53 protein-coding genes (1 of these 53 running past the window's edge) are annotated in these 56,999 nt (G+C 67.9%); 34 read left to right on the top strand and 19 right to left on the bottom strand.

Annotation, left to right across the window (positions count from 1 at the left end; all coding sequences use genetic code 11):
- The 13 genes from E6C76_RS04115 to E6C76_RS04170 all read left to right on the top strand — a co-directional run.
- Positions 1-2,501: VgrG-related protein (locus E6C76_RS04115; RefSeq protein ID WP_456320483.1), on the top strand; the 2,501-nt coding region annotated here is incomplete at its 5' end.
- A 106-nt stretch (positions 2,502-2,607) separates the two neighbouring features.
- A complete protein-coding gene (locus tag E6C76_RS04120) occupies positions 2,608-2,898 on the top strand; it encodes a hypothetical protein (protein WP_136347005.1) in 291 nt (96 codons plus the stop codon).
- 1 nt (position 2,899) lies between these two features.
- The gene (locus E6C76_RS04125; protein ID WP_136347006.1) at positions 2,900-4,396 is read left to right on the top strand and encodes a hypothetical protein; all 1,497 of its coding nucleotides are present in this window, start codon (positions 2,900-2,902) and stop codon (positions 4,394-4,396) included.
- Positions 4,397-4,399: 3 nt separating this feature from the next.
- A complete protein-coding gene (locus E6C76_RS04130; RefSeq protein WP_136347007.1) occupies positions 4,400-6,055 on the top strand; it encodes a hypothetical protein in 1,656 nt (551 codons plus the stop codon).
- A 226-nt stretch (positions 6,056-6,281) separates the two neighbouring features.
- The gene (locus E6C76_RS04135; protein ID WP_105812239.1) at positions 6,282-6,662 is read left to right on the top strand and encodes a phage tail protein; all 381 of its coding nucleotides are present in this window, start codon (positions 6,282-6,284) and stop codon (positions 6,660-6,662) included.
- 14 nt (positions 6,663-6,676) lie between these two features.
- A complete protein-coding gene (locus E6C76_RS04140) occupies positions 6,677-7,594 on the top strand; it encodes a hypothetical protein (protein ID WP_136347008.1) in 918 nt (305 codons plus the stop codon).
- Between the two features lie 17 nt (positions 7,595-7,611).
- A complete protein-coding gene (locus E6C76_RS04145) occupies positions 7,612-7,932 on the top strand; it encodes a hypothetical protein (RefSeq protein ID WP_128671146.1) in 321 nt (106 codons plus the stop codon).
- A gap of 42 nt (positions 7,933-7,974) precedes the next feature.
- Positions 7,975-9,069 carry a hypothetical protein gene (locus E6C76_RS04150; protein WP_136347009.1) on the top strand — a complete coding sequence of 365 codons (1,095 nt, stop codon included), beginning with the start codon at positions 7,975-7,977 and terminating at the stop codon, positions 9,067-9,069.
- Between the two features lie 81 nt (positions 9,070-9,150).
- Entirely contained in the window at positions 9,151-9,744 is a 594-nt protein-coding gene (locus E6C76_RS22200) for a DUF5658 family protein (RefSeq protein WP_211090108.1), read from the top strand.
- Positions 9,741-10,112, top strand: coding sequence for a diversity-generating retroelement protein Avd (gene avd, locus E6C76_RS22205; RefSeq protein WP_269140152.1), 372 nt, complete (start codon positions 9,741-9,743; stop codon positions 10,110-10,112). The genes E6C76_RS22200 and avd (E6C76_RS22205) overlap by 4 nt, the downstream gene beginning before the upstream one ends.
- Positions 10,113-10,404: 292 nt before the next feature.
- Complete coding sequence (locus tag E6C76_RS04160) at positions 10,405-11,469, top strand: RNA-directed DNA polymerase (protein WP_136347010.1); 1,065 nt, start codon at positions 10,405-10,407, stop codon at positions 11,467-11,469.
- Positions 11,466-11,816 (top strand): diversity-generating retroelement protein Avd, encoded by a 351-nt coding sequence (gene avd, locus E6C76_RS04165; RefSeq protein ID WP_136347011.1) that lies wholly within the window; start codon positions 11,466-11,468, stop codon positions 11,814-11,816. The genes E6C76_RS04160 and avd (E6C76_RS04165) overlap by 4 nt, the downstream gene beginning before the upstream one ends.
- Before the next feature lie 301 nt (positions 11,817-12,117).
- Positions 12,118-13,191: a reverse transcriptase domain-containing protein gene (locus tag E6C76_RS04170; protein WP_136347012.1), complete on the top strand. Its 1,074-nt coding sequence runs from the start codon at positions 12,118-12,120 to the stop codon at positions 13,189-13,191.
- Between the two features lie 171 nt (positions 13,192-13,362).
- Here the strand turns inward: E6C76_RS04170 and E6C76_RS04175 are convergent, their stop codons facing one another.
- The 7 genes from E6C76_RS04175 to E6C76_RS04205 form a co-directional block, all read right to left on the bottom strand.
- A complete protein-coding gene (locus E6C76_RS04175) occupies positions 13,363-14,145 on the bottom strand; it encodes an amino acid ABC transporter ATP-binding protein (RefSeq protein ID WP_456320484.1) in 783 nt (260 codons plus the stop codon).
- The gene (locus E6C76_RS04180; protein ID WP_136347013.1) at positions 14,126-14,779 is read right to left on the bottom strand and encodes an amino acid ABC transporter permease; all 654 of its coding nucleotides are present in this window, start codon (positions 14,777-14,779) and stop codon (positions 14,126-14,128) included. Before E6C76_RS04180 ends, E6C76_RS04175 begins: the two co-directional genes overlap by 20 nt.
- 72 nt (positions 14,780-14,851) lie before the next feature.
- Positions 14,852-15,652, bottom strand: a complete 801-nt coding sequence (locus tag E6C76_RS04185) for an amino acid ABC transporter substrate-binding protein (protein ID WP_136347014.1) — start codon at positions 15,650-15,652, stop codon at positions 14,852-14,854.
- A gap of 204 nt (positions 15,653-15,856) precedes the next feature.
- On the bottom strand, positions 15,857-18,301 hold the full coding sequence (locus E6C76_RS04190) for a TonB-dependent siderophore receptor (RefSeq protein WP_168734236.1): 2,445 nt from the start codon (positions 18,299-18,301) through the stop codon (positions 15,857-15,859).
- A 155-nt stretch (positions 18,302-18,456) separates the two neighbouring features.
- Entirely contained in the window at positions 18,457-19,446 is a 990-nt protein-coding gene (locus E6C76_RS04195; RefSeq protein ID WP_136347016.1) for a FecR family protein, read from the bottom strand.
- A complete protein-coding gene (locus tag E6C76_RS04200; RefSeq protein WP_211090110.1) occupies positions 19,443-19,964 on the bottom strand; it encodes an RNA polymerase sigma factor in 522 nt (173 codons plus the stop codon). Before E6C76_RS04200 ends, E6C76_RS04195 begins: the two co-directional genes overlap by 4 nt.
- Positions 19,965-20,133: 169 nt before the next feature.
- Positions 20,134-20,940, bottom strand: coding sequence for an inositol monophosphatase family protein (locus E6C76_RS04205; protein ID WP_136347018.1), 807 nt, complete (start codon positions 20,938-20,940; stop codon positions 20,134-20,136).
- A 77-nt stretch (positions 20,941-21,017) separates the two neighbouring features.
- Between E6C76_RS04205 and E6C76_RS04210 the strand changes: the two genes are divergently transcribed.
- The 12 genes from E6C76_RS04210 (at position 21,018) to E6C76_RS04265 (ending at position 29,833) form a co-directional block, all read left to right on the top strand.
- Positions 21,018-21,746 carry an RNA methyltransferase gene (locus E6C76_RS04210; protein WP_136347019.1) on the top strand — a complete coding sequence of 243 codons (729 nt, stop codon included), beginning with the start codon at positions 21,018-21,020 and terminating at the stop codon, positions 21,744-21,746.
- Between the two features lie 46 nt (positions 21,747-21,792).
- On the top strand, positions 21,793-22,548 hold the full coding sequence (gene cysE / locus E6C76_RS04215; protein ID WP_136347020.1) for a serine O-acetyltransferase: 756 nt from the start codon (positions 21,793-21,795) through the stop codon (positions 22,546-22,548).
- A gap of 89 nt (positions 22,549-22,637) precedes the next feature.
- On the top strand, positions 22,638-23,123 hold the full coding sequence (iscR, locus tag E6C76_RS04220) for a Fe-S cluster assembly transcriptional regulator IscR (protein WP_136347021.1): 486 nt from the start codon (positions 22,638-22,640) through the stop codon (positions 23,121-23,123).
- Between the two features lie 11 nt (positions 23,124-23,134).
- Entirely contained in the window at positions 23,135-24,283 is a 1,149-nt protein-coding gene (locus E6C76_RS04225; protein WP_136347022.1) for a cysteine desulfurase family protein, read from the top strand.
- A gap of 34 nt (positions 24,284-24,317) precedes the next feature.
- On the top strand, positions 24,318-25,529 hold the full coding sequence (locus tag E6C76_RS04230; protein WP_136347023.1) for an IscS subfamily cysteine desulfurase: 1,212 nt from the start codon (positions 24,318-24,320) through the stop codon (positions 25,527-25,529).
- Between the two features lie 27 nt (positions 25,530-25,556).
- The gene (iscU, locus tag E6C76_RS04235; protein ID WP_136347024.1) at positions 25,557-25,940 is read left to right on the top strand and encodes a Fe-S cluster assembly scaffold IscU; all 384 of its coding nucleotides are present in this window, start codon (positions 25,557-25,559) and stop codon (positions 25,938-25,940) included.
- Between the two features lie 17 nt (positions 25,941-25,957).
- Entirely contained in the window at positions 25,958-26,281 is a 324-nt protein-coding gene (iscA, locus tag E6C76_RS04240; RefSeq protein WP_136347025.1) for an iron-sulfur cluster assembly protein IscA, read from the top strand.
- Positions 26,282-26,312: 31 nt separating this feature from the next.
- Positions 26,313-26,846, top strand: a complete 534-nt coding sequence (gene hscB / locus E6C76_RS04245) for a Fe-S protein assembly co-chaperone HscB (RefSeq protein WP_136347574.1) — start codon at positions 26,313-26,315, stop codon at positions 26,844-26,846.
- Positions 26,846-28,714, top strand: a complete 1,869-nt coding sequence (gene hscA / locus E6C76_RS04250) for a Fe-S protein assembly chaperone HscA (RefSeq protein ID WP_136347026.1) — start codon at positions 26,846-26,848, stop codon at positions 28,712-28,714. Before hscB ends, hscA begins: the two co-directional genes overlap by 1 nt.
- Before the next feature lie 13 nt (positions 28,715-28,727).
- Complete coding sequence (fdx, locus tag E6C76_RS04255; RefSeq protein ID WP_136347027.1) at positions 28,728-29,069, top strand: ISC system 2Fe-2S type ferredoxin; 342 nt, start codon at positions 28,728-28,730, stop codon at positions 29,067-29,069.
- Positions 29,069-29,263, top strand: a complete 195-nt coding sequence (iscX, locus tag E6C76_RS04260) for a Fe-S cluster assembly protein IscX (protein WP_136347028.1) — start codon at positions 29,069-29,071, stop codon at positions 29,261-29,263. Before fdx ends, iscX begins: the two co-directional genes overlap by 1 nt.
- A 51-nt stretch (positions 29,264-29,314) precedes the next feature.
- On the top strand, positions 29,315-29,833 hold the full coding sequence (locus E6C76_RS04265; RefSeq protein ID WP_136347029.1) for a glutathione peroxidase: 519 nt from the start codon (positions 29,315-29,317) through the stop codon (positions 29,831-29,833).
- Here E6C76_RS04265 and E6C76_RS04270 read toward each other — a convergent pair.
- From E6C76_RS04270 to dapC, 6 genes are all read right to left on the bottom strand, one after another.
- Positions 29,827-30,282, bottom strand: coding sequence for a response regulator (locus E6C76_RS04270; RefSeq protein ID WP_136347030.1), 456 nt, complete (start codon positions 30,280-30,282; stop codon positions 29,827-29,829). The genes E6C76_RS04265 and E6C76_RS04270 overlap by 7 nt on opposite strands.
- 42 nt (positions 30,283-30,324) lie before the next feature.
- Positions 30,325-31,275 (bottom strand): 50S ribosomal protein L3 N(5)-glutamine methyltransferase, encoded by a 951-nt coding sequence (gene prmB, locus E6C76_RS04275; RefSeq protein WP_136347031.1) that lies wholly within the window; start codon positions 31,273-31,275, stop codon positions 30,325-30,327.
- A 7-nt stretch (positions 31,276-31,282) separates the two neighbouring features.
- Positions 31,283-32,437, bottom strand: coding sequence for a succinyl-diaminopimelate desuccinylase (gene dapE / locus E6C76_RS04280; protein WP_136347032.1), 1,155 nt, complete (start codon positions 32,435-32,437; stop codon positions 31,283-31,285).
- 67 nt (positions 32,438-32,504) lie between these two features.
- Positions 32,505-33,695, bottom strand: coding sequence for a PilT/PilU family type 4a pilus ATPase (locus E6C76_RS04285; protein ID WP_136347033.1), 1,191 nt, complete (start codon positions 33,693-33,695; stop codon positions 32,505-32,507).
- Positions 33,696-33,750: 55 nt separating this feature from the next.
- Positions 33,751-34,572: a 2,3,4,5-tetrahydropyridine-2,6-dicarboxylate N-succinyltransferase gene (dapD, locus tag E6C76_RS04290; protein WP_136347034.1), complete on the bottom strand. Its 822-nt coding sequence runs from the start codon at positions 34,570-34,572 to the stop codon at positions 33,751-33,753.
- Between the two features lie 22 nt (positions 34,573-34,594).
- On the bottom strand, positions 34,595-35,803 hold the full coding sequence (dapC, locus tag E6C76_RS04295) for a succinyldiaminopimelate transaminase (RefSeq protein ID WP_136347035.1): 1,209 nt from the start codon (positions 35,801-35,803) through the stop codon (positions 34,595-34,597).
- A gap of 138 nt (positions 35,804-35,941) precedes the next feature.
- Here dapC and smc point away from each other — a divergent pair, with 138 nt between their 5' ends.
- From smc to galU, 4 genes are all read left to right on the top strand, one after another.
- Positions 35,942-39,472, top strand: a complete 3,531-nt coding sequence (gene smc, locus E6C76_RS04300; protein WP_230976159.1) for a chromosome segregation protein SMC — start codon at positions 35,942-35,944, stop codon at positions 39,470-39,472.
- Positions 39,473-39,543: 71 nt separating this feature from the next.
- Positions 39,544-40,668, top strand: a complete 1,125-nt coding sequence (locus E6C76_RS04305; protein ID WP_136347037.1) for a cell division protein ZipA — start codon at positions 39,544-39,546, stop codon at positions 40,666-40,668.
- A complete protein-coding gene (ligA, locus tag E6C76_RS04310; RefSeq protein ID WP_136347038.1) occupies positions 40,665-43,061 on the top strand; it encodes an NAD-dependent DNA ligase LigA in 2,397 nt (798 codons plus the stop codon). Before E6C76_RS04305 ends, ligA begins: the two co-directional genes overlap by 4 nt.
- The gene (galU, locus tag E6C76_RS04315) at positions 43,058-43,933 is read left to right on the top strand and encodes a UTP--glucose-1-phosphate uridylyltransferase GalU (RefSeq protein WP_136347039.1); all 876 of its coding nucleotides are present in this window, start codon (positions 43,058-43,060) and stop codon (positions 43,931-43,933) included. Before ligA ends, galU begins: the two co-directional genes overlap by 4 nt.
- Before the next feature lie 92 nt (positions 43,934-44,025).
- Here galU and typA read toward each other — a convergent pair whose 3' ends face one another.
- A complete protein-coding gene (gene typA, locus E6C76_RS04320; RefSeq protein ID WP_136347040.1) occupies positions 44,026-45,843 on the bottom strand; it encodes a translational GTPase TypA in 1,818 nt (605 codons plus the stop codon).
- Positions 45,844-45,977: 134 nt separating this feature from the next.
- On the opposite strand from typA, the gene E6C76_RS04325 reads away from it, so the two are divergent.
- Positions 45,978-46,715: an S-methyl-5'-thioinosine phosphorylase gene (locus E6C76_RS04325; RefSeq protein WP_136347041.1), complete on the top strand. Its 738-nt coding sequence runs from the start codon at positions 45,978-45,980 to the stop codon at positions 46,713-46,715.
- Between the two features lie 135 nt (positions 46,716-46,850).
- On the opposite strand, the gene E6C76_RS04330 is transcribed toward E6C76_RS04325, so the two are convergent.
- From E6C76_RS04330 to E6C76_RS04340, 3 genes are all read right to left on the bottom strand, one after another.
- Positions 46,851-48,266, bottom strand: coding sequence for a GGDEF domain-containing protein (locus E6C76_RS04330; protein ID WP_136347042.1), 1,416 nt, complete (start codon positions 48,264-48,266; stop codon positions 46,851-46,853).
- Between the two features lie 202 nt (positions 48,267-48,468).
- Entirely contained in the window at positions 48,469-49,842 is a 1,374-nt protein-coding gene (gene radA, locus E6C76_RS04335) for a DNA repair protein RadA (RefSeq protein ID WP_136347043.1), read from the bottom strand.
- 1 nt (position 49,843) lies between these two features.
- The gene (locus tag E6C76_RS04340; RefSeq protein ID WP_136347044.1) at positions 49,844-50,764 is read right to left on the bottom strand and encodes a LysR family transcriptional regulator; all 921 of its coding nucleotides are present in this window, start codon (positions 50,762-50,764) and stop codon (positions 49,844-49,846) included.
- A 166-nt stretch (positions 50,765-50,930) separates the two neighbouring features.
- Here E6C76_RS04340 and lplT point away from each other — a divergent pair, with 166 nt between their 5' ends.
- Positions 50,931-52,181 (top strand): lysophospholipid transporter LplT, encoded by a 1,251-nt coding sequence (lplT, locus tag E6C76_RS04345; RefSeq protein ID WP_136347045.1) that lies wholly within the window; start codon positions 50,931-50,933, stop codon positions 52,179-52,181.
- A gap of 6 nt (positions 52,182-52,187) precedes the next feature.
- Here lplT and E6C76_RS04350 read toward each other — a convergent pair whose 3' ends face one another.
- Complete coding sequence (locus E6C76_RS04350; RefSeq protein WP_136347046.1) at positions 52,188-54,482, bottom strand: heavy metal translocating P-type ATPase; 2,295 nt, start codon at positions 54,480-54,482, stop codon at positions 52,188-52,190.
- 78 nt (positions 54,483-54,560) lie between these two features.
- Between E6C76_RS04350 and cadR the strand changes: the two genes are divergently transcribed.
- The 3 genes from cadR to E6C76_RS04365 all read left to right on the top strand — a co-directional run bounded on the left by cadR (position 54,561) and on the right by E6C76_RS04365 (position 56,138).
- Positions 54,561-54,992, top strand: coding sequence for a Cd(II)/Pb(II)-responsive transcriptional regulator (gene cadR, locus E6C76_RS04355; RefSeq protein WP_136347047.1), 432 nt, complete (start codon positions 54,561-54,563; stop codon positions 54,990-54,992).
- Positions 54,993-55,025: 33 nt separating this feature from the next.
- On the top strand, positions 55,026-55,376 hold the full coding sequence (locus tag E6C76_RS04360; RefSeq protein ID WP_136347048.1) for a hypothetical protein: 351 nt from the start codon (positions 55,026-55,028) through the stop codon (positions 55,374-55,376).
- Positions 55,377-55,487: 111 nt separating this feature from the next.
- A complete protein-coding gene (locus tag E6C76_RS04365) occupies positions 55,488-56,138 on the top strand; it encodes a DsbA family protein (protein ID WP_168734237.1) in 651 nt (216 codons plus the stop codon).
- Between the two features lie 27 nt (positions 56,139-56,165).
- Here the strand turns inward: E6C76_RS04365 and E6C76_RS04370 are convergent, their stop codons facing one another.
- Positions 56,166-56,999: the 3' portion of a uracil-DNA glycosylase gene (locus E6C76_RS04370; RefSeq protein WP_136347575.1), read on the bottom strand. Its footprint extends 45 nt past the window's final position; only the last 834 of its 879 coding nucleotides appear in the window; its start codon lies off the right edge, out of view; its stop codon occupies positions 56,166-56,168.

The raw sequence follows: 56,999 nt of genomic DNA on the forward strand, positions 1-56,999 counted from the left end.
TCACGCGCGCGCCGGCGCAGCCGATGGGCCGCGACAGCCGGGGCCGGTTCGTGCGCGGCGCTGCTGCTGCCCGGCCTGCCGCCGGCGGCGGGCGCGGTGCTGAAGCCGGCGGCCCGGCCGATGGCGACCGCGACGGCCAGGACGAAAGTGCGCTGCGCTCCCTGGGCGACCGCATCGTGGGCGCGTTCAAGGAGTCGGGCGCCGGCCTGGAGGAAGCCGACCCGACGGTCAAGGCGTTCAACGAGGTGGCCCAGCCGATGGCGCGGGGCTACGAGCTGCTGACCGGCGGCGACAGCCAGAAGAAGCAGGAAGGCTGGCTGCGCCGCATCTACGGCTCGCTGACCGGCTTCAGGAAGGACGAGGGCCTGTTCAACAAGGTAGCCGCCAAGCGGTTGAAGGCCATCGAGGAAAAGCCCGTTGCCGAGGCCGGCGGCGGTGGCGGCCTGTTCGGCGGGCTGCTTGGAATGCTGGGTGGCCTGCTGAAGCGGATTCCGGGCGTCGGTGCGCTGGCTGCCGGCGCTGGCGGGCTGCTCGCGCGCGGCGGTGGGTTGCTGGCCGGGGCTGGCCGGATGGCCGCCGGCGCTGGGCGCGGCCTGCTGGGCCTGGGCCGTGGCGCGCTGCGCCGCATTCCGATCATCGGCGCGCTGCTGGGCGGCATCGGGGCGGCTACCGACATCTACGACTCGGAGACGGACGACACCCTGACCCGGCGCGAGAAAGACCAGCGCACCGGGAAGGCGGTGGGCGGCCTAGCCGGGACGATGGGCGGCATGTTCGCCGGCGCGAAGCTCGGCGCGATGGTGGGGGCCTTCGCCGGCCCGGTGGGCGCGGCCATTGGTGGCGCCATCGGCGGCGCGGCGGGCCTGTTCTTCGGCGACCAGGCCGGCCAGATCATCGGGACGACTGTGGGAGGCTGGGTGTCCGACCTGCGCGACGCCGACATCCCCGGAAAGATCGCGGCGGCTTGGGATACCGCTGTGGCCTTCGTCAAAGACGGATGGCAGGAAGTCAAGGGTGCGGCCCTGGGTGTCTGGGAATCGGTGAAATCCGGCTGGGCGGACATGACGGATTCCCTGAAGTCGGCTTGGGATGGCGCGCTCGCAAAGCTGGAGGCTGGCTGGCAGTCGGTGAAGGACGCCGGCAACCAGGTGGCGGAATGGGCTGGCGTGCAGGCTGACAGTGCCAACGACTTCATCAAGGACAAGACGGGCATCGACATCAAGGGCGGCGCTTCGCAGGCGTGGTCTTACGTGAGCGACGCAGCGACTACCGCAGGTGATGCCGTAGTCGGGGCCGGCCGGGTCGTCGTCGATAAGGCAATAGAAATCAAGGACAAGGCCGTAGAGCTTGGCGCGCAGGCTGCCGATGCTGTCGGGCGCGGCGCGAGCTGGGCGGCCGAGAACACGACCGTCGGGCGCGGCGCGGTCAAGGCATGGGAAGGTGCGAAGGCGGCCGGAAACTGGGTGCTGGGCCAAACGAGCAAGGTGTTCGAGTCCGGCAAGGGTGGAGCTGGCACGGTTTCCAGCGGCAAGGGGGACTTTGGTGGTGCCTCCTATGGCACCTATCAGCTTTCCTCGGCGGCCGGCACGCTCCAGAAGTTCCTCTCGTCGAGCAAGTACGGCGAGCAGTTCGCCGGACTCAAGCCGGGCACGCCGGAGTTCGATGCGAAATGGAAGGCGCTGGCGAACAGCGACCCGTCGTTCGGTGACGCGCAGCACTCGTTCATCCAGGCGTCGCACTACGACCCGGCCATGTCGGGCCTGAAGGATGCTGGCATTGACCTGTCGCAGCGCGGCGCCGCCGTGCAGGATGCCATCTGGTCGTCGTCCGTGCAGTTCGGGGCAGGGAACGCGAAGCGGGGAACCGGCGCCATCGGTATGTTCCAGAAGGCTCTGGCCGGACGTGACGTTGCCACGATGAGCGACCAGGACATTGTGGCGGCGGTTCAAGACTACAAGATCGCCAACAACGACAAGCTCTTTGCCAGCTCGTCGGCAGCAGTCCGCGCCGGCACGGCCAAGCGCGCCGTGGCCGAGAAGGAGCGCCTGCTTGCTCTGGCTGGCGAGCAGACCGCGCCGGTTGTCGGCGGCGCACCCGCGCAGCCCGGCGCTCCGGAGGGTTCGCCGAGCGTGCAGGCTGTGGTCCAGGCCACGCCGCAGAACCCGGCCAGTGCCCAGCAGCCGGCACCGCCGCGCGCTGCTGCCGCGCCGGAGGGTGTCACCGCGCCCGCCGCGCCGGCGCTGGCCCAGGTTTCCGCGCCGGCCGCCCCGGTTGGCATCGTGGCGCCGGCCGCGCCCGTGGTGGCCGCCGTGAGCGTACCGACCGTGCCGGCGGCGCCCGTGGTGCCCCCCATCGCCGACGCGCCGCCCGTGGCCGTGCCGATGGCCGGGGCCGATGCGCGCAAGCCCGTTGCCGTCGTGGCGCAGCCGTCCGAGGTGGGCCAAGACCTGCGCGAGCGGGGTATCGCGCACATTGCCACGGGAGGCTTGGGGGGCGCGTAGCGGGCGTGCCGGCCCTGAAGGTTTCCGAAAAGGCCGCACGAAGGTTCCCGAAACCATCGGAAAACGGGCCGTTGCCTGTCGTTCCTTGAGCGTCATGATTTCTGGCATGGCGACGATCACTGGAAACGACATTCAAGGCATGGTGCGCCACTGGCTCAATACGCCGGTGGGGGGCTACCTCGGCTCGGACTATGGGCAGGACACGAAATCCTTGCTCCAGCGCCCGCACGCCGACGGTGCGCCCGATTCGTTCCTGCGCAAGATGCGCGGCGACGTGCCTGTGCTTCAGGCCCTGCCGACCGGCTCGCTGAACCTCTACGGCGTTCCCTCGCTGCCTGACCGCCTTGACCTGATCGTGGAAGTCGCCGGCCAGACCATCGAAGTGACGGGGGGATGACGTGCTGACCAAGGCCGATTACCAGCGGGCCATCCGCGATTCGATTGCTTCCTACCCGACCATCGCCCCTCTGTACCAGGCGGGCGACCCGCGCATCATGCAGCACCTGGACGCGATGGCAACCATGCTGGCGATGTTCTCGGCGCAGGTGGATGCGGCTCACGCGGAGCCGTTCGAGAAGACCCGCGACGCGACCGTGCTGGCGGATGCCGCCATGCGCGGCATCGTGCGCAAGGGCAAGTCCGCGCGTGTGCGCGTGCGGGCCATCAACACCAGCTCCAGCGCCTTCACGGTGGAGTCCGGCCGCACGCTGCTGGATTCGTCGGGCCTGCTGTGGCGCGTCGAGACGCCGGCTGCCGTGCCCGCCGGCGGCGAGGCCACGTTCGAGGCCAGCCAGGTGCGCTCCAGCACCATCACGCATACCGTGAGCGGCACCGAGCCGTTCTACGCCATCGAGGTTCCGGCGCCCGAGGACGACTCCTACCTGTGCGCCATCGCCGTCAGCGACGTGGATGGCGCCTTCGAGTACCGCGACCGCTACGTGAACACGGCGCCCGATGAGCGCGTGTTCCACGTCGAGGCGGACGACCGCCAGCGAACCTACATCCGGTTCGGCTTCGACGGCGTGGTGGGCGTGCAGCCCAAGGACGGCGCGGAAATCACCCTGACGGTGTTCTACACCTCGGGCGAGGTCAGCCCGGCCTACGACAGCCCGTTCTCGTTCGAGTACCTGGGTTCGCCGGCCGAGTCCGCCATCGAGCTGCGCATGGACGCGCTGCTGATCGCCGGCCAGAACCCCATGCCCATGTCGGTGCTGCGCGACCTGGCGCGCTACCCGTCGGTGTACGACAACAACGCCGTGTTCCTGGGCGAGTTCGACTTCCTGGTGCGGCGCAACTTCCCGACCCTGCAATTCCTGTCCGTCTGGAACGAGTCGGCCGAGGAACAGGCGCGCGGCCCGGCCTTCGACAACATCAACGCGATCTTCGTGGCCTGCCTCTCCAGCGAGGGCGGCGAGGACGTGCTGATCGAGGACGACCCGGACGTGCCGGTGCCGCCGGTGGTGATCGCCGACGCCGACCTGACCGGGACGCAGCAGTCCATCAAGGCGGCAATCCTGGCCGCCGACGACAGCTACCGCGTCCGCTTCTTCTCGCCCGTGCGCTCGAAAATCCGCATGACCATCAGCGCGCGGGTTTCCACCTCCTACGTGGCGTCCGACGTGAAGCAGAAGATCATCGAGGCGCTGATGGCCGAGTTCGGCCCGTCCTCGGCGGCATCGCGGCGCGGCCGCCAGCGCCCGCTGTACCAGCGCGTCTATGCGCTGCTGCGCCAGAAGGTGCCAGCCTTGTCCGACGGCGAGGCCGACCTGACCGTGGGCATCGTGGAGCCGGCCTCGCTGCTGGCCCGGCCCGAGATGTGGCGCTATCTGGACACCGACACCCTGAGCGTCACCGTGGAGACGGTGAATATCGTCACGCCTTCCTGGGGCGGGTAAGCCATGCCCCTGGATTTCTCGAACGCCCAGCTCCCGCGCCTGCTGCCGCTGGAGAACAGCTACACCGAAAACGAGGTCGAGGCCGACCTGAAGCAGTTGTTTCTCGACCTGTTCGACTCGACCCTGGCCGCCGACACCTTCGACGTGAATGTGCTGGGCGCGGCGCACCTGGGCAGCTTTGACTTGGTGCGCAAGGCGGTCAATGCCGACGGCCTGGTGCTGATGCAGGGCGACCGCGAGGAAGCCGCCACCCGCTACCTGTACCGGGCCTGGAAGTCGGGCGACGTGCAGGGGCGCGGGCTGCACTTCCTGCGCACCTACCTCCAGATGCTGTTCCCGAACCTGTGCCAGGTCGATCAGCTCTGGCACGACAAGGCGCTGCCGTACCCGACCGGCCTTTATCCCTCGACGCCGCGCTTTTCGTGGTGGCTGCACCAGATCGGCGAACCCGGCCTGAAGTTGGACGGCACCTGGGGCATCGGCCGGCGCATCCTGAACGCCGACGAGAGCCGCGCCGACCGGCCCATCGACACCGACCAGATGTACCTGACCAGCCGGGTCGAAATCGTGCTGGACTTCAGTGTGAATGTGCGCTCGATAGCGAGCCTCATGCACATCATCCGCTCGGTGATTCCCGCGCGCCTGCTGCCGGTGTTCCGCTTCTGGCTGAACTTCGTCCTGTACGTCGAAATCCTGGCATCGTCCAAGCTGCTGATGCAGAAGAACTCGCGGATGCGCTACCCCTGGTGCGGGCGCGTGATCGGCGATTCCACCGATGTGCGCTGGAAGCTGGGCAAGGATGGCGTGCTGGTCAAGCTGCCGCAGCCCTTCGGGTCGTTCCGCCTGGGCGAGGCGCGCGGCGGCAAGTCCGTGTGGCACCTGAAGGGCTGCCGCATCCAGAGTTCGGCCCTGCTGGAGAGCAAGGCCAGCGCGATCATCTATCGGCTGCCAAAGGTGGGCGAGGCCGACCGGCGGCTGGACGGCACCTGGCGGCTTGGCGGCCGCTCGCTGTACGTCGGCAGCCGTGCGGCCATGCAGAAGCGCATCGAGATGGCGGCGCCGGCCAGCCTGGTGACGACGTTCCACGACAAGCACCAGATCAAGTACCCGGCCACGCCGGCGCGCCTGGGCAGCACGGCCCGCCTGGCGCCGTGGCGCCGCCTGGACGGCCGCTGGCGCGTGGGCGAGAAGTCCGTGCGCCGGCCCTTCGGTTTCGCCATCGAGCGCGACGAGGCTTTCCTGGCCGACGGCTCCCTGGGTATGACTTCGACGGCGAATGCCTGGGCCATCCCCGAGCGCCTGGCGCGGCCCGCCGCCACGAAGCTCAAGGGCACCTCGCGCAAGCTCAACGGTACGTGGTTCCTGGGCGCGGAGAACCGCATTGGGCGCTTCCCCCTGGACGGCCGGCGCCTGCGCGCCATGCAGATGACCCAGTACCCGCGCATCGGGCACTTCGCCATCGCGGCAGACATCCCTGGCGACGTGGAATACGCCTCGGGCGACGTGCGCCGCCTGCGCCTCGATGGCGCCTGGCGCATCGGCGGCCCGGCCGCGCCGGAGTTCAAGCTGGAGGTGTTCAAGGTGCCGGGTGGGCCGGGCTACGAGCCGGAGCCGCTGGCCGACCTGGACGCCTCTGTACTGCCTGACGGCCTGGAATGACGAGGAAACCGGGAACCTGCGCGACTCGACCAAGGGCGATTTCTCGGTGGCGGGCGGCACCTACCGGCGCTGGCACGTCGCGCCGTCCTGCCGGGCCGCCATCACCCAGGGCTGACCGTCTCCGCCCGGCGGGCCGTTGTGGGCCGTCTGGATTCGGAAAAAGCCGCCAAGCCGGGGTGTTCCTGGCAACCAGAATGGCCGGCATCACGTTCATAGGAGGGCTGACATGGCTGAAGCCGTCGTCGTCAACACTTACCGCCAGCGCATCGCGGCCCGCATGGCCGGCGGCGCGCAGCTCGCGCCTGTCGCCTACATGGCCTTCGGCGATGGTGGGCACAACGCCGACCTGACGCCGAAAGCCCCGTCCGCCAGCGCGACCGCGCTCAACCACGAAATCCTGCGCAAGCCCCTCGCGGCGATCACGCAGGAAGACCTGTATTCGGTGACTGGCAAGGGCGCGGTCGAGGCCAATGAGGTTGTCGGCGCCGGAATCTCCGAGGCGGCCCTCATCGACGCCAACGGGCAGCTTGTCGGCCTGAAGACGTTTGCTCCGAAGTTCAAGGAGAACGACGAGCGTTACGAAATCAGCATCAAGCTGCGCTTCTGAAAGGAGTTTCCACAATGGCACTGCCCCATCCCAACATTTCCCCGATTCCCAACAACGAGCCGGATGCCGTCCCGTCGCTGTGGAACACCCGCTACCAGGAAATCGACGAGAACTTCGCCGATCACGAAACGCGCGTGGCGGCCCGCGAAACCGAGCTGAACAACGCCCGTGGCGGCAAGGCCAACCTGGCCGCCCGCCTGACCGAGATGGACTCGAACATCGGCGCGACCTCGGTGGACATGCAGAACGCCACGGCCGCCGCGCTGAAGTTCGCGCTCGACCAGGCCGCGCTGGCGAACTACGGCGTGCGCGCGTTGCGCGAACAGGCCCAGCAGGAGGGCGTCGTCACGATCAAGAACCGGGGTGTCGTCAAGGGCTGCTCGGTGTCGAAATCGACCACGGCGGCGCGCAACCTGAACATCGTCACCGGCGTGTGCTTCGCCAACGGCCGGGCCTATCCCGTGTCCGATGGCACCAATGCTGCCTCCGTGCCCAGCAACATCGGCTCCAGCTCCGTGGTGGTGTATGCCTACCTGTTCCAAGATGCGAACGGCCTGTGGCGCCTGGCGGTGACGCCCATCGGCACGACCGTTCCCGACGGCGCCATCACCATCTACAACCTGACCATCCCGGCGAACTCGACCGATGCCACCGACCCGAACCTGACCGGCGTGGCGATGACGGACGTTCGCCGCGTCGAAGCGCAGTTCCCGCAACTGTTCGACAACCCGGCCGGCGCGTCGCCCGTCCTGCAAACGCTGGGTGCCAACGACTACGGCCTGTCCTTCGACGTGGTTTCCGCCGACGGCGCGCCCTGCGACAGCCGGCACATCGTCGTTGCCAGTCGCGCCACCAATGGATTCACCGTCCGTTTGGCGAGCGCGGCCGACAACGTGGTTCTGCGCTGGCGCGCCAGCAAGCTCAACAACTAGGAAAGGAGCAATCCACCATGCAAATCATCCTCAAGCAGGACGGCCAGCCCGTCGCCGACTTCTCGGTGTCGGGCGCCAATGTCACCGTCGCCGGCGTCGCCATCGACTGCGCCGAGCGCCAGCAGGACATCGCCGTCTCGGTCGAAGTCCGCCAGAACATCGGCGGCCCCAGCGAAGGCGGCAACGGCGCCTACCTGGCGCAAATCGAGATTCCGGCACGCCGCTACGAGACGGTCACTGTCCCCGCCGAAGGCGAGGACGAACAGCCGACCGAGCTGCGCGAGCCGCTGCCGCTCGACCCGAACGCCGTCGTCGTCACGCTCTGGCCCACGGCCTAAGCGCGCGGCACCACCCCGACCGATTCATCAGGAGAAACCTACATGCCTTCCATCTTCGTCAAGGACGACCTGCGCGCGTCCGTCGAGGCCGCCACCGGCGGCAAAGTCACGGTGCTTTACACCGCCAGCGGCCAGCCCTCGTACATGAACGTCATCCCCAAGTTCAACCTGGAAGACATCGACGCGGGCCTGGGTTCCGGTGTGCATCCGGCGTTCATCGTCGGCGGCGTCGAGAAGTCCGAGCTGTTCATCGGCACCTACCAGGGCATCAACAAGAACGGCGAGTTCCTGAGCTTGCCGGGCGTCGATCCCACCGTGTCGCAGAACTTCGACTACTTCGCCAACCTGGCGCGCGCCAACGGCCCCGGCTGGCACGCCATCAGCAGCATCGAGTTCACGGCGCTGGCGCTGTGGTGCTGGAAGAACGGCTACATGCCGCGCGGCAACAGCAACTACGGCCGCTCCAGCGATGCCACCTGGGAAACCGGCCGGCGCGTCGATGGCGGCACCCCCGGCGATACCTCGACCGGCGGCCGCACGCTGACCGGCTCCGGCCCGGTGAGCTGGCGCCACGACAACAGCGTGGGCGGAATCGCTGACCTGTGCGGCAACATCTGGGAATGGTCGCCGGGCCTGCGCGTGGTGGCCGGTGAAATCCAGGTCATCGCCAACAATGACGCGGCGCTGAATGCCACCGACCTGGGCGCCACGTCCTCGGCCTGGAAGGCCATCGACGGCGATACCGGCCTGCTCATCAACCCGACCTTCACCGGCACCATCGCCGGCGGCGACTACGTGCCGACCACGCCGAAGTCCGTCCGCTACAACACGTCGGGCACCGCGAACTACACGCTGGTTCGCGCCTCGGGCCAGTCCTTCGAGGGTATGACCAACCCCGGCGCGACGCCGGTGTCGGCCGCCGCGCTGACCGTGCTGAAGAAGTACGGCCTGTACCCGGTGGCGAACACGGGCCTGGGCGGCGATGGCTTCTACCTGAACGTGGAAGGCGAACGGCTGGCGATCCGTGGCGGCAACTGGGGCCGCGCCGCCATCTCGGGCGTGTTCGCGCTGCACCTGGCCAGCGCTCGGTCGAGCGCGGACACGAGCATCGGCTCCCGCCCCGCTTTTGTGCTCTGAAATCTGGGGCGTGTCATCTGATGGGGTGGGCGATAGCCCACCCCTCGGGCCTCTCCAAGAAAACCGCTCAGGGAATCCAAGATGAACGAAACGAACTTCGAGCACGCCATCTACGCCGTGCTCCTGCAAATCGCGGTGGGCGTGCTCACCGGCAACTGGTGGATTGGCGCCGCCGCTGGCGTCTTCTTCTTCCTCGGCCGCGAGCACGCGCAGTTCGAGCGCAAGCTGGCCGTCGCCGGCGGCACCGTCGGCACGCTCAACCCGCTGGCCGGGTTCCAGCTCTGGAAGTGGAGCCTCGACAGCCAGCTCGACCTGGCGTTTCCCGTCGCGGCGACGCTGCTGGTGGCCCTCGGCTGGCACCTCGGCGTGAGCGTGCCCTTCGTAGTGCTGTTCTCGGCCCTGGTGCTGCTGAACGTCGCCGACGCGGTGCTCACGGTGCGCGTGCTGGATGCCGGCGGCCGCGAGCTGAACCCCGTCATGGCGAAGGCCATGAGCTGGATTGGCGTGGTGCCGGCGCTGGTGGTCGTGAAGGTCGTTGCTCTCGCGGCGTTCTACGTCGGCCTGGGCGTGCAGGCGCCGGATTGGGTCTATACGCCCCACGTCACAGCGGGCCTGTGCGGCTTCTATGGCTTGGTCGTCTGCAACAACTGGCGGCTGGTGGCCGCGCAGGCGTGACGCGGCCAGTCCAGAGCGACCTACTGATTCGGCAGAAATGCGAGGCAATGATCGAGTACGGCCACACGGCCGTCAGGCAGTTTCCCAAGATGGAGCGGCACGTCCTCGGCGCGGAGATTCGCGCCACGATGTGGGCGGTGCTTCGGTTGATCGTGGTGTGCAACAAGCGATACCACAAGAAGACCACGCTTCAGGACTTGGACGCCGAACTCGACCTGCTGCGCTCGCAGGTGCGGATGGCGAAGAACATGGGCTACCTCGACTTCAAGAAGTATGAGCACTGGTCGCGCTTGAACGACGAAATCGGCCGGATGGTAGGCGGTTGGGTCAAAGCATTTGCCGGAGACGGCAATGGGGGTGCGCGTTGAAAACGGCTGGCGATCCGTGGCGGCAACTGGAACAACGCCGCCATCTCGGGCGTGTTCGCGCTGAACCTGAACAACGCTCGGTCGAACACGAACACGAACATCGGCTCCCGCCCCGCTCTTGGGGAAAGTCAGGAACGGCAGGCCCACGGGCCTGACGGCAGCACACCCTCAAAAGGACGCGCATCCCCCGGCCACGGGAAACCTGAAGCCGGAAGATTGAACAGGCGGCCCGAACCAGTAGCCCGATTGGGCGACCGTTCGCAGCCGCCGCCCTTCGGGGTCTTGGGTTTATATGGCGAAGACGTACAACAATCTCTACCCGGACATTTACAGTTTCGAGTCCCTTCACGCGGCCTACATGCTCGCCCGGCGTGGCAAGCGAGATAGGCGCGAAGTCCAGAAGTTCGAGCAAGACCTGGAAGGCAACCTGATTCAGCTCCAGAACGAGCTTATCTGGGGCATGTACCAGACGGGGCACTACCGCCAGTTCACTGTCAGCGAGCCGAAGGAACGCCTCGTCGCCGCGCTGCCGTTCCGCGACCGCGTGCTCCAGCACTCGCTGGTGTCGGTGATCGAACCGCTTTGGGAGCGTCGATTCATTTTCGACAGCTATGCCTGCCGGCCGGGCAAGGGCACCCACAAGGGCGCCGACCGCGCCGAGGCCATGCTTCGCAAGGTGAAGCGCGAGCACGGCCATGTGTATGTGCTCAAGGCCGACATCTCCAAGTTCTTCTACAGCATCGACCACGGCGTGATGAAGTCGCTGGTGCGCCGGCGCATCCGGTGCCGCCGCACGCTGAAGCTGATCGACGGCATCATCGACTCGACGGCCACGCCAGGCGACCCGCACCCCGTCGGCCTGCCCATCGGCAACCTGACCTCGCAACTGTTCGCCAACGTGTATTTGAACGAGCTGGACGAGTTCGTGAAGCATGTGCTGCGGGAGAAGAACTACCTGCGCTACATGGATGACTTCCTGATCGTGCATCACGACAAGGCTCACCTGCACCGCATCCGCGCCCAGATCGAGCGGTTCCTGTGGGAGCGCCTGCGGCTCAAGACGAACGCCAAGACCCAGGTGTTCCCCGTCGGCGAGCGGTTCGGCCGCGCCGTGGATTTCCTGGGCTACAGGATATGGACGACGCACCGGCGCATCAGGAGAAGCTCGATTTCGCGCATCACCCGCACGCTCAAGCGCCTGCGCAGGCAGTACGCGGCCGGCAAGATCGACCTCTCGAAGATCAGGGAATCGGTCATGTCGTGGATAGCGCACGCGAGCCATGCGGAAACCTACGGCCTGCGCCGCAAGCTGCTGGCCAGCACCCCCTTCACGCGCGGGGAGGGCCGGCCCCAATGAGCGACGCCCACCTGGCGCTGATGACGAAATTGGAGGAATTGGACGCCTACACCCACACGGTGCTGCACCAGTTCCCCAAGCTCGAACGGCATCTGCTGTGCGCCGAGATGCGCGGCACCATGAACAGGGTGATTCGCCAGGTCGTGGTGGCGTGGAAGCGCAGGCAGAAGTCCGCCGCGCTGTTCGACCTGGACGTGGAAATCGAGGTGTTTCGGGGCCTCATCCGCAAGGCCCACCGGCTGGGCTACATCAACACGCACCGGCTGGAAGTCTGGATGCGGCACACGAACGAGATAGGCCGCATGGTAGGGGCCTGGATTAAGAACGAGGGAGGCAAGGCCATGTAGCGCGCCGCTCTCCCAAGCGATGGGGCAGAGGCTTACTCCGGCGGCAATTGGGGCAACGGCCAGAACGCCGGCGCCTTCCATCTCAACGTCAACAACGACGCGGAGTTCTCGAACTCCAACATCGGTGGCCGCCTCGCAAACGACATTGCCAGAAGGCGGGCGGTTCAAGCGGCCACCGTCCAGTGCATTTCCTTTGGGGCCTGTGTCCTGACCATGCTGTCGAAGATGAACAGGGCGCCACGGCAAGTACCCGGCACGCCGGCGAACGTGGTGGCGCCCGACCACCCCCAACAGGAACCCCATGCCGAAGACCATCAGCGGCCTATGGCCGAGCATCACCCAATTCGACAACATCTACCGCGCCTATCTTGAGGCGCGCCGCAGCAAGCGGTATCGACCCGACGTGCTGCGCTTCTCCGAAAGCCTGGAAGACAACCTTTTCGCGCTCCAGGCGGCCATGATCGAGAAAACCTGGACGCCCGGCCCGCAGCGCGAGTTCATCGTGCGCGAGCCGAAGCTGCGCGCCATCCAGGCGCCGCCGTTCGCTGATCGCGTGGTACATCACGCCCTGGTGGCCGTTGTCGGCCCGCACTTCGAGCGGCGGTTCATTTCCGATTCGTTCGCCTGCCGCGAGGGTAAGGGAACCCAGGCCGCCGTGGCGCGCGTGCAGCACTTCCTGCGCGTCGCCAAGCGCAACCACGGCGACGACCTCTACGTGCTGAAGGCGGACATCAGCAAGTATTTCGCCAGCATCCGCCACGACGTGCTCATGCGCGAGGTGGAGCGGGTCATTTTCGACCCGGACGTGCTCTGGCTGTGGCGCCGCATCATCGCTGGCTACGGGCACGAGAACGGCGTGGGCCTGCCCGTGGGCGCGCTGACCAGTCAGCTCGGGGCCAACGTCATGCTGAACCGGCTCGATCACATCGCCAAGGACGACCTCGGGCTGCGGCACTACGTCCGGTACATGGACGACTTCATCGCCATCCTGCCGAACAAGGCCGCCGCGCAGCAGGCCATGCAGACCCTGGGCGAGACGGTGCGCGAGCTGGGCTTGTGGCTGAACCCGAAGACGGCAGTTCATCCCTGGCAGCGCGGCATTGACTTTTGCGGCTACCGCATCTGGCCCACCCATGTGCTGCCGCGCAAGAGGAACATCAAGCGGGCGCGGGCCGACTTCAGGGAACTGGCGAGCCAGTTCTACCACGGGGAGGTCGATCTTGAGCACGTCCGCCAGCGGGTGATGTCCTTCTTGGCCTATGCCAAGCATTGCAACGCCCAGCGGACGGTCGAGGGCGTGCTCGGCGACCTTGTGCTGGTGCCCGGCCTGCGCGACATCGCCGAGAAGGCATCAGGCATTCCCATGACGCCGTAGCGTAACTTTTGGCGTAACTCGTTTTTTAAATTGTTGATTTTAAAGGGCCATAGACCCGTGCATCATCGGCGTGTGTTGCGCCAGTGCTGCCTGGCCGAGGTTTGCGCTATCGCTCATCAGTCCGTTGGATCTCCGGTTTTCCCGATGTTTCGTTTAGGCATCTGTACTATTTTACAGCATGCTCTGCAGGAAGGCGCGCGTGCGCGGGTGGCACGGGTTGGCGAAGAATTCTCCGGCCGGGGCGTCCTCGATGAGTTCGCCCTGGTCCATGAAGATCACCCGGTTGGCGACTTCGCGGGCGAAGTTCATCTCGTGGGTGACCACCAGCATGGTCATGTGCTCCTCGGCGAGCTGGCGCATGGTGCGCAGCACCTCGCCGGTGAGTTCGGGATCGAGGGCGGAGGTGGGTTCGTCGAACAGCATGATGTCCGGCTCCATCGCCAGCGCGCGGGCGATGGCCACGCGCTGCTTCTGCCCGCCGGAGAGCTGGGAGGGGTAGCTGGCGTGCTTCTCGGCCAGGCCGACCTTGGCGAGCAGGCGTTCGGCGGTGGGCAGGATCTGTTCGCGCCTGAGGCGCTTGACGGTGATCGGCGCCTCGATGACGTTCTGCAGCACGGTCATGTGCGGGAACAGGTTGAACTGCTGGAACACCATGCCCATCTTGCGGCAGATGCGGCGGATGTCGGCGTCGCCGACGTAGCGGCAATGGCCTTGCGCGTCGGTGTCGACCAGGGTTTCGCCCTCGATGTCGATGCGTCCGCGGTCGATGGTCTCCAGGTGGTTCAGGCAGCGCAGGAAGGTGCTCTTGCCGGAGCCGGACGGGCCGATCACGGCGATCACGTCACCCTTGCCCATGTCCAGCGAGACGCCCTTGAGCACTTCGACGTGGCCGAAGCGCTTGTGCAGGTCGCGTGCGGAGATCATCGGCGCGGCATCAGTCGTCATAGCGGGCATAGCGTTTTTCCATGCGCTGGAAGATCCAGGTGAGCACCAGGGTCATGATCAGGTAGAAGGCCGCGGCGACGATGAACGGCGTGGTGGTGAAGTCGCGCTGGACGATGCCGCGCGCCACGCGCAGCAGGTCGTTGAGCGCCAGCACGTAGATCAGCGAGGTGTCCTTGACCAGGGTGATGGTCTCGTTGCTCATCGGCGGCAGGATGCGCTTGATGACCTGCGGCAGGACGATGCGGCGCATGGTCTGCGCGTAGGTGAGGCCGAGCACCCGGGCGCCCTCGTACTGGCCCTTGTTGATCGACTGGATGCCGGCGCGGAAGATTTCCGCGAAGTAGGCCGCGTAGTTGAGCGCGAAGGCGACCACGGCGGCGGGAAAATCCGGCAGCTTGATGCCGACCACCGGCACGAAGGGCAGGGCGAAGTAGATGAACAGCATCTGCAGCATCAGCGGCGTGCCGCGCATCAGCCAGATGTAGCCGTTCACCGCCGTGCTGATCGAGCGCAAGCGCGAGATGCGCAGCAGCGCCAGCACCAGCCCGAGCGGCACCGACAGCGCCAGCGTGATGAAGAACAGCTTGAGCGTGACGGTGGTGCCCTGCCACAACGGGCCGAGGAGGGAAAGCACGTAATCCATGGGGGCGGCTCGGATAAAACAAAAAAACGGCCCACCCTGGAGTGGGCCGTCGTACTGCCTGGCGGGGACGGCTTACTTGACGATGTTCTTGCCGAACCACTGTTCCGAGATGCGCGCGGCGGAGCCGTCCTGCTTCATGGCGTTGAGCGCCTCTTCCAGCTTGGCGAGCAGCTCTGTGTTTTCCTTGGCGGTGCCCACGCCGTACTCCTCGGCGCCGAAGTGGTCTTCCAGCACGCGGTACTCGTCGGCGCGCTTGGCGATGTAGTAGCGGCCCACCACTTCATCCAGCACCACGGCGTCCAGACGGCCGGCGCTCAGGTCCATCAGTGCGGTCACGTTGTCGCCGAACTTCTTCAGTTCCTTCAGCGCGGCGGTGATTTCGGCTTCCTTCTCCACGGCCTGCACGGCGCTGCTGCCTTCCTGCACGCCGACCACCTTGCCGGCCAGGTCGGCCTTGGTGTTGATCGGCGAGTTGGCGGCCACCACGATGGCCTGGTGGTTTTCCATGTAGGGCGAGGTGAAGCCGATGTGCTGCTTGCGCTCCTCGGTGATGGTCAGGCCGTTCCACAGCACGTCGATGCGCCCGCTGTTCAGTTCGGCTTCCTTGGCGCTCCACTCGATGGGGCGGAATTCGACATCGACGCCCAAACGGGTGGCGGCCTCGCGGGCCAGGTCGATGTCGAAGCCGACCAGTTTGTTCTGTTCGTCGCGGAAGCCCATGGGCGGGAAGTTGTCATCCAGGCCGACCACCACTTTCCTGGCTGCGGCCGGCTGGCTGGCAGCTTCGGTGGCGGGTTGTTCGTTGTTGCCGCAGGCGGACAGCAGCAGACCCGCGGTCAGGGACAGGAGGGTGAGCGCGACAGATTTCTTCATGGTTCCGATTTACCTGATGATGGACGGGTGATGGCGCCGGATCGGCGGGCCTTTCAAGCGCACGCGCCACCGTTCGGCCGGAGCCGGCGCGGTGGCGCGGGCGTGATTGTCCGCTTGAAGCGCGGGTGGAGCAAGTTTGCCGCGCCGGCTGGCATGCGCAAACGGTACGGGCGGCGGACCCGTGCCGTGCCGGCGGCGCGGCGCTCAGAAGCTGTACTTGGCGGTCAGCTTGAACTTGCGCGGTTCACCGTAGATGTCCTGCGGGCCCCACAAGGTGCTGTAGGCCACCGCCCGGTAGTAGGTACGGTCGAACAGGTTGGTGACGTTGAGCTGCAGGTCCAGGTCCTTCATCGGCTGCCAGCCGATCAGCAGATCGGTGACGGTGTAGCTGCCCTGCTGGTTGCGCCAGTTCACGCCGTTGGTCGTGCCTTCGGAGTAGAAGCGGCTTTGCTGGTACAGGCTGCCGCCCACGCGCCAGCCTTGCCATGCGCCTTGCAGCCTGTAAAGCGTGCTGAGCTTGAACTGCTGGCGCGGCGCGGCGGTGTAGAAGGTCTTGCCGATGAGCGTGGCGTCGGCGTCGCGCACGTACTTGGCGTGGGACCAGGTCAGCCCCGCGCCGACCTGCCAGTTGGGGGTGAGCGCGCCCTGGATTTCCAGATCGATGCCCTTGCTGCGCACCAGGCCGGACGCTTCGTAGCAAGAAGAAGCCGGGAAGGTCGGGCATGTGCTCTGGTCGTCGAGCACGCGGGCGCGGTTGGTCTGATCGATCTGGAACAGCGCAACGCTGGCGTTCAGCGCGCCGTCGAAGTATTCGCCCTTGAGGCCGACTTCGTAGTTTTTGCCGACGATGGGCTCGATGACCTTGCCGCTGACGTCCTTGGCCGATTGCGGCGTGAAGATGTCGGTGTAGCTGGCGTAGGCGGTGTGCCGCTGGTCCAGATCGTAGGTCAGGCCGGCGTAGTGGGTGAGGTTGCGGTTGACCTTGTAGCTGCCGGTCCCCGTGCGGTTGTCGTACTCGTACCAGTCCGCGCGCAGGCCCAGCAGCAGCTTGAGCGGATCGCTCAGATGCAGGCGGGTGGTGGCGTAGAAGCTGTCCTGGCGGTTGACGTTCTCGCTGGTGCCGGTGCGCGTGGCCGTCGGGCGCGTGGTGCTGCGCGGGTCCCAGGTGGTGATGTCCACGCCGGTGTTGAACGGCGAAGGCTGCCAGGAACGGTTGTAGGTCTTGGTGGTGAGCGACTGGCTGATGGCGCCGAAGGCCAGTTCGTGGCGGCGGCCGAGCAGCTTGTAGGTGCCGCTGGCCGAGGCTTCGTAGTTCGCCGATTTGTAGTTGTACGCGCCGCCCCACACGCTGTGGCGGAACGTGGTGTCCGTTTCGCGGTACAGGTAGGTGCCCAGCAGGTCCAGGTCGCGGTCGCTGTGCAGGGTGGACAGGCGCAGTTGCCAGTCGCCCGCCAGGCGGTGTTCGAGCACACTGAAGATCGTGTCGACGGCACTGTCGGAGTGCTCCCAGTCGTTGCCGGGGAAGGTGGAGCGCGACAGGCCGAGATGCTGGCCGGTGACCGAGATCGGCAGCCCGCCCCACCAGTTGTTGGTGAAGTCCTTCTGGCGGTGCGCGCCCAGGGTCAGCAGGGTGTCGGGGCCCAGGTCGGCCTCGATCACGCCGTAGAACAGGTCGTGGTCATGCCGCTCCACGTCGCGGAAGGTCTTGGCGTCCTGCCGGGCGGCCACCACGCGGCCGCGCAGGCTGCCGGCCTCGTTGAGCGGGCCGCCGAGGTCCACCATGGCGCCGTAGTCGTCCCAACTGCCGGCGCTCAGGGTCACCGAACCCTGGAACTCGCGGGTCGGGCGCTTGTGGATCAGGTTGATCGCCGCCGAGGGGTTGCCCCGGCCCTGCGCCAGGCCGGCCGCGCCACGCACGATCTCCACGCGGTCGTACAGCGCCATGTTGGCCTGGGAGCTGGGGATGTAGGAGGAAAACTCGCTGGAGAAACCTTCGTACATCACGTCGGCGTAGAAGCCGCGCGCGCGGATCGCGGGCCGGCCGGGGCCGTCGCTGCCGGCCAGGTAGAGGCCGGGGGCGGCCTGCACCACGTCCATGATGGAAGTCATGGCCTGGTCGTCCATGCGCTGGCGTGTGATGACGGTGGCCGACTGAGGGGTTTCGCGCAGCGAGAGCGGCAGCTTGGTCGCGGTGGAGGTTTCGGCGGTGGTGTAGCTGCCGCTGCCCTCGGTGGTGGCGGCGCGTTCCACGCGGGCGGTGACGGAGACTTCCCGCATGGTCTGGCTGGCGCCGCCGGCGGGTTTCCGCACCACGAAACCGTTGCCGGCCGGCGTGATGAGCAGGCCGCTGCCGGCCAGGACGCGCTCCAGCGCCTCTCGTACGCTCAGGTTGCCGCTGAGCTCCGGCGCCTGGCGTCCGCCGACCGCGTCCGGATCGAACAGAATCTGCTGCCCGCTTTGCTGGCCGATGCGGGTCAGGGTGCCGGCCAAGGTGCCGGCGGGGATGCGGAAATCGAAGCGCGCTTGCTGCTGCGTGCCGCCGGTCTGCGCGTGGGCGGGCTGGGCGGGGCAGAGCGCGGCGATGGCCAATGCCAGCAGCACGGGTTTGAACGGTGCCCGGGCGGATTGCCGGCAAACGGATCGAGCCATGGGGTACTCCTGTCGATAGATGGATAAACGGGGCATCTACCGGTCTTGACGAAGCAGGGCGCGCAACCCGAACCTTGAATGAGAATTTTTCTATCGATCGGAATTGAAATTCCGTACGTCGCCCGCCGAGGCGCCGTGCGCCATCGGGGCGGGAATCAGTGCCGCAGGGCGATGAAGACGCTGCCGTCCGGCTGCGGGGTGACGACGGTCTGCGGCAGCAGGGTGGGCAGCGCCGCGAGGAAGGCGTCCGGCTGGCGCAGATCCACGGTGCCGGACAGGCGCAGCGCGGCGGCGCCGGGATGCACCACGCGCACCGGCGCGCCGCGGTAGTGGCTCAGATAGGCCGCCGCATAGGCCAGGGTGTCGGCCTGCAGGATGAGCAGATCCTGCTGCCAGGCGCCGACCTCGGCCGGCGTGTTGTGGGCGATTTCGGTGCGGCCGACCTGCCTGCCGTCGCGCATGATGGTGGCGCTGTCGCCGGGGGCCAGTTGCCATTCCATGTGCGCCTGCCTGGCATCCGGGGTGAGCAGCACGGCGCCGCTCTTGACGCTCACGCGCAGGTAGTCCTCCAGCGCGACCACGTTGAACTCGGTGCCGATGTCGCGCACGCGGCTCGCGGTGCTGTGCAGGGTGAAGCGGCGGCGGTCCGCGCCGATGTCGAAGAAGGCTTCGCCATGCTCCAGCACCACGTCGCGCCGGGCCAGCGTGTAGCGCACGCTCAGGCGGGTGCGCGGCCCCGCGTCGATGCGCGTGCCGTCGCTCAGCGTCAGGCTTTGCGCACCGGCGTCCGCCTGCAGGATGTGGTGTTCCACCGGCAGGTAGCGGTACACCGTCCAGCAGAGCAGCAGCAACGCGCAGCTGGCCAGCGCGGCGCGTGGCAGCCAGGCGATGCCGCGCGCCGCGGCCGGTCTGGGCTTCACGGCGGCGCTGCGGGCGGCCTCGGGCAGGGCGTCGAGTTCTCCCCAGGCCAGGGTGAACTGTTCGTACTCCCGCGCATGCTCCGGAGCCGCGCGCAGCCAGGCTTGAAACTCGGCTTCCCCGGCGGCGTCGAGTGAGCCGTCACGCCGGCGGAAGAACCAGTCGAGCGCGGCGGCCTCCACCGCGCTGGCGGCTTCCTGTTCGGAGAAGGAGCGGGAAGTGTTCATGGCCGGCGGGAACCATCCGGTGCGTCCTGCAGGCTGCGCTTGCAGTGCAGCAGGCCCAGGCGCACGTGCTTTTCCACCATGCGCACGGAAATGCCCATGCGGGCGGCGATCTCGGTGTGCGGCAGCTCCTCGAACTTGTACAGCAGAAAGGCCTCGCGCTGGCGTTCCGGCATGGAATCGAGCGCCTGACGCAGGCGTGCCAGGCGCTGACGGGCCTCGGCACGCTCCTCGGGCTGCCAGTGCGCCGGCGCGGCGGCTTCTCTGCCGGCGGCTTCGCCCTCTTCGCTGCAGGCCTTGTGCGGATCGGCAAAGATCGAGCGGGTCAGCTGTTCCCTGCGCCACAGGTCGTTGGCGATGTTGCGCGCCACGCCGCGCAGGAAGGCGCCCAGCTTCTCGATCGGCTGCGGGGCGGCAAGGGCGCGCGCGTAGCTTTCCTGGGCGATCTCCGCTGCGGTTTCCTTGTCCTTGACGAGCCGGCGGCAAAAGATGAGCAGGTCTTGATCGTAGCGGGAGGGCACGGATGGATCGGCGACGTTCGAGCGCGCGGCGATTATGTGAAAGAGAATTGTTCTCATTCTTTCACAAACCACGGCGGCCGTCGAATGCCATGGGGGAAGGAGGCGGATCGCCGTCATGCAAAAAAGAACCCGGCCGCAGCCGGGTCTTCGCATTCGCGCTCGTGCAGCCTCAGGCCTGCACGGAGGCCGGCCGCCAAGCCTGCACGATGGGCAGGATCTGGGCGAAGATCTTCGGACTGCCCGCGACCAGGTTGCCGGTGGTCAGGTAGTCGGATTCGCCGGCCAGGTCGGAGACCAGTCCGCCGGCCTCCTGGATCAGCAGCACGCCGGCGGCCATGTCCCACGGCGCCAGGCCCATTTCCCAGAACCCGTCGATGCGCCCGCAGGCCAGCCAGGCCAGATCCAGCGAGGCCGCGCCCGGGCGGCGGATGCCGGCGGTCTTGCCGGTGAGTTCCTTGAAGGTGGCGATGTAGGCATCCAGGTGTTCGAGCTGCTTGAACGGGAAGCCGGTGCCGATCAGCGCCTCGTTGAGCCGCACGCGCTTGGAGACGCGGATGCGCCGGTCGTTGAGGAAGGCGCCGCGGCCCTTGGTGGCGGTGAACAGCTCGTTGCGGTTGGGGTCGAAGATCACCGCCTGTTCCAGCACGCCTTTCTTCGCCAGGGCGATGGAGACGGCGTACTGCGGAAAGCCGTGGATGAAGTTGGTGGTGCCGTCCAGCGGGTCGATGATCCACTGGTATTCGGCGTTGGCGGTGTCGCCGGACTCGCCCGACTCCTCTGCTAGAATGCCGTGCTCCGGGTAGGCGTCGCGCAGCACCTCGATGATCGCCGCCTCGGCCGCGCGGTCCACCTCGGTGACGAAGTCGTTGGGCGACTTGGACTGCACCTTGAGCAGATCGAGATCCAGCGAAGCGCGGTTGATGATGCTGGCGGCCCGGCGGGCGGCCTTTACGGCGATGGTCAGAGTGGGATGCATGCGCGTCGGTCTCGCGTGAAGGGAGCGCCGGAGCGGCGCTTCCGCAGAAGTGAAAACTAAAAACGTTGAATTTTAATATGAACGGCGCCTCCGCGCTCGACCGCGTCCGCATCGTGCTGTCGCGCACCTCGCACCCCGGCAATATCGGCGCGGCCGCGCGGGCGATGAAGACCATGGGCCTGTCGCGCCTGTGGCTGGTGGAGCCGCGCGAACATCCCAGCCGCGAAGCCTGGGCGCGCGCCTCGGGCGCGCTGGACGTGCTCGACCGGGCGCAGGTGGTTTCCACGCTCGAAGAGGCCCTGGCCGGCACCGTGCTGAGCGCGGCGGTCACCGCCCGCCGCCGCGAACTCGCGCTGCCGCGCCTGCACGCCCGCGAGGCCGCCGCCGAACTGCTGGCATGGGCCGCGCAGGGCGAGGTGGCCCTGGTGTTCGGCAACGAGACCAGCGGGCTGACCAACGAGGAAGTGGCGCTGTGCGGCATGCCGGTGAGCATTCCGGCCAATCCCGAGTATTCCTCGCTGAACCTCGGCGCGGCGGTGCAACTGCTGTGCTACGAACTGCGCATGGGCGCGCTGGCGCCGGCCGCGCCGGTCGATCCACGCCCGGAACCGGCCACCCACGACGAGGTGGAGGGTTTCTTCGCCCATCTGGAGCGTGCCAGCACGCAGAGCGGTTTCCACGACCCGGCCCATCCCAAGCGCCTGCTGCCGCGCCTGCGCCGCTTGTTCGGGCGTGCGCGCCTGGAAAAGGAAGAGGTCAGCATCCTGCGCGGCCTGCTGACTAGCTTTGAGCGCAAGGCCGATTAAAATAGTCGGATATAAACCGGCACCCCGTATCAGGAGAGCAGCATCCATGTTCCAGAACCTGCGTGAAGACTTGGCCAGCGTTCGCGAGCGCGATCCCGCAGCCCGTTCCACGTGGGAGGTGTTCACTTGTTACCCGGGCGTGCATGCGCTGATCTTCCATCGCCTCGCGCACGCTGCGTGGACGCGCCGGCTGTACTGGCTGGGGCGCTTCGTCAGCCACATCGGCCGCTTCCTGACCGGCATCGAGATCCATCCCGGCGCGCGCATCGGTCACCGGGTGTTCATCGACCACGGCATGGGCGTGGTGATCGGCGAAACCGCCGAGGTCGGCGACGATTGCACCATCTACCAGGGCGTGACCCTGGGGGGTACCTCGCTGTATCGCGGCGAGAAGCGCCATCCCACGCTCGGCAAGGGCGTGGTGGTCGGCGCCGGCGCCAAGGTGCTGGGCGGCTTCCTGGTCGGCGACGGGGCCAAGATCGGCTCCAACGCGGTGGTCGTCAAGCCGGTGCCGGCGGGGGCCACGGCGGTGGGCAATCCGGCGCGCGTGCTCGATCCGGAACGGGATGCGGAGCGCGAGCAAAAGGCCGGGCAGATGGGCTTCTCCGCCTACGGCGTGACCCGCGACATGGACGATCCGCTCTCCAAGGCCCTGCATGGCCTGCTCGATCACGCGGTGGAGACGGACCGGCGTTTCCAGGTGCTGGTGGAGCGCATGCAGGCGGCCGGGGTGAACATCAATGGCGAGATGGACTGCCCCGACGAGTGCGATCCGGCACGCTTGTCCAGGATGGTGGATTAGTTGACCGATTTTGTCGGGAACCGTATAGTTGAGTGAAAAATTCGGGTATTGATCCCGGACCATTACGCTGATCTGTGCGAGGAGCCATCATGAGACTGACCACCAAAGGACGATTCGCAGTCACGGCGATGATCGATCTGGCCTCGCGCCAGGCCACCGGCCCGGTCACCCTGGCCGGCATCGCCGAACGCCAGCACATCTCCCTGTCGTATCTGGAACAACTGTTCGGCAAGCTGCGCCGCTACAAGCTGGTGAGCAGCGTGCGCGGACCGGGCGGCGGCTACCGCCTGGCGCGCGACATGAAGGACATCACCGTGGCCGACATCATCGTCGCCGTGGACGAGCCGCTCGACGCCACCCAGTGCGGCGGCAAGCAGAACTGCCACGACCAGCACGTCTGTATGACCCACGACCTGTGGACCAACCTCAACAAGCGCATGTACGAGTACCTGGCCTCGGTGACCCTGGCCGCGCTGGTGCGCCGCGAGGTGAAGCCGGAAGAGGACGTCAGCATCATCGTCGACGTGCGCCGCCGCGCCATGGTCGCCCTGCGCGAGGCGGCCGTTTCCGCCTGAGTACCGCTGCCATGTTCGCGCCGACCTACCTCGACTGGAATGCCACCACACCGCTCGATCCGGCGGTGCGCGAGGCCATGCTGCCGTGGCTGGACGCGCGCTACGGCAATGCTTCCAGCCGTCACGAGTATGGCCGGCAGGCACGCGCGGCGATCGACGAGGCGCGCGCACGGGTGGCCGCCGCGCTCGGCGCGCACGCCACCGAGGTGGTGTTCACCAGCGGCGGTTCGGAAGCCAACAACCTGTTCGTCAAGGGCGCCGCGGCGCTGAAGAAGCCCGCCCTGATCGCGGTGAGCGCCATCGAGCACCCCTGCGTGCGCGAGCCTGCCCGCCAACTGGCGCGCCAGGGCTGGACGCTGCGCGAGATTGCGGTGGATGCCCAGGGCCGCATCGACGCCGAGGACTGGCGGGCGGTGCTCGCCGGGCGTCCCGCGCTGGTGTCGGTGATGCTTGCCAACAATGAAACCGGCGTGCTGCAGGACGTCGCCGCGCTGGCCGCCGAGGCGCGTGCCGCGGGCGCGCTGTTCCACACCGACGCGGTACAGGCGCTGGGCAAGATGGCGGTGGATTTCCGCACGCTGGGCGTGCATGGACTGACGGTTTCCGCGCACAAGATCGGCGGCCCGCTGGGCGCGGGCGCGCTGGTGCTGGACAAGCGCGTGGAACTGGCGCCGCTGATCGCCGGCGGCGGACAGGAGCGCGGCCTGCGCTCGGGCACCGAGAACGTCGCCGCCATCGTCGGCTTCGGCGTGGCCTGCGAGCGCGCGCTGGCGCGCGGCGCGGCGGAGGCCGAACGCCTGGCGGCGCTGCGCGACGAACTCGAACGCGGGCTGGCGGCGCATGGCGCCAAGCTGTTTTCCGCCGGCGCGCCGCGCCTGCCGAATACCTCGTTCTTCGCTGTGGAAGGCATCGACGGCGAAACCCTGGTCGGCCGGCTGGACCGCGCCGGTTTCGCCTGCGCCAGCGGCTCCGCCTGCTCCAGCGCCGACCCGCGCCCCTCCGGCGTGCTGCTGGCGATGGGCGTGGAGCCCGTGCTGGCACGTGGCGCCGTGCGCGTGAGCCTGGGGCGCGACAGCACGGCCGAGGACGTACGGGGTTTTCTGGGGGCCTTGGGCCGCCTGGTGGATGAATTGAAGAACCTGACCGCGATGGCGGTCTGAACGACAAACAAGAAAAGACCTGCGGAGAATCGCAATGCTCAAGTTTCCGATCTACCTGGACTATTCGGCCACCACGCCGGTCGACCCGCGCGTGGCCGCGAAGATGATTCCGTGGCTCACCGAACAGTTCGGCAACCCCGCCAGCCGCTCGCATGCCTACGGCTGGGATGCCGAGAAGGCGGTCGAGGAGGCGCGTGCGCAGGTCGCCGCGCTGGTCGGCGCCGACGCCAAGGAGATCATCTGGACCTCCGGCGCCACCGAATCGAACAATCTGGCGATCAAGGGCGCCGCGCGCTTCTACGAGGGCAAGGGCAAGCACATCGTCACCGTCAAGACCGAACACAAGGCGGTGCTCGATACCTTCCGCGAACTGGAGCGCGAGGGCTTCGAGGCCACCTACCTCGACGTGCAGGAAAACGGCCTGATCGACCTGGACGTGCTGCGCGCGGCGCTGCGCCCGGACACCGTGCTGGTCTCGGTGATGTTCGTGAACAACGAGATCGGCGTGATCCAACCCATCGCCGAGATCGGCGAGATCTGCCGCGAGAAGGGCATCGTCTTCCACGTGGACGCGGCGCAGGCCACCGGCAAGGTGGATATCGACCTGGGTGCGCTGAAGGTCGATCTGATGTCCTTCTCTGCGCACAAGACCTACGGCCCCAAGGGCATCGGCGCGCTGTACGTGCGCCGCAAGCCGCGTGTGCGCCTGGAGGCGCAGATGCACGGCGGCGGCCACGAGCGCGGCCTGCGCTCGGGCACGCTGGCCACCCACCAGATCGTCGGCATGGGCGAGGCCTTCCGCATCGCGCGCGAGGAAATGGCGGCCGAGAACGTGCGCATCCGCGCGCTGCGCGACCGGCTGCTGAACGGCCTGACCAGCATCGAGGCCACCTACGTGAATGGTGACCTGGAGCACCGCGTACCGCACAATCTCAACATTTCCTTCGCCTACGTGGAAGGCGAGTCGCTGATCATGGCGATCAAGGACGTGGCCGTGTCCAGCGGTTCCGCGTGCACCTCGGCGAGCCTGGAGCCGTCCTATGTGCTGCGCGCGCTGGGGCGCAACGACGAACTGGCGCACAGCTCGATCCGCTTCACCATCGGCCGCTTCACCACCGAAGAGGAAATCGATTACACCGTCGAACTGCTGCGCAGCAAGATCGGCAAGCTGCGCGAGCTTTCCCCGCTGTGGGAAATGGTGCAGGAAGGCGTCGATCTGGACACCGTGCAGTGGGCCGCGCACTGAGCGCGGCGGGCAACAGGAGAAGAGCAAATGGCTTACAGTGAAAAAGTGTTGGACCACTACGAGAACCCGCGCAACGTCGGCTCGTTCGGCAAGGACGAGGAAGGCGTGGCCACCGGCATGGTCGGCGCGCCCGCCTGTGGCGACGTGATGAAGCTGCAGATCAAGGTCGGCAAGGACGGCGTGATCGAGGACGCCAAGTTCAAGACCTACGGCTGCGGCTCGGCGATCGCCTCGTCGTCGCTGGTCACCGAATGGGTCAAGGGCAAGACCATCAATCAGGCGCTGGAGATCAAGAATACCGAGATCGCCGAGGAACTGGCGCTGCCGCCGGTGAAGATCCACTGCTCCATCCTCGCGGAAGACGCGATCAAGGCGGCGGTGGCCGACTACAAGAAGAAGCACGAAGCCTGAACCGGGAGAACGTACCGATGAGCGTCACGCTGAGTGAAAACGCCGCCAAGCACGTCGCCAGCTTCATCGACAGACGCGGCAAGGGCTACGGCATCCGCCTGGGGGTGCGCACCTCCGGCTGCTCCGGCATGGCCTACAAGCTGGAATTCGTCGACGACACGCAGGACGAGGATCTGGTGTTCGAAAGCCACGGCGTGAAGGTGGTGGTGGACCCGAAGAGCCTGCCGTACATCGACGGCACCGAACTGGACTTCGTGCGCGAGGGGCTGAACGAGGGCTTCAAGTTCAACAACCCCAACGTCAAGGACGCCTGCGGCTGCGGCGAGAGCTTCAACGTCTGAGGGCGTTGAACGCGAAAAGGCAAGACCCGTGATGCGCATCGACCCGCAGCAGGACTACTTCGCGCTGTTCGGCCTGCCGCGCCGCTTCGAACTGGACGGCGCGGCGCTGGAAAGCGCCTTCCACAACCTGCAGGCCGAGGTTCATCCCGACCGCCACGCGCATCTGCCGGAAGCCGAGCAGCGCCGCGCCATGCAGTGGGCGACCTGGGTGAACGAGGCCTTCCGCACCCTGCGCAAGCCGCTGCCGCGGGCGATCTACCTGCTCGAACTGGCCGGCGTGGACGCCGGGCTGGAAACCAACACCGCCATGTCCCCGGCGTTCCTCATGGAGCAGATGGAATGGCGCGAGGCGGTGGAAGAGGCGCGCGCCGCCGGCGAAGCCGACGAACTGGAACATCTGCGCCAGCGCCTGGTGCATCACGGCCGCGAGATGCTCGCCGGCCTCACCGAGGCCTTCGACCGGCGCGGCGATCTGGACGCCGCCGCCGAGAGCGTGCGCCGCATGATGTTCATCGAGAAACTCCAGGAAGAAATCGACGACGCCCTCGAGGCGCTGGAAAGCTGATGGCCTTGCTGCAGATCGCCGAACCCGGCATGTCCACCGAACCGCACCGCCACCGCCTGGCGGCGGGCATCGACCTGGGCACCACCAACTCGCTGGTCGCCAGCGTGCGCAACGGCATCGCCGTGTGCCTAGCCGACGAGGAGGGCCGCACCATGCTGCCCTCGGTGGTGCGCTACCTGGCCGACGGCGGCATCGTGGTCGGCCGCACGGCGCGCGCCGAGCAGGTCAGCGATCCGCGCAACACCATCGTCTCGGTGAAGCGCTTCATGGGGCGCGGGCTGAAGGATGTCACCCACGTCGAATCCAGCCCCTACGATTTCGTCGACGCGCCGGGCATGGTGCGCCTGCGCACGGTGCAGGGCATCAAGAGCCCGGTGGAGGTGTCCGCCGAGGTGCTGAAGGTGCTGCGCGACCGTGCCGAGGCCGCGCTGGGCGGCGAACTGGCCGGGGTGGTGATCACCGTGCCGGCGTATTTCGACGACGCGCAGCGCCAGGCCACCAAGGACGCCGCCAAGCTGGCCGGGCTGAATGTGCTGCGCCTGCTCAACGAACCCACCGCGGCGGCCGTGGCCTACGGGCTGGACAATGCCTCCGAGGGCATCTACGCGGTGTACGACCTGGGCGGCGGCACCTTCGACCTGTCCATCCTCAAGCTTTCGCGCGGCGTGTTCGAGGTGCTGTCCACCAATGGCGACGCCGCGCTCGGCGGCGACGACTTCGACCACCGCCTGTTCTGCTGGATCCTCGATCAGGCGGACATCGAGCCGCCGTCCTCCGAGGATGCCCGCCGCCTGCAGATGAAGGCGCGCGAGGCCAAGGAACTGCTCACCGTCAGCGAGGAGGCGCCGATCCACGTGCGCCTGGGCAGCGGCGAGGAAGTGAATCTCACCATCACCCGCGCGCAGTTCGAGGAGATGACTGCCCACCTGGTCAGGAAGACCCTGGCGCCGATGCGCAAGGCGCTGCGCGATGCCGATCTGACGCCCGAGGACGTCAAGGGCGTGGTGATGGTCGGCGGCGCCACGCGCATGCCGCGCATCCAGCGTTCGGTGGCGGAGTTCTTCGGCCAGGAGCCGCTGACCAATCTCGATCCCGACAAGGTGGTCGCGCTGGGCGCCGCCATCCAGGCCAACGCGCTGGCCGGCAACCGCAAGGACGAGGACGACTGGCTGCTGCTCGACGTGATTCCCCTGTCGCTCGGCCTGGAGACCATGGGCGGGCTGACCGAGAAGATCGTGCCGCGCAATTCCACGCTGCCCATCGCGCGCGCGCAGGAATTCACTACCTTCAAGGACGGCCAGACCGCGATGGCCTTCCACGTGGTGCAGGGCGAGCGCGAACTGGTGGCCGATTGCCGTTCGCTGGCGCGCTTCGAGCTGCGCGGCATCCCGCCGATGGCCGCCGGCGCCGCGCGCATCCGCGTGACCTTCCAGGTGGATGCCGACGGCCTGCTGTCGGTGTCGGCGCGCGAGATGTCCTCGCGCGTGGAGGCCAGCGTGCTGGTCAAGCCGTCCTACGGACTGACCGACGAGGAAATCGCCGGCATGCTGCGCGAGGGCGTGGACCGCGCCGGCGACGACATGCTGCTGCGCGCGCTGCGCGAACAGCAGGTCGAGGCCGACCGCCTGCTCGAAGCCACTGCGCAGGCGCTGGCCAAGGACGGCGATCTGCTCGACGACGCCGAGCGCGCCGCCGTCGGCCAGGCGGTCGAGTCCCTGCGCGAGGCGCGCAACGGCACCGACCACCGTCTGGTCAAGCAGCGCATCGACGCACTGGCGCGCGCCACCGATGAATTCGCCGCCCGGCGCATGGATCGCGGCGTGCGCTCCGCGCTGGCGGGCCATAAAGTTGACGAAATCGAACTGTGAGCCATAACGCATCATGACCCAGGTAATCGTGCTGCCCCACGTCGAGCTGTGCCCGGATGGCGCGGTGTTCGAAGCCCGCCCCGGCGAGTCGATCTGCCAGAGCCTGCTGGAGAACGGCATCGCCATCGAGCATGCCTGTGAGCAGTCCTGCGCGTGTACGACCTGCCACGTGATCGTGCGCGAGGGCTTCGACTCGCTCAACGAGGCCGAGGAAGAAGAGGACGATCTGCTCGACAAGGCCTGGGGCCTGGAGCCGCAATCGCGCCTGTCCTGCCAGGCCATCGTCGGCGACACGCCCCTGGTGGTCGAGATTCCGCGCTATACCATCAACATGGCCCGGGAGGGCAAGCACTGATGAAATGGACCGAAGTGCAGGAAATCGCTCTCCAGCTCGCCGACGCCCATCCCGAAGTCGACCCGTTGAAGATCAACTTCGTCGATCTGATGAACTGGGTGATCGCCCTGCCGGAATTCGACGACGATCCCGCGCATTGCGGCGAGCGTGTGCTGGAGGCCATCCAGCAGGCGTGGATCGACGAAGTGGCGTGACACGGCCCGGCGGCAGGGGCTTTCTTGCGGCGGCCTGACAGGAGGTTCGAGATGAGCGGGGAAACTTCGGTATTCGATTTCGAACTGCGCGCGCTCGACGGCTCGCCCTTGCCCTTGTCGCGCTTCCGCGGGCAGGTGCTGCTGCTGGTGAATGTGGCCAGCCGCTGCGGTTTCACTCCCCAGTACGAGGGCCTGCAAGCCTTGCAGGCGCGCTACGCCGCGCGTGGATTCACGGTAATCGGCTTTCCGTGCAACCAGTTCGGCGCGCAGGAGCCGGGCAGCGCCGGGGAAATCGCCGAGTTTTGCAGCACGCGCTTCGCGGTGGATTTTCCGCTAAGCGAGAAGATCGAGGTGAATGGCCCGGCCGCCCATCCGCTGTACCGCCACCTGCGCGCCGAGGCGCCGGGGGTGCTGGGCACCGAGGCGATCAAGTGGAACTTCACCAAGTTCCTGGTGGACCGCGAGGGCAGGGTGGTGGAGCGTTTTGCGCCGGCCACCGACCCGGCGGCGATCGCCGGGGAGATCGAGCGTCTGCTCGATGCGCCGATTGCGGGGAGCGCCGCTCAGTAGGACGCGCTGGAGGCGTCCGCCGCCTCGTTGAGCGACAGCCAGTACACGCCGAGCTGGCCGACGGCCTGGATGAAGCGTTCGAAATCCACCGGCTTGCGGATGTAGCTGTTGGCCCCCAGGCGGTAGGCTTCGCGGATGTCCTGGAGTTCGCGCGAGGTGGTGAGCACCACCACCGGCAGCAGCGCGGTGCGCTCGTCGGCGCGGATGCGGCGCAGCACCTCCAGGCCGTCGATGCGTGGCAGCTTGAGATCCAGCAGGATCACCGCCGGCATCACCGAAACGTCCCGTCCCGCATGGCTTCCCGAGGCGAACAGGTAGTCGATGGCCTCCACGCCGTCGCGCGCCACCACCACGGGATTGGCGATGCGGTTCTTGCCGAACGCGCGCAGGGTCAATGCTTCGTCGTCGGGGTTGTCCTCGACCAGCAGGATGGGGCGTTCGTTGGCCATGGCAAGCTCCTTTTGGCAGTGCTTTTGCCGTCGCGTCGTCGGTCAGGTCGGCAGGTCCTCGCGGCGGAGGACGAACACCATGTCGTCCCCGCCCTGGGCGGACAGCCACATCAGCGGCAGATCGGGGAAGGCGGCTTCGACCAAGGCCCGATTGTGCCCCACTTCAACGGCCAATACGCCACCCGGCTTGAGGTGGGCGGCCGCGCCGGCCAGAATGCGGCGCACCACGTCCAGGCCGTCCTCGCCCGCGCCCAGCGCCATGGCGGGTTCGTGGCGGTATTCCGGCGGCAGCGCGGCGACCGCTTCGGCGGTGACGTAGGGCGGATTGCTGAGGATGAGGTCGAAGCGGCGGCCGGCGAGGCTGTCGAAGACATCGCTGGCGACCAGTTCGATGCGTTCTTCCAGGCCATGCTCGGCGACGTTGCGCCGGGCCACTTCCAGCGCCTCGGCGGACAGATCGGCGCCGACCACGCTGGCGTTGGGGAAGACTTCCGCCATCAGCACGGCCAGGCAGCCCGAACCGGTGCACAGGTCCAGCGCATCGACGACCGCTTCGGGGTCTTCCACCCACGGCACCAGGCCGTCCTCCAGCAGTTCGGCGAAGAACGAGCGCGGCACGATCACGCGCTCATCCACGTAGAAGCGGTACGGGCCCAGCCAGGCTTCGTTGAGCAGATAGGCGGTGGGCACGCGTTCATCCACGCGTCGCTCGATGCGCTCGAACAGCACGCCGCGTTCCTCGGCGGTGATGCAGGCATCGAGGAAAGGCTCCAGGCGGTCCAGCGGCAGGTCCAGCGTGCCGAGCACCAGCCAGACGGCTTCGTCGTAGGCGTCGGTGCAGCCGTGGCCGAAAAACACCTTGCCGCGGTTGAAGCGGGTGACCGCGTAGCGCAGCCAGTCGCGCACGGTGACCAGTTCGGCGAGCGGACCGAACTCGTGTTCGTGCTCGTGTTCGTGGCCGGGTTGGTCGTGGTCGGGGCAGCAGGCGCTCATGGGATTCTCAGTGGGGTTCGCCGAGCAGCAGGTTTTCCAGCGTGCGGCGGTAGATGGTGGAAAGCGGTTCGATGGCATCGACGGCGACGCATTCATCGACCTTGTGGATGGTGGCATTGACCGGGCCGCATTCGACCACTTCGGCGCAGAGGTCGGCGATGAAGCGGCCGTCCGAGGTGCCGCCGGTGGTGGACAGTTCGGTGGTGACGCCGGTGGTCGCCCGGATGGCCTCGCCGATCGCCGCGACCAGCCTGCCGCGTCCGGTGATGAAGGGCTTGCCGGAGAGGCTCCAGTCCAGTTCGTACTCCAGCCCGTGGCGATCGAGCACCTCGTGGGTGCGCGCCCGCAGCGATTCGGCGCTGCTCACCGAGGCGAAGCGGAAGTTGAACAGCACTTCGCATTCGCCCGGAATGATGTTGGTGGCCCCGGTGCCGGCGTGGATGTTGGAGACCTGCCAGGTGGTCGGCGGGAAGAATTCGTTGCCGTCGTCCCAGCGCGTCGCGGCCAGCTCGGCCAGCGCGGGGGCCAACTGATGCACCGGGTTGCGTGCCAGATGCGGGTAGGCCACGTGGCCCTGCACGCCCTTCACCCGCAAGGTGCCGGACAGCGAGCCGCGCCGGCCGTTCTTGATCATGTCGCCCAGCGTGTTCACCGAGGTCGGCTCGCCGACCACGCACCAGTCCAGCCGTTCTCCGCGCGCGGCCAGGGTTTCCACCACGTGCACGGTGCCGTGGGTGGCCGGGCCTTCCTCGTCGGAGGTGAGCAGCACGGCGATGGAGCCGGCGTGGTCCGGATGGGCGGCGACGAAGGTTTCGATGGCAGTGACGAAGGCAGCCAGCGAGGTCTTCATGTCCGCCGCGCCGCGCCCGTACAGCAGGCCGTCGCGCACCGTGGGTTCGAACGGCGGCGAAGTCCAGGCCTCCAGCGGGCCGGGGGGCACCACGTCGGTATGGCCGGCGAAGCACAGCACCGGGCGCGCGGTGCCGCGCCGCGCCCACAGGTTGGAGACGCCGGCGGCGTCGATGCGCTCCAGGCGGAAACCCAGCGCGGCGAGGCGGGCGCCGATCCGTTCCAGGCAACCGGCGTCCTCGGGGGTCACCGAGGGGCGGGCGATGAGTTCACAGGCCAGCGCGAGCGTGGGGGAATCCGGGGGAAGGGGCATTGTCGGGGTTGTTTCCGTGTTTTTGGTATGGGGTGCGCAGTGCGGGGCCACGGGTGCGCCCGGTGGCTCAACTGCCGTGCTCGTCATCCATGTGCAGGGTGAATTCGCGGAACGAGGCGCCATCCGGCTGGGTACTCTCGAAGTCGCCGCCCACCGGCGAGCGCAGTGGCTCGCTTTCCTGCTTGCTGCCGCTTTCGCCCAACTGGCCGTTGTTGATCAACCAGTGCAGGTTGCTCGGCGAATCGGCGTTGGTGAGCGCCTCGTCGAGGGTGATCATCTTGGCATGGAACAGGCGGAACAGGTCCTGCTCGAAGGTCTGCGAACCGGGCGCCAGGCTCTGTTCCATGGCTTCCTTGACGCTGTTGAGTTCGCCGCGCTCGATCAGTTCGCTGACGTGGCGGGTGTTCATCAGCATTTCCACCGCCGGAATGCGCTTGCCGTCGGGTCTGCGCACCAGGCGCTGGGAAATCACGCACTTGAGCGCCACCGCGAGGTCGAGGTAGAGCAGAGGGCGGTTTTCCAGCGGGAAGAAGTTAACGATGCGGTTGAGCGCGTGATAGGCGTTGTTGGCGTGCAGCGTGGCCAGGCACAGGTGGCCGGTCTGCGAGTAGGCCAGCGCGGCCTGCATGGTTTCGCGGTCGCGGATTTCGCCGATCAGGATGCAGTCGGGCGCCTGACGCATGGCGTTGCGCAGGGCCTCGTGCCAGCTGTGCGTGTCGATGCCGACCTCGCGCTGGTTGATCACCGATTTGCCGTGCTTGAACAGGTATTCGATGGGGTCCTCGATGGTGAGGATGTGCCCCGACTTGTTGCGGTTGCGGTGATCGATCATCGACGCCAGCGTGGTCGACTTGCCCGAGCCGGTGGCGCCCACCACCAGGATCAGCCCGCGTTTCTGCATTACCACGTCGGCCAGCGTGGTCGGCAGGTTGAGCGATTCCAGCGTGGGGATGGCGCCCTGGATGTAGCGCACCACCACGCCCACGCTGTTGCGCTGCCAGAATACGTTGACGCGGAAGTTGCCCAGGTCGCGGCGGCCGAATGAGAGGTTGAGCTCCTTGTCGTGCTCAAAACGCTCGATCTGCTCGGCGTTCATCATCTCGTAGATCATCCGCTTGATCATGGGCGGTTCCATGACCTGCTGGTTGATCGGTACGGTGTGGCCCTGGATCTTGATGTGGATCGGCGCCCCGGCCGAGATGAAGATGTCGGAGGCCTGCTTGTCGGCCATCAACTGGAACAGCTTGTCGAACATCATCGGCGGGGGCTCCGGATCGGGGCAGGGCGGGGCGCGGGGCGCCCCGGCGGCGGACTCAGGCGCCGCGCAGCAGGTCGTTGATGGCGGTCTTGGCGCGCGTCTGGGCGTCCACCTTCTTGACGATCACGGCGCAGTACAGACTGTACTTGCCGTCCGCCGAGGGCAGGCTGCCCGGCACCACGACGGCGCCGGCCGGCACGCGGCCGTAATGGATCTCGCCGGTTTCGCGGTCGTAGATCTTGGTGCTCTGGCCGATGTACACGCCCATCGACAGCACGGCGTTCTCCTCGATGATCACGCCCTCGACGACCTCGGAGCGCGCGCCGATGAACACGTTGTCCTCGATGATCACCGGGCCGGCCTGGATGGGTTCGAGCACGCCGCCGATGCCCACGCCGCCGGACAGGTGCACGTTCTTGCCGATCTGCGCGCACGAGCCCACGGTGGCCCAGGTGTCGACCATGGTGCCTTCATCCACGTAGGCGCCGATGTTCACGTAGGAGGGCATCAGCACCACGTTCCTGCCGATGTAGCTGCCCTTGCGGGCCACCGCCGGCGGCACCACGCGGAAGCCGCCCTGCTGGAACTGCTCCAGGTTGTAGTCGGTGAACTTGGTGGGCACCTTGTCGAAGAAATTCAGCGAGCCGGCGGCCTGGATTTCGTTGTCGCGCAGGCGGAAGGAGATCAGCACGGCCTTCTTCACCCACTGGTTGACCACCCACTGGCCGTCCTTCTTCTCCGCCACGCGCAGCGTGCCGGCGTCCAGTTCGGCGATCACCTCGGCCACGGCTTCGCGCACGTCGTCGGGCGCGGAGGTGGGCGACAGGCTGGCGCGGTTTTCGAAGGCGTTGTCGATGATCGGTTGCAGTGCACGCATGGGAATGTTCCGAGGTTGGGTTTCAGAGTCGTTGGCAGAAGGCGGCGATGCGCTCGGCGGCTTCCAGGCATTCGCCCGGTTCGGCCACCAGCGCGATGCGCACATAGTTCTCGCCGGGGTTCACGCCCCCGGCCGCGCGGGCCAGGAAGCTGCCCGGCAGCACCGTTACATTATATTCAGCCTGCAGGCGGCGGGCGAACTCGGTATCCGTGATCGGGGCGCATTTTCCGACGTTCGCCCAGAAGTAGAAGCCCGCGTCCGGGCGCTGCACGCCCAGCCCGGGGGCCAGGATCGGTTCGATGCGCTCGAGCTTCTCGCGGTACAGCCGGCGGTTCTCGCGCACGTGCGCTTCGTCGTTCCAGGCCGCCACCGAGGCGGCCTGCACCACCGGGCTCATCGCGCAGCCGTGATAGGTGCGGTAGCGCAGGAACTGCTTGAGCACCGCCGCGTCGCCCGCCACGAAGCCGGAACGCAGGCCCGGCACGTTGGAGCGCTTGGACAGGCTGGAGAAGCTGACCAGATTGCGGAAGTCGCTGCGCCCCAGGCGGTGCGCAGCTTCCAGCGCGCCCAGCGGCGGGGCGGCCTCGTCGAAATAGATTTCCGAATAGCACTCGTCGGCGGCGATGACGAAGCCGTGGCGATCGGCGCGCTCGAACAGATCCGCCCATTCCTCCAGGCTCAGCACGCGGCCGGTGGGGTTGCCCGGCGAGCACACGTAGATCAACTGCGTGTCGCGCCACACGGCTTCCGGCACCGAGTCGAAGTTCGGCCCGAAGCGCGCGGCCTCGGCGGTGTTGTTGAGGAACACCGGCTCGGCGCCGGCGAGCAGCGCGGCGCCTTCGTAGATCTGATAGAAGGGATTGGGCGCGAGCACCCTGGCGTTCGGCCTGCCGCCGTCGATGACGCACTGGGCAAAGGCGAACAGCGCCTCGCGCGAGCCGGTCACCGGCAATACCTGGGTGGCCGGGTCCACCGCCGGCAGCCGGTAGCGGCGCATCAGCCAGGCGGCGATGGCTTCGCGCAGCGCTTCGGTGCCCTGGGTGGCGGGGTAGGCCGACAGGCCGCCCAGGTTTTCCATCAATACCCGAGGGATGAAATCCGGCGTGGCGTGCTGCGGTTCGCCGATGGACAGGCGGATGGGCTTGAGGCCGGCCGGCGGCGTCACGCCTTCGAACAGGCGGCGCAGCTTCTCGAAGGGATAGGGGTGCAGGCGGGAGAGGTTGGGATTCACGGCGGATATGCTGTGCTGCGCAAACGGGAAGGCGCCCCGCGGGGCGGAAGGGCGAAGATGGTATCATGGCCCGCCCCGCGCCCGAGCCCGGAGCGCCTTGCAGAACCGGCCTTTCCCGCAACCCAGCCCAGCCCCGAAGTGCGTCTTTCCAAGCTCAAACTTTCCGGTTTCAAGACCTTCGTCGATCCCACCACGGTACTGACCCCGGGCAACCTGGTCGGCGTGGTCGGCCCCAATGGCTGCGGCAAGTCCAACATCATCGACGCGGTGCGCTGGGTGCTGGGCGAAACGCGCGCCTCCGCCTTGCGCGGCGAGTCCATGCAGGACGTGATCTTCAACGGTTCCACCACGCGCAAGGCGGTGTCGCGCGCCAGCGTGGAACTGGTGTTCGACAACGCCGAGGGCAAGGCCGCCGGGCAGTGGTCGCGCTACGCGGAAATCTCGGTCAAGCGCGTGCTCGACCGCAGCGGCGAATCCACCTACTACCTCAACAACGTCCACGTGCGCCGCAAGGACGTCATCGACCTGTTCCTCGGCACCGGCCTGGGCCCGCGCGCCTACGCCATCATCGAGCAGGGCATGATCTCGCGCATCATCGAGGCCAGGCCCGAGGAAGTGCGCGGGTTTCTGGAAGAGGCCGCGGGCGTCACCAAGTACCGCGAGCGCCGCAAGGAAACCGAAGGGCGCCTGAGCGACGCGCGCGACAACCTCACCCGCCTCGAAGACATCCGCATGGAGCTGGGCGAGCGTATCGAACGCCTCTCCGCGCAGGCTGAGGTCGCCGAGCGCTACCGCACACTCAACGACGCCCACGTGCAGCGCCAGCAACTGCTGTGGCTGCTCAAGCGCAACGAGGCGCGCGCCGAGCATGCCCGCGTCACCGAGGCGCTGGCCGAGGCCACGCGCCGCATCGAAAGCGACAGCGCCCGCCTGCAGGAGCTGGAAGCCGCGGTCGAGGCCGCGCGCGAAGCGCATTTCGCCGCCTCCGAGGACGTGCACCAGGCGCAGAGCGACCTGTTCGCCGTCGGTGCCGAGGTCAGCCGGCTGGAAGCCGAACTGCAGCACCTCGGCGATGCGCGCAAGCGCCTGGAAGCGCGTGTCGCCCAGCTGGAAGCCGACGCCGAGCACTGGCGCGCGCGCCGCGAAAACCTCGCGGGCGACCGCGAGCGCTGGGATTCCCTGCGCGACAACGCGGCGATGCGCGCCGAACAGGCCGAAGCGCGCCACGCCGAGGCCGCCGAACGCCTGCCGGAAGCCGAATCCGCCCGCCAGGCCGCCGACGCCACAGTGTCCGCCGTGCGCCGCGAACTGGCGCAGGCCGAACAGCAGCTGCGCGTGCAGGAAGCCAACCGCGGCGGCGCCGCGCGCGCGCTGGAGGCGCTGGCCCAGCGCCGCACCAAGCTGGAAGGCGAGGGCGCGGCCATCGAAGGCCCGGACGAAAGCGGTCTGGCCGAGCGTGAGGCCCGCCTGGAAACCCTGCAGGAAGCGCTCGAACACGCCCAGCACGAACTGCACACCGCCCAGGCCGCCCAGCCGGACGCCCAGGCTGCACTCAAGGCCGCGCTCGACCATGAGCGCCAGGCCCAGCGCCGCCTCACCGAGCTGCGCGCGCGCCGCGACGCGCTGGTGCAGTTGCAGGCCCGCGTGCAATCGCAGGGCGAACTGGGCGACTGGCTGCGCCGCCATGGCCTCACCGAACTCGCACCGCTGTGGCGCGCGCTGCGCGTGGCCGAGGGCTGGGAACTGGCACTGGAAGCCGTGCTGCGCGAGCGCCTCGGCGCGCTCACCAAGGTCTCGGAAAGCGCCGCGCGCGCGCTGCTCGACCAGCCGCCGCCGGCCACCGTCGCGCTGCTGCTCGGCGGCGCATCGTCCGCCGGCCGGGAAGATCACGTGCCGCCGGCCGGCAGCACGCCGCTGGCCGAGTGCGTGGAAGTGCTCGATGCTACGCTCGGTGGTGCCGTGCGCGAGTGGCTGGCCGGCTTTCATACGGTGGAAGACCTCGACGCCTGGCTGCCGCGCCACGCCGAACTGCCGGCCGGCGTCGCGCTGGTTTCGCGCGCCGGTCAGTTGCTCACCCGCCACGGCCTGACCCATTACACGCCGGACAACCGCACCCACGGCGTCATGGAGCGCCAGCGCGAGATCGACGCGCTGGCCGGCGAGCAGGAAGCCCTGGAAGCCGAGGTGCGCGCGGCACACGATGCCCTGCTGGCCGCCGAGGCGCGTGCCGGTGAGTTGCAGGAGCGCACCGCCGCGCTGCGCCGCGACTTGCAGGCCTTGCAGAACCAGGTGCATGGCGAGCAGGTGGAACTGCTCAAGCTCACCCAGGCGCGCAGCCGCGCGCTGGAGCGCCGCCAGCAGATCGACCGCGATCTGGCCGATCTGGCCCGCCAGGAAGACACCGAGCGCGAGCACCTTGCACGCGCCGACCTGGAGCACGGCCGCGCCGCCGAACTGGCCGCGCTGCAGCATCAGCGCCTGGACGCGGCCATGGAAGTGCTCGAAGAGCGCGACCAGGCCCTGCGCAACACCCGCGCGCTGGAACAGGCTACCGCGCGGGAATTGCAGGAGGCACGTTTCTCCGAGCGCGAATGCGCCGGCAAGCTGGAAGACCTCGACCGCAACCTGCAACTGGCCGCCGAACAACTGGAACGCGCGCTCGGCGAACGCCTGGCGCGCGCGCAGGAGCTGGAAGCCACCGAAACCGGACGCAGCGAGGAGGCCCTGCAGGAGGCGCTGGCCCTGCGCGCCAGCCGTGAAAGCGCGCTGGCCGCGCGCCGCGATGCGCTCGAACAGGCCAATGCCCGCCTGCGCCAGAGCGAGGAAAGCCGCCTGCGCACCGAACAGGAGGCCGCGCCGCTGCGCGACAAGGTGGCCGAACTGCGCCTGGCCGTGCAGGCCGCCGAACTGGCCACCGCGCAGTTCGACGAACGCCTGCGCGAAGCCGGCGCCGACGAGGAAGCACTGGCCCCGCTGCTCGGCGCCGATTTGCGCGAAACCACACTGCAGCGCGAAGTGGGCCGTCTGGCGCGCGAGATCGCCGAACTGGGCGCGGTGAACCTCGCCGCGCTCGACGAACTGAAGAGCGCCGAGGAGCGCAAGGGCTATCTGGACGCGCAGGCCGACGACCTCAACCAGGCCATCGAAACCCTGGAAGACGCCATCCGCCGCATCGACCGCGAAACCCGCGAGCAGCTGCAGGCCACCTACGACACGGTCAACAGCCATTTCGGCACGCTGTTTCCGCAGCTTTTCGGCGGCGGGCAGGCGCGCCTGGAACTCACCGGCGAGGAAATCCTCGATGCCGGCATCCAGATCGTCGCCCAGCCGCCGGGCAAGAAGAACAGTTCCATCCACCTGCTCTCGGGCGGCGAGAAGGCGCTCACCGCGATTGCCCTGGTGTTCTCGATGTTCCAGCTCAATCCGGCGCCGTTCTGCATGCTTGACGAGGTGGACGCCCCGTTGGACGATACCAACACGGAGCGCTACGGGCGCATGGTCAAACGCATGTCATCGCAGACGCAGTTCATCTTCATCACCCACAGCAAGATCACCATGGAGATTGCCCAGCAGCTGGTGGGGGTGACCATGCAGGAGCAGGGCGCGTCGCGGGTGGTGGAAGTGGATATCGACGAAGCCTTGCGCCTGGCCGAATCGGTAACGGCCTGATACAGGCTCGCAACGACGAATGATGTAGAAGAAAGGCCGCCGCGCGGCGGCAGCCAGAACGGGAAGAATACATGGACAGCGAATTGCAGATCGGCCTGATCGGCGCCGGCGCCGCCGTGGTGGTGCTCATCATCGCCTACAACAAGTGGCAGGAGCGCAAGCACCGGCGCAACGCCGAGCGGGCGTTCAAGTCCGAACACCGCGACGTGCTGCTCGAACCGCGCGACGGCACGGAGGAGGGCGAGGAGCGCCTCGAACCGCGTTTCGACGAATCGTTCGAAGACGATGCCGAGCCGGTCGCCGAGATTGCCGCGCCTGCCTCCCGTGCGGTCAGCGAGGCGCCGCTGCGGCGCGGTACGCCGGACGAACCGGAAGGCGTGGATGCGCGCGTCGATTGCGTGATCCGCATCGAATCCATCGAACCGCTGGACGCTTCCCGCCTGTGGGCGGCGCAGCGCGAGGAACTCGACGGCATCGACAAGCCGGTGCGCTGGTTCGCCTTCGACGACGGTGAAAACCTGTGGCGTCCGCTCGGCGCGCACAGCGCCGGCAGCTATCATTGGTTCTGCGCGGCCATGCAGCTGGTGGACCGCCGCGGGCCGATCGGCGAGGCGGATTTCGCGCGTTTCTCCGGCGGCGTGCAGCGCGTCGCCGACCAGTTCCTCGCCGTGCCGGCGGCCCTGCCGGCGCGCGCCGAAACCCTGGCCGCGGCCACCGAGCTGGACCGCTTCTGCGCCGCCGTCGACGTGCAGATCGGCATCAACGTGGTCAGCGGCACCCAGCCCATCGCCGGCACCAAGCTGCGCGGCCTGGCCGAGGCGCAGGGCCTGGTGCTGGGCGACGACGGCAGCTTCCATGCGCGCGACGACGACGGCAACACGGTGTATACCCTGGGCAATCTGGAACCCACGCTGTTCTCCTCCGAGAGCCTGCGCAGCCTGCAGACCAACGGCGTCACCCTGGTGATCGACGTGCCGTGCGTGGCCAACGGCGCGCAGACCTTCGACCGCATGATGCAGTTCGCCAACCAGTTGGCGGACACCCTGCACGGCAGCGTGGTGGACGACAACCGCCACCCGCTGGGCAGCGAATCCGCCGCGCTGATCCGCACGCAGATCGCCCAGTTCCACGAACGCATGGCCGGCAGCGACCTGCCCGCCGGCAGCGCACTGGCCCGCCGACTGTTCTCCGCATGAGCCTTGCCCCGCAAGACCCCGCCGCGCGTATCCAGGCATTGCGCGCGGAGATTCTGCGTCACGACCATGCCTACTACGTGCTCGCCGCGCCCACGGTGCCGGATGCCGAGTACGACCGCCTGTTCCGCGAACTGCAGGCGCTGGAAGCCGAGCACCCGGAGCTGGACAGCGCCGATTCGCCCACCCGCCGCGTTGGCGGCGAACCGGCGCCGGAACTGGTGGCGGTGCGCCATGCCGTGCCGATGCGGTCCATCCGCACCGAGACCGACACCACCGAGCAGGGCGTGCGCAACTTCGACACCCGTGTGCGCAACGCCCTGGCGCTGAGTGCGGCGGATGGGCCGGTGGAGTATCTGGGCGAACTGAAATTCGACGGCCTGGCGATCAGCCTGCGCTACGAGCACGGCCTGCTGGTGCGTGCCGCCACGCGCGGCGACGGCGAGACCGGCGAGGACGTCACCCACAACGCGCGCACCATCCGCCAGATTCCGCTGCGCCTGCACGGCGCAGCGCCCGCCGTGCTGGAAGTGCGCGGCGAGATCTACATGCGCCGGGACGATTTCGCCGCGCTCAACGCGCGTCAGCTCGCCGCGGACGAGAAGGTTTTCGTGAACCCGCGCAACGCCGCCGCCGGCACGCTGCGCCAGCTCGATCCGCGCATCGCCGCGCGCCGTCCGCTGTCCTTCTTCGCCTACGGCATCGGCGAGCATGAGAGGTTCGAGCTGCCGGGCACGCAGAGCGGCCTGCTCGACGCCTTCGCCGCCTTCGGCCTGCCGGTGTGCGAGCACCGCGCGGTTTCCAGCGGCCCGCAGGGGCTGATCGACTTCCACGCGCGCATCGCTGCGCTGCGCAACGAGCTGCCCTACGACATCGACGGCGTGGTGTACAAGGTCAACCGCTTCGACCTGCAGGACAGACTGGGCTTCGTCACCCGCGAGCCGCGCTGGGCGGTGGCGCACAAGTACCCCGCGCAGGAAGAGCTCACCCGCCTGCTGGCCATCGACGTACAGGTCGGGCGCACCGGCGCGCTGACCCCGGTGGCGCGCCTGGAGCCGGTGTTCGTCGGCGGGGTGACGGTGACCAACGCCACGCTGCACAATCAGGACGAGATCGACCGCAAGGACGTGCGCGTGGGCGATTGGGTGATCGTGCGCCGCGCCGGCGACGTGATCCCCGAGGTGGTCGGCCCGGTGCTGGAGCGCCGCCCGCAAGGGCTGGCGCCCTTCGCCATGCCCGAATGCTGTCCGGTGTGCGGCGCGCAGGCGGTGAAGGTGAGCGCCGACGACGCGGTGCTGCGCTGTTCCGGCGGGCTGTCGTGCGATGCGCAGCGCAAGCAGGCCATCATCCATTTCGCCAGCCGGCGTGCGGTGTACATCGAGGGGCTGGGCGACCGGCTGGTGGAGCAACTGGTGGATCGCGGCCGCGTGCGCAACCCGGCGGACCTGTATCGCCTGGGCATGGCCGAGTTGATCGACATGGAACGCATGGGCGAGACTTCGTCGGCCAAGCTGCTGGCGATGATCCAGGCCAGCCGCAGCGTGTCGCTGGAGCGCCTGGTGTTCGCCATCGGCATCCCCGGCATCGGCGAAACCACCGCCAAGGCGCTGGCGCGCTTCTACGGCAGCATGGATGCCTTGCAACAGGCCACGCTGCACAGCCTGATTCTGGTGCCGGACGTGGGCCTGCTCACCGCGCGCGCCATCCACGCCTTCTTCGCCGCCGAGCACAACCGCGAAGTGCTCGCGCAACTGCTCGACCCGACCACCGGCATCACGCCCACGGCGCCCGCCCGCGCGCCGGCGCGCCTGGCGCCGGAAGCCGTGCTGGCGGTACTCAAACCCATCGAGATCGACGCGCAGCACGGCACGGTCACGCAGAAGAGCGACCGCCTCGGCAAGACCGGGGAAGGGCGCGTGGCGGCCTGCCACCCGGCGCTGGAAACCCTGCTGGACGAGGCCTGGACGCCGGGCCGGCTGGCGGACGAGGCGGGCATCGGCACCGACCAGGCGCAGGCCGCGCTGCAACGCCTGCGCGGCGACGCGGCGCGCGCCCTGTTCGCCGAATGCGCGCGCCTGGGCATCGCCATCGGCGCGGAGCAGGGCGCCGAGGCGGATCCGCAGGGCGGCGCGCTGAGCGGGCAGACCTTCGTGCTCACCGGCACGCTGCCCTCCCTGAGCCGCGACGCCGCCAAGGAATGGATCGAAGCGGCCGGCGGCAAGGTCAGCGGTTCGGTATCGAAGAAAACGCATTACGTGGTGGCCGGTGCCGAGGCGGGCTCCAAGCTCGACAAGGCACGCGAACTGGGCGTGGCCATCCTGGACGAAGACGGGCTGAGGCGTCTGCTGGAGACGGCAGGGCCCGCAACCCCACAACAAGGAGAACTCTTGCTATGAAACAGGTAACCAAGGCCGTCTTTCCGGTCGCGGGCATGGGCACGCGCTTCCTGCCGGCCACCAAGGCCAGTCCCAAGGAAATGCTGCCGGTGGTGGACAAGCCGCTGATCCAGTACGCGGTGGAAGAAGCGGTGGCTGCCGGGGTCACCGACCTGATCTTCATCACCGGGCGCACCAAGCGCTCCATCGAGGATCACTTCGACAAGGCCTACGAGCTGGAAACCGAGCTGGAGGCGCGCGGCAAGAAGGAGATGCTGGAGCTGGTGCGCAAGACCGTGCCCAAGGGCGTGAACTGCATCTACATCCGCCAGTCCGAAGCGCTCGGCCTCGGCCACGCGGTGCTGTGCGCCGCGCCGGTGATCGGCGACGAGGCCTTTGCGGTGATGCTGGCCGACGACCTGCTGGACAATCCGGGCAGTACCCCGGTGATGAGGCAGATGGTGGATGTGTACAACTACCACCGCTGCTCGGTGCTGGGCACCATGAATGTGCCGCGCGAGGAAACCCGCAGCTACGGCATCGTCAGCACCGAGGAAGGGCAGAGCGGCAAGGCGCAGCGCATGACCGGCATCGTGGAAAAGCCCAAGCCGGAGGAAGCGCCCACCACGCAGGCGGTGGTCGGCCGCTACATCCTCACGCCGCGCATCTTCGACCACATCCGCGCGCTGAAGCCGGGTGCGGGCGGCGAACTGCAACTCACCGACGCCATTGCCTCGCTGCTCAAGGAAGAGGCCGTGCTGTCCTACCAGTACGACGGCGTGCGCTACGACTGCGGTTCCAAGCTGGGCTACCTGAAGGCCACCGTGGAGCTGGCGCTGCGCCACCCCGAGGTGGCGGACGAGTTCTCCGCTTGGCTGGCCAGCCGGGGCTGAGGCGCGGCCGCCCGGGCGGGCCATCACGGGCCCGCCACCCATGAAAAACGGCGCTCCGCGAGCGCCGTCTGCGTTGACCAGGCAGGGGCGGGTCAGGCCGCTTCGGCCTTGGCCGCACGCTTGCGCTCGTGCTCCTTGAGGTGGCGCTTGCGCAGACGGATGGACTGCGGGGTGATTTCCACCAGTTCGTCGTCGGCGATGAACTCGATGGCGGATTCCAGCGTGAGCTGGATCGGCGGAGTGAGGTTGATGGCCTCGTCCTTGCCGGAGGCGCGCACGTTGGTCAGTTGCTTGCCCTTGATCGGGTTCACCACCAGGTCGTTGTCGCGCGAGTGGATGCCGATGATCATGCCCTCATAGAGCTTGTCGCCCGGATTGACGAACATGCGCCCGCGATCCTGCAGGTTCCACAGCGCGTAGGCCACCGCGTCGCCGTCGTTCTGCGAGATCAGCACGCCGTTGCGGCGTTCGCCCATGGCGCCGGCCATCGGGCCGTAGTCATCGAACACGTGGCTGGCCAGACCGGTGCCGCGCGTCAGGGTGAGGAATTCGCCCTGGAAGCCGATCAGCCCGCGCGCGGGGATGCGGTACTCCAGGCGCACGCGGCCCTTGCCGTCCGGCTGCATGTCCTGCATCTCGCCGCGGCGGCGGCCGAGCTCTTCCATGACGCCGCCCTGGTGGTCTTCCTCGACGTCCACGGTGAGCATCTCGTAGGGCTCGCACTTGACCCCGTCGATGTCCTTGAACACCACGCGCGGACGGCCGACGGCCAGTTCGTAGCCTTCGCGGCGCATGTTTTCCAGCAGGATGGTGAGATGCAGTTCGCCCCGGCCGGAGACTTCGAACACGTCGGCGTCCTCGGTGAAGTTCACGCGCAGCGCGACGTTCTTCAGCAGTTCCTTTTCCAGGCGCTCGCGGATCTGCCGGCTGGTGACGTACTTGCCCTCGCGGCCGGCCAGCGGCGAGGCGTTGACCATGAAGTTCATGGTCAGCGTCGGCTCATCGACGGCGATCGGGGGGAGGGCGTCGGGATTTTCCGGGTCGCACAGGGTCACACCGATGTTCACCTGCTGGATGCCGGCAATCAGCACGATGTCGCCGGCCTCGGCGAATTCGGCGGGGGAGCGTTCCAGGCCCTTGAAGGTGAGGATCTGGCTGATCTTGCCCTTGCCGCGGTTCTCGTCGCCGTACAGCACGGTGACTTCCTGGTTGGGGCGCACGCGGCCGCGCTTGATGCGGCCGATGCCGAGCTGGCCCATGTAGGTGGAGTAGTCCAGCGAGCAGACCTGCATCTGCAGCGGCCCTTCTGCATCCACCTCGGGCGGCGGCACGTGTCGGAGGATGGCTTCGAACAGCGGGCGCATGTCCTTGCGCTCGTCGTCTTCGCTTTCCACCGCGAAGCCGTTCAGGCCGGAGGCGTAGATCACCGGGAAATCCAGCTGCTCCTCGGTGGCGCCGAGCTTGTCGAACAGGTCGAAGGTATGGTTGATGACCCAGTCCGGGCGGGCGCCGGGGCGGTCGATCTTGTTGATCACCACGATGGGCTTGAGGCCCTGGGCCAGCGCCTTGCGGGTGACGAAGCGGGTCTGCGGCATCGGGCCTTCCACCGCATCGACCAGCAGCAGCACGCCATCAACCATGGACAGCACGCGTTCCACCTCGCCGCCGAAGTCGGCGTGCCCCGGGGTATCGACGATGTTGATGTGGGTTTCGCCGTACTGGATCGCACAGTTCTTGGCGAGGATGGTGATGCCGCGCTCGCGCTCGATATCGTTTGAGTCCATGACCCGTTCGTCGACCTGCTGGTTCTCACGGAAGGTGCCGGACTGGCGCAGGAGCTGGTCGACGAGGGTGGTCTTGCCGTGGTCGACGTGGGCAATGATGGCGATGTTGCGGATGGCGCGGGACATGGAGGGGCCGGAAGTCTTTGAAAAGGCGCGGATTCTAACACGCCCCGTTATTCCGCGCTGCACCATCGGCGCGCGCCGGGGCGCCGCCGGGGTGCGTGCTAGAATCGGCGCCGCTTTGCAACGGAGAAACACAGATGCTCGCAATCATCGGCGGTAGCGGCCTGACCCAGCTGTCTTCCCTGGAAATCAAGCGCAGGGAAGTGATCCGCACCCCCTACGGCGAACCCTCCGGCGCGCTGACCTTCGGCATGCTGTGCGACACCCCGGTGGTCTTCCTGGCGCGCCACGGCTACGGCCACACGATTCCGCCGCACCAGGTCAATTACCGCGCCAATCTGTGGGCGCTCAAGGAAGCCAAGGCCACCGAAGTGGTCTCGGTGGCCTCGGTGGGCGGCATCCGCGCGGATTTCGGCCCGGGCGTGCTGGTCGTGCCCGACCAGATCATCGATTACACCTGGGGCCGCAAATCCACGTATTTCGAAGGCACCGAGGAACCGGTGCACCACATCGACTTCACCGAACCCTACGATACCCGCCTGCGCCAGCGTCTGCTGGCCGCAGCGGCCGCCGCCGGCCAGCATGCCTTCGACGGCGGCGTCTATGCAGCCACGCAGGGCCCACGCCTGGAAACCGCCGCGGAGGTCAATCGCATGGAGCGCGACGGCGCCGACCTGGTAGGCATGACCGGTATGCCCGAAGCCGCGCTCGCGCGCGAACTCGGGCTGCCGTACGCCGCGCTCAACGTCGTCGCCAACCACGCCGCCGGCCGTTCGTCGAGCGAGCACAGCATCCATTTCGACAGCATCGAAGCGGTGCTGCAGGACGCGATGATCCGCGTGCGCTGCGTGCTGGAACAGCTCTGCAAGGTTTGAGTGACCGAAGTGGGCCGCAGCACTTGATGCTACGGCCCACCATGCTCCAATGCATGCATCGAAAACAGCCATAATTTGTATTATGTAAACTTTGATAAGCTTTGCCTAGAACCACCCTGCGTGGGCCGGCTTGCGTCAGCCTGCGATCTCCACCCGATTCCGGCCGCGCTCCTTGCCGGCGTACAGCGCGGAATCGGCCTTGATCAGCAAGGTATCCAGGCATCTGCCGCAGGCCTCGTCGGAAAAGCTCAGTCCGACGCTGACGGTGACCGGCACCGGTATTTCTCCGCGGATGACCACGGGACGCATGGCGACGCTGGCGCGGATCCGCTCGGCGATCTCCTGCGCGGTCGAGGGCTGGCAGCGGCCGAGGAATACGGCGAACTCCTCTCCTCCCATGCGGCCGAACTGGTCGGTGGAACGCAGGCAGGCGCGGATGCGCCGGGCGATTTCGCGCAGGACCTCGTCCCCGCTCGCATGCCCGTGGGTGTCGTTGATCGCCTTGAAATGATCGACGTCGATCATCATCACCGCGCTGGGATGCGGCGCTTCGCTCAGCATCCGCCCTGCGTTGTCGAGAAAGGCCGCGCGGTTGCCAATGCCGGTCAGCGAGTCGTGCGTGGAGATATAGCGCAGACGGGCCAGCAGTTCGTTGTGATTGCGCATGACGATGGCCAGCATGATTGGCGCGATGGCGATCACGCAGGTACCCAGGCGGATGGAGATCACCGCGAAGTTGTCGAAGCCGGTCGTGTACCCGGAGAGGTAGCCGCTCGACAGGAAAGTCAAGGCGAGCAGGCTGCAGGACAGGGTGAGGATGGCCGTGAGGAAGACCGGATAGACCAGTCCGCACCACAGCAGGGCCAGTATCGGGAAGGCGATCGCGCCCGGTCCGCCGACGAGCAAGGCCACGCCGCAGGAAAGCGCCACCGCCAGAGCGGGCAGCAGGTCGTCCCGGCGGATGAACCATGCCCTGCTCCCCAGCAGCCTCCACAGTTTCCGGAACGAGGGGGCAGACAGGAAGATGGGCAGGATGGCCACGTAATTGACCACCTCGGTGATCCACCAGAATACGAAGCCGCTCAGCAGTTTTCCCTGGAATATCCAGATGTTGGCGATTCCGCCGAGTATCCCGGCAGCCCCGCCGCCGATCGTGGCGGCCAATACCACATACAGCATGGAAACCGGCTTTCTCAGGCGGATCATCTCGGTCGGCTGGCGCGCCAGTACGAGATACGCCGCGCCAACGCTGACCAGATTGGCTGCGTTGAGAATGGCGGCCTTGAGCAATTCCGCCCCGGTCAGCAGGTCCGCCGCCATGAAGGCCGCCGCGCCGGCAGTCCAGCCGCTCCAGTGACGGGCGTTGGGCAGACGCAGCAGCACGACGAGCATGAGGGCGTTGGCTGGCCAGACGCTGGCCAGGAAGCCCACCGGGCGGGACCAGATGCCGAACAGGGACGCGGCGAACACCACGCCAAACAGGAAGGCCGAGGGCCAGTGCTGCAGAAGGGAGTTCTGTTGCGTTGCGGTCTTTGGAACAGAAAGGCGCATTCCAACTCCGTCGAGGGTCGATCGAGCGGGAGACGTCAGGCGTCTCTTCGTATCGGGCCATTCTCCATGGATGGGCCGCCGGCCTCGCGGAGCTATTTAACGCCTGCCGGCCCGCTCGCAGTACGCAGTACGTGGAGGATGGTGTGACGGCGGCCGGCATGGCCGCGCGGTTCGCCACGACATCGACGCGGAAGGTGCTTCCTCAGTGCTCCAGTTCGCGTACGCGGTCGATGGCTTCCTCGATGCGGTCGACGGCGATCACGCGGATTTCGCCCACGGCCTGCTTCGGCGCATTGGCCTTGGGCACGATGGCCACCGAAAAGCCCAGCTTGGCGGCCTCCTTCAGGCGTTCCTGGCCGCGCGGCGCGGGGCGGATCTCGCCGGCCAGGCCGACTTCGCCGAATACCGCCAGTTCGCGCGGCAGCGGCCGGCCGCGCAGCGAGGAAACGATGGCCAGCAGCACCGCCAGATCGGCGGCCGGCTCGCTGATCTTCACCCCGCCCACCGCATTGACGAACACGTCCTGATCGAAGCAGGCCACGCCGGCATGGCGGTGTGCCACGGCCAGCAGCATCGCCAGGCGATTCTGCTCCAGGCCCACCGACAGCCGTCGCGGATTGGGACTGTGGGCGGTATCGACGAGCGCCTGGATCTCCACCAGCAGCGGGCGGCTGCCTTCCTGGGTGACCAGCACGCAACTGCCGGAAACCTGTTGGGCATGTTGCGAGAGGAAGATGGCCGAGGGGTTGTTGACCCCCTTCAGGCCCCGGTCGGTCATGGCGAACACGCCCAGCTCGTTCACCGCGCCGAAGCGGTTCTTGAAGGCGCGCACCAGGCGGAAGCTGGAATGCGTGTCACCCTCGAAGTACAGCACGGTATCGACGATGTGCTCCAGCACGCGCGGGCCGGCCAGCGCGCCGTCCTTGGTGACGTGGCCGACGACGATCAGCGTGGTGCCGCTCTGCTTGGCGTAGCGCGTGAGCTGGGCGGCGCATTCGCGCACCTGGGCGACCGAGCCGGGGGCGGATTGCAGGGCTTCGGAATACACCGTCTGGATCGAGTCGATCACCGCGATGCGGGGCCTGGCCTCCTTGAGCGTGGCGAGGATGCGTTCCAGGTTGATTTCCGCCAGCAGTTGCAGCGGGCTGCTTTCCAGTTGCAGGCGCTGGGCGCGCAGGGCCACCTGTTCGCCCGACTCCTCGCCGCTCACGTACACCGCCGGATGGGTCGGCGCCAGCGCGGACAGGGCCTGCAGCAGCAGCGTGGATTTGCCGATGCCCGGGTCGCCGCCGATCAGCACCACGCCGCCGGGCACCAGGCCGCCGCCGAGCACACGGTCGAATTCCTCGATGCCGGTGGGGATGCGTGGCGCCTCGCGCGGTTCCAGTTCGGCCAGCGTCTGCAACCGGCTGGTGCTCCCGGCCAGCGCGGCGAAACGGTTGCCGGACGAAGCGCCCTGCTCCACCACGCTTTCGACCAGCGTGTTCCAGGCGCTGCACTGCGGGCACTGGCCCTGCCAGCGCAGGCTTTGCGCACCGCATTCGGTGCAGAGGTAGGCGGTCTTGCTGCGGGCCATGCTAGAGATTTTTAAGGGGCTCGGTCGCCAGTTCGGCAAGCATTTCGGTGGCGTGGTCGGCGAAGGCGGTGATCAGCCGCGAGCGGAACTTGTCGCGCGGCAGGATCACTTCCAGCGGAGTGTACAGCGGTGGGTCGAGCGGTACGGCGACCAGGCGGCCTTCGCGGATGTCGCGCTGGATGGCGGCGCTGGAGGCGATGGCGAAGCCGGCGCCCTCGGCGGCCAGATGTTTCACCGTGGCCAGGCTGCCCAGTTCCGCGCACACGGGCAGTTCTTCCGGCTCGACGCCGCCCTCGCGGAAGAATTCCTCGGCCAGGTCGCGGATGGCGTTCCCGGGGTCGCGGGTGATGAACGAATGCCCCACCAGATCGCGCGGGCGCAACTGCCCGGCGCGTGCCAGCGGATGGGCCGGGTGGCAGATCACCAGCAACTGGTCGCGCGCCGCGCTGCGCCGTTCGACGCCCGGCAGGTCGGTGACGATCTCGATCAGGCCGACGTCCAGCTCGCGCGCGGCCACGCGCTCCTCGGTGAGCTGCGAGTTGCCCACCACCACGCGGGGAATCACGCGTGGGTAGCGGCGGCGGAAGCCTTCCAGCAGACGCGGCAGCCAGTAGGCGGCGATGGTGGTGCTGGTGCCGATGGCCAGCGTGCCGGCCAGTTCGTCGGTGAGTTCGGAAACGCGCGCTTCCAGTTCGTCGCTGAGGCCGAGAATGCGCTCGGCGTAGGCGTACACGATCTCGCCGGCCGGAGTCAGGCCGACGCGGCCGTGGCCACGGTCGAGCAGGCGGGTGTTGAAATGTTCTTCCAGCTGCTTGATCTGGAAGGTGACCGCCGGCTGGGTCATGAACAGGTGCTCGGCCGCGCGGGTGAAGGAGCCCTGGCGCGCCACCGCGTGGAAAACCTGGAGTCGTCGATCTGCCATGGATATGGATAAGAGACCTTTATGGGCGTTATTACAACATGAATCTGCCCGCTTACGGCCTGATTCGGTGCCCGTGCGCGCGGAGAATGCGCGTGCGCACAACCCCTGTCGCCGCTTCGTGATATAAACCGCCTTCCTTGCCTTCCGCGATGGCGAACGTACTTCGATGCCGCTCGGCTTCTACATCATCATGGCGGCGCAGTTCTTTTCTGCGCTGGCCGACAATGCCCTGCTGATCATCGCCATCGCCCTGCTGCGGGAGATGTCTGCCCCGCCCGAATACGAACCCCTGCTCAAGCTCGCCTTCACCCTGTCCTACGTGGCGCTGGCGGCCTTCGTCGGCGCCTTCGCGGACTCCATGCCCAAGTGGCGGGTGATGCTGGTCAGCAACACCATCAAGATCGGCGGCTGTCTGATGCTCTTCCTCGGCACGCATCCGCTGTTCGCCTACGCGGTCATCGGCCTGGGTGCGGCGGCCTACTCGCCGGCCAAGTACGGCATCCTCACCGAATATCTGCCGCACCGCCTGCTGGTGGTCGCCAACGGCTGGATCGAAGGGCTCACCGTGGGCGCCATCATCCTCGGCACGGTGATGGGCGGGGTGCTGATCCATCCCGAGGTGGCCGGCTACATCGCCTCCATCGGCGTGCCCGGCGTGGAAACGCCGATGGGCTCCACGGTACTGGTCATCGGCAGCCTCTACGTGGTGGCCGCCATCTTCAATCTCTACATCCCGGATACCGGGGTGGACCACAAGCCGCTGAAGAACAACCCGCTGTATCTGTTCCACGACTTCAACCACTGTCTGAAGCTGCTGTGGCGCGACAAGCTGGGGCAGATCTCGCTGGCGGTGACCACGCTGTTCTGGGGCGCCGGCGCCACGCTGCAGTTCATCGTCATCAAGTGGGCGGAACACAATCTGGGCTTCGACCTGTCGCAGGCCTCCATGCTGCAGGGCGTGGTGGCCATCGGCATCGCCGCCGGCTCGATCATGGCGGCGCGCATGATCACCCTGCGCCGCGCGGTGCAGGTGATTCCGCTGGGCATCGCCATGGGCCTCGGGGTGATGCTGATGATCGGCGTGACCCACTCGGCCGCGGCGATGGCGCTGCTGGTGGTCATCGGCGTGCTGGCCGGCTTCTTCGTGGTGCCGATGAACGCCCTGCTCCAGCATCGCGGCCACATCCTGATGGGTGCGGGGCACTCCATCGCGGTGCAGAACTTCAACGAGAACCTGTCGATCCTGGTGATGACCGGCGTATACGCCCTGCTGATCATGTTCGGCGTGTCGATCAACACGGTGATCGTGCTGTTCGGCCTGCTGGTGGCGGGCACCATGGTGCTGGTGCGCATCCGCCACAACCAGAACCAGCGCGAATTCGACGCGGTCGCCCTGCTGGAAGACCGCTCCCACTGAGTGCTCTCAGGCGCCGTGCGCGGCCTCTTCTGCGCGCAGCAGGCGCAGGCCGTTGGCGACCACGATCAGGCTGGCGCCGACGTCGGCGAACACCGCCATCCACATGGTGCCCAGCCCGACCAGGGTGAGCCCCAGAAACACTGCCTTGATGCCCAGCGCCAGCACGATGTTCTGCACCAGCAGACGGTGCGTGCGGCGCGACAGGCGGATGAACTGTGGCAGCTTGCGCAGGTCGTCGTCCATCAGCGCGACGTCGGCGGTCTCGATGGCCGTGCCGGTGCCCGCCGCACCCATGGCGAAGCCGATGTCGGCGCGCGCGAGCGCGGGAGCGTCGTTGATGCCGTCGCCGACCATGCCCACGGCCGCGCCTTGGCCCACGCGTTCCTCGATGCGCGCCAGCTTGTCCTCCGGCAGCAGGTCGCCGTGGGCTTCGTCGATGCCGGCCTGGGCGGCGATGGCCTGCGCGGTCTGCGCGTTGTCGCCGGTGAGCATCAGCGTGCGGATACCCAGCGCGTGCAGTTCGGCGATGGCCGCCCGGCTGCTGTCCTTGAGCGTGTCGGCCACCGCGAACAGCGCTTGGGCGCCCTCCTCGTCCGCCAGCACGACCACGGTCTTGCCCTGGGATTCCAGCACCGCCAGACGGGCCTCCAGCGCCTCGCCGCACAGGCCGCGTTCGTGGATCAGGCGGTGGTTGCCGAGCAGCCAGGCGCGGCCATCGATCACCCCACGCACGCCGCGTCCCGGCAGTGCCTCGAAAGCGTCGACCGCGGCGGGTGTCACGCCATCCGCGCGCGCGGCTTCGGCGACCGCGCGGGAAACCGGGTGGTCGGAGCGCGTGGCCAGACCGCCCGCGAAACGGCGCGCGGTGGCTGCGTCCAGATCGGCGAGCGTGGCGAAATCGGTCTGCGCGGGCTTGCCGCGGGTCAGCGTGCCGGTCTTGTCCAGGGCGATCCAGGCCAGCTCGCGGCCGCGTTCCAGATACACCCCGCCCTTCACCAGGATGCCGCGCCGCGCGGCGGCGGCCAGGCCGCTGACGATGGTCACCGGGGTGGAGATCACCAGCGCGCAGGGGCAGGCGATCACCAGCAGCACCAGCGCCTTGTAGATCCACGCCAGCCATGCGCCGTCCAGCAGCAGCGGCGGCAGCAGCGCGACGCCCAGCGCGACCACCAGCACGGCCGGGGTATAGACCTTGGCGAAGGCGTCGACGAAGCGCTGGGTGGGCGCGCGCGCGCCCTGGGCGGCCTCGATGGCGTGGATGATGCGCGCCAGCGTGCTGTTGTCGGCGCGCGCGTTCACCACGTATTCGAAGGAGCCGGTTTCGTTGATCGTGCCGGCGAACACCGCATCGCCCACACTCTTGTCCACCGGCAGGCTCTCGCCGGTGATCGGCGCCTGGTTGACCGTCGAGTGGCCGCTGGCCACCTCGCCGTCGAGCGCGATGCGCTCGCCCGGACGCACCCGCGCCCGCGCGCCGATGTCCACCTCGCGCGCCGCCATGACGCGCCAGGAGCCGTCGGGCTGCAGCACGGTGGCCTCTTCCGGGGCCAGCTCCATCAGCCCGCGGATGGCGTTGCGTGCGCGGTCCAGCGAACGCGCCTCGACCATTTCGGCGATGGTGAACAGCACCATCACCATCGCCGCCTCAGGCCATTGGCCGATCAGGAAGGCACCGGTCACCGCGATGCTCATCAACGCATTGATGTTGAAATTGCCGTTGCGCACCGCGATCCAGCCCTTGCGGAAGGTGGTGCCGCCGCAGGCCAGCACGGCGATGCCGGCCAGCAGCGCGGAGGCCCACTCGGGCGCCGACAGCCAGTGCGCGGCCTCGGAGGCGAGTGCTGCCACCACCGCGAGCGCCAGCGGCCACCAGGGCTTGGGCGCGTCCTCGATGGCCGTCGGGGCGGCGCCTTCGGCGAGCGGCTCCGGATTGAAGCCCAGCGAGCGGATGGCATCGAGCACCGCGTCCAGGCGTTCGGGGCGATGATCGACGGTCAGCACCCGCCCCATCAGGTCGAATTCCAGCCCGCGCACGCCGGGCATGCCGCCGAGCTTCTTGCGCAGCAGGGCTTCCTCGGTGGGGCAGTCCATCTGCAGGATGCGGATGGGCGAGCGGACGTCTCCGTCGGCCAGCAGCGTCGCATGCGCGGGCTTGCGCGGCGGGGAAACGGGCGCGGGGGCGCAGCAGCTGTCGTGCGCGGCGTGTTCATGCGTGTGGCCGCCGCCGCAGCAGGAAGTGCCGCCCTGGATGATCGGCAGTTCGATGGCGGCGCGGGATCGGGTCGAATCCGGAGTGCTCATGGCGTGCTCGGAAGCAAGAGGATGGAACCATTGCACACCCTGAAGTTACTATAGGGTCAACCCCTCCGGAGAACGGCCATGAAAATCGGCGACCTGGCGCGCACCGCCCAATGCACGGTGGAAACCGTGCGCTACTACGAGCGCGAGGGCCTGCTGCCGCCACCCGCGCGCACCGCCGGCAACTTCCGCGATTACGGCCACGAGCACGCCGATCGCCTGCGCTTCATCCGCAACTGCCGCGCGCTGGACATGAGCCACGGGGAAATCCGCAGCGTGCTGGCGCTGGCCGATCAGCCGGCGGCCGGCTGCGGCGCAGTCAATGAAGTGTTCGACCAGCACATCGCCCATGTGGACGAGCGCATCCGCGAGCTCGAGCAGCTGCGCGGCGCGCTGCTCGCCCTGCGCGAGCGCTGCCGGCACGAGCAGGCCGTGGAGGCCTGCGGCATCCTGCAGGGGCTGGCCGAGATGGAAAGTGAGCCGCGCCATGAGCGCCACACGCATCTGGGTTGACGCGCACCGGCCACGCTCTACACTGCACTGCCAATGAAGCGTCTGCTGCTGATCCTCCTCGCCGTGCTGTTGCCCGTGCAGTCCGCGCTGGCGGCATTGGACGCCTACTGCGCGCTGGAGGATCCGGCTCCGCTGGCCGCCGCCTGCATGGATGCCTGCCACCGTGGCGGCGATGCGGGGGGAGAAGACGGCAGCGCCCGTCTGCATCCGGATTGCCATTCCTGCCACCTTGCACAGTTCGCCATGGTTGCTGCGGCCCCGCCGCTGGCCCCGTCCGCCCGCGCGGATGCCCATGCCGGCGAAGCTCCCGGCTTCCTGGCCTCGCATCCTCCCGCGCGTCCGGAGCGCCCCAAATGGCGGGGGCCTTCCAGCGCGCCCGCCTGAGGCGCGGCCCTGCCCTTCCCTGTCCGCTTTCATCCCATCCGTACGGCCGCCACCCGGCGCACCATGCTTGCGCGGAGGGCGGGCATGCAGACCCGATCATCCGGAGATTTCATGAAACGCACTTATCTCGTCATCGGCGCCGCCATCGTTCTGGTCGGCGGTTTTCTCGTTGCGTCCTTGCTCAGCACGAGCGATCCGGGGGCGCAGCGTGCAGAGGTGGCCGCGCAGAACCCGGCCGTCTTCAATCGCATGGGTTCGCCCGCGCTGGGGCCGCTGATGGCGCGCGCCCAGGTCACCGAGTTCTTCGATCCGGCCTGCGAAGGTTGCCGGGCCTTCCATCCCTACGTGAAGCAGATCATGCAGGCCCACGAAGGCAAGGTGCGCCTGACCCTGCGCTACGCCACCTTCCACAAGGGTTCCGACTACGTGGTGAAGGTGCTGGAAGCAGTACGCATGCAGGGCGATGCGCTGTACTGGCAGGCGCTCGATGCCATTCTCGAGGCGCAGCCGGTCTGGGCCGATCACGGCCGGCCGCAGCCGCAGCGGGTGTGGGAGTTCATCGGCGGGCTGGGCATCGATCTGGAACGCGCGCGGCGCGACATGGACGATCCGCGCATCGCCGCGCTGATCGCCCAGGACACCGCCGACATCACCACGCTGCGGGTGAACAAGACCCCCAGCTTCTTCATCAACGGGCAGCCGCTGCGCGAGTTCAGCCCGGACACCCTGAACGCGCAGATTGTCGAGGCGCTGCGCTCCTGAAAGCGTTCGCGGGCGCGGCGGCCGGGCTCAGCCGTCCGCCGCGCCCGTGCCATGCGCTTTCATCTGCCGGCGCGCGTAGCACAGATCTTCCCAGGCCTTGGCCTTGTCGTTCTGGTTGCGCAGCAGATAGGCCGGGTGATAGGTCACCACCACGGGCACGCCGGCGTGCTCGAACAGCCTGCCGCGCGAGGCGCCGATCTTCACCTCGGTATCGAGCAGCGCCTGCGCGGCCGGGCGGCCCAGGGCGATCATCAGGCGTGGCTGCAGCAGGGCGATCTGGCGTTCCAGGAAAGGCAGGCAGGCAGCGATTTCGTCCGCTTCCGGGGTGCGGTTGTGCGGCGGACGGCATTTCACCGCGTTGGCGATGTAGACATTCTCGCCGCGCTTGAGGCCGATGGCCCCGAGCATGTTGTCGAGCAGCTTGCCGGCGGCGCCGACGAAAGGCTCGCCGCGCTGATCCTCTTCTGCCCCCGGGCCTTCGCCGACGAACAGCCAGTCCGCCCGCCGGTCGCCGACGCCGGGTACCGCCTGGCGGCGCTTCTCGCACAGCCGGCAGGCCCGGCAGGCGCGGATTTCCGCTTCCAGTTCCTCCCAGTCCAGCGTGGCGATGCGCGTGGCGCGTTGCGGATCGACCGCCGGACGGGCTTCGGCGGGCGGCGTGGCAGGTGGCGCCTGCGGCGCGGGCCGTGGAATGGGGGACTCCCGCCGGGGCGCGGCCACGGCTTCAGGCGTTCGCGGCGCCGGTGCCATTGCGCGCGGGGGCACTTCAGCGCAGGCTGGGGCCGGCGCGGCAACGACCGATCCGGCCTCATCCGCGACCTGCTCTTCCTGCGCCGCGCGCGAGCGCAGCCGCCACAACGG

The organism is Pseudothauera nasutitermitis, assembly GCF_004801295.1.
In the GTDB taxonomy this organism is placed as follows: Bacteria; Pseudomonadota; Gammaproteobacteria; order Burkholderiales; family Rhodocyclaceae; genus Pseudothauera; species Pseudothauera nasutitermitis.

Coding starts and splice junctions, on each gene's coding strand:
- E6C76_RS04120 (WP_136347005.1), top strand. CDS start 2,608: ATGGCGACGATCACTGGAAACGACATTCAAGGCATGGTGCGCCACTGG.
- E6C76_RS04130 (WP_136347007.1), top strand. CDS start 4,400: ATGCCCCTGGATTTCTCGAACGCCCAGCTCCCGCGCCTGCTGCCGCTG.
- E6C76_RS04135 (WP_105812239.1), top strand. CDS start 6,282: ATGGCTGAAGCCGTCGTCGTCAACACTTACCGCCAGCGCATCGCGGCC.
- E6C76_RS04140 (WP_136347008.1), top strand. CDS start 6,677: ATGGCACTGCCCCATCCCAACATTTCCCCGATTCCCAACAACGAGCCG.
- E6C76_RS04145 (WP_128671146.1), top strand. CDS start 7,612: ATGCAAATCATCCTCAAGCAGGACGGCCAGCCCGTCGCCGACTTCTCG.
- E6C76_RS04150 (WP_136347009.1), top strand. CDS start 7,975: ATGCCTTCCATCTTCGTCAAGGACGACCTGCGCGCGTCCGTCGAGGCC.
- E6C76_RS22200 (WP_211090108.1), top strand. CDS start 9,151: ATGAACGAAACGAACTTCGAGCACGCCATCTACGCCGTGCTCCTGCAA.
- E6C76_RS04160 (WP_136347010.1), top strand. CDS start 10,405: ATGGCGAAGACGTACAACAATCTCTACCCGGACATTTACAGTTTCGAG.
- avd (WP_136347011.1), top strand. CDS start 11,466: ATGAGCGACGCCCACCTGGCGCTGATGACGAAATTGGAGGAATTGGAC.
- E6C76_RS04170 (WP_136347012.1), top strand. CDS start 12,118: ATGCCGAAGACCATCAGCGGCCTATGGCCGAGCATCACCCAATTCGAC.
- E6C76_RS04175 (WP_456320484.1), bottom strand. CDS start 14,145: ATGCCCGCTATGACGACTGATGCCGCGCCGATGATCTCCGCACGCGAC.
- E6C76_RS04180 (WP_136347013.1), bottom strand. CDS start 14,779: ATGGATTACGTGCTTTCCCTCCTCGGCCCGTTGTGGCAGGGCACCACC.
- E6C76_RS04185 (WP_136347014.1), bottom strand. CDS start 15,652: ATGAAGAAATCTGTCGCGCTCACCCTCCTGTCCCTGACCGCGGGTCTG.
- E6C76_RS04190 (WP_168734236.1), bottom strand. CDS start 18,301: ATGGCTCGATCCGTTTGCCGGCAATCCGCCCGGGCACCGTTCAAACCC.
- E6C76_RS04195 (WP_136347016.1), bottom strand. CDS start 19,446: ATGAACACTTCCCGCTCCTTCTCCGAACAGGAAGCCGCCAGCGCGGTG.
- E6C76_RS04205 (WP_136347018.1), bottom strand. CDS start 20,940: ATGCATCCCACTCTGACCATCGCCGTAAAGGCCGCCCGCCGGGCCGCC.
- E6C76_RS04210 (WP_136347019.1), top strand. CDS start 21,018: ATGAACGGCGCCTCCGCGCTCGACCGCGTCCGCATCGTGCTGTCGCGC.
- cysE (WP_136347020.1), top strand. CDS start 21,793: ATGTTCCAGAACCTGCGTGAAGACTTGGCCAGCGTTCGCGAGCGCGAT.
- iscR (WP_136347021.1), top strand. CDS start 22,638: ATGAGACTGACCACCAAAGGACGATTCGCAGTCACGGCGATGATCGAT.
- E6C76_RS04225 (WP_136347022.1), top strand. CDS start 23,135: ATGTTCGCGCCGACCTACCTCGACTGGAATGCCACCACACCGCTCGAT.
- E6C76_RS04230 (WP_136347023.1), top strand. CDS start 24,318: ATGCTCAAGTTTCCGATCTACCTGGACTATTCGGCCACCACGCCGGTC.
- iscU (WP_136347024.1), top strand. CDS start 25,557: ATGGCTTACAGTGAAAAAGTGTTGGACCACTACGAGAACCCGCGCAAC.
- iscA (WP_136347025.1), top strand. CDS start 25,958: ATGAGCGTCACGCTGAGTGAAAACGCCGCCAAGCACGTCGCCAGCTTC.
- hscB (WP_136347574.1), top strand. CDS start 26,313: ATGCGCATCGACCCGCAGCAGGACTACTTCGCGCTGTTCGGCCTGCCG.
- hscA (WP_136347026.1), top strand. CDS start 26,846: ATGGCCTTGCTGCAGATCGCCGAACCCGGCATGTCCACCGAACCGCAC.
- fdx (WP_136347027.1), top strand. CDS start 28,728: ATGACCCAGGTAATCGTGCTGCCCCACGTCGAGCTGTGCCCGGATGGC.
- iscX (WP_136347028.1), top strand. CDS start 29,069: ATGAAATGGACCGAAGTGCAGGAAATCGCTCTCCAGCTCGCCGACGCC.
- E6C76_RS04265 (WP_136347029.1), top strand. CDS start 29,315: ATGAGCGGGGAAACTTCGGTATTCGATTTCGAACTGCGCGCGCTCGAC.
- E6C76_RS04270 (WP_136347030.1), bottom strand. CDS start 30,282: ATGGCCAACGAACGCCCCATCCTGCTGGTCGAGGACAACCCCGACGAC.
- prmB (WP_136347031.1), bottom strand. CDS start 31,275: ATGAGCGCCTGCTGCCCCGACCACGACCAACCCGGCCACGAACACGAG.
- dapE (WP_136347032.1), bottom strand. CDS start 32,437: ATGCCCCTTCCCCCGGATTCCCCCACGCTCGCGCTGGCCTGTGAACTC.
- E6C76_RS04285 (WP_136347033.1), bottom strand. CDS start 33,695: ATGATGTTCGACAAGCTGTTCCAGTTGATGGCCGACAAGCAGGCCTCC.
- dapD (WP_136347034.1), bottom strand. CDS start 34,572: ATGCGTGCACTGCAACCGATCATCGACAACGCCTTCGAAAACCGCGCC.
- E6C76_RS04305 (WP_136347037.1), top strand. CDS start 39,544: ATGGACAGCGAATTGCAGATCGGCCTGATCGGCGCCGGCGCCGCCGTG.
- ligA (WP_136347038.1), top strand. CDS start 40,665: ATGAGCCTTGCCCCGCAAGACCCCGCCGCGCGTATCCAGGCATTGCGC.
- galU (WP_136347039.1), top strand. CDS start 43,058: ATGAAACAGGTAACCAAGGCCGTCTTTCCGGTCGCGGGCATGGGCACG.
- typA (WP_136347040.1), bottom strand. CDS start 45,843: ATGTCCCGCGCCATCCGCAACATCGCCATCATTGCCCACGTCGACCAC.
- E6C76_RS04325 (WP_136347041.1), top strand. CDS start 45,978: ATGCTCGCAATCATCGGCGGTAGCGGCCTGACCCAGCTGTCTTCCCTG.
- E6C76_RS04330 (WP_136347042.1), bottom strand. CDS start 48,266: ATGCGCCTTTCTGTTCCAAAGACCGCAACGCAACAGAACTCCCTTCTG.
- radA (WP_136347043.1), bottom strand. CDS start 49,842: ATGGCCCGCAGCAAGACCGCCTACCTCTGCACCGAATGCGGTGCGCAA.
- E6C76_RS04340 (WP_136347044.1), bottom strand. CDS start 50,764: ATGGCAGATCGACGACTCCAGGTTTTCCACGCGGTGGCGCGCCAGGGC.
- lplT (WP_136347045.1), top strand. CDS start 50,931: ATGCCGCTCGGCTTCTACATCATCATGGCGGCGCAGTTCTTTTCTGCG.
- E6C76_RS04350 (WP_136347046.1), bottom strand. CDS start 54,482: ATGAGCACTCCGGATTCGACCCGATCCCGCGCCGCCATCGAACTGCCG.
- cadR (WP_136347047.1), top strand. CDS start 54,561: ATGAAAATCGGCGACCTGGCGCGCACCGCCCAATGCACGGTGGAAACC.
- E6C76_RS04360 (WP_136347048.1), top strand. CDS start 55,026: ATGAAGCGTCTGCTGCTGATCCTCCTCGCCGTGCTGTTGCCCGTGCAG.
- E6C76_RS04365 (WP_168734237.1), top strand. CDS start 55,488: ATGAAACGCACTTATCTCGTCATCGGCGCCGCCATCGTTCTGGTCGGC.